Genomic DNA, 55,214 nt, shown 5'->3' with positions numbered 1-55,214 from the left:
GCGGGCGGGCCATTCGCTTTGAGGCACACGAGCGCGGTGGCGCTTTGGCTGCGCAAAACGCTGACCACCCCCAGCTGCAGCGCCTGGCGCGGTTCACCGACGGGTTTTTCAAGGTGCAGCGCAACAGCGAGAGCTTGGTGGTGACCGACCTGCGCATGGGGCAGGAGCCCGACTATGTGTTTTCTTTCGACATCGGCCCGCCCCTGATGGCGGGCCAAAACCACCCTGTGGCCGAGCAACGCAGTCGCCGCATGGACGTGGGTGAGGGCTTGCAATGGCTGGGGCAGCGCATATTGGGACGCGATGTGCCGCCCCCGGGCACTGTCCGGCCTTGAGTCGGCGGTGCCAAAAAATTGGAGTGGGGTCAGGGGTGTGCAGCTTGTGGGCATGGACCCATGCAAGCTGCTGAACGTGCGTTGCGCTGAGTCGGCAAGGCACTGAAAGAAGGTGACGAGCCTTGACCCCGGCACTGGATTCACAGTTAGGGCTGCTTGGTTCCCCACCTGACCCGGTTGGCCGCTTCACCATGCGGGAAGGCCCGTCGGGGGTGATTGTAGGCGAGCTGGCAAGGGCTTTTCAGGGCGGGCCTGTTTTTTACGGTTTTCCCTCCGGTCGATCCCGCTTGGGGGCACTGACTTGCCCCTGTCCGAGACGGGTGGGCTGCGGGGCAGCCTGCCAGCCCGATAGAATCAGCCCCCATGTCTTACCTTGTCCTCGCGCGCAAATACCGCCCCCGCAATTTCACCGAAATGGTGGGGCAGGAGCACGTGGTTCAGGCCCTGACCAATGCCTTGGTGCAGCAGCGCCTGCACCATGCCTACTTGTTCACGGGTACCCGGGGTGTGGGCAAGACCACGGTGTCGCGCATTTTGGCCAAGTCGCTCAACTGCCAGGGCGCAGACGGGCAGGGCGGCATCACCGCCGAGCCCTGCGGCGTGTGCCAGGCTTGCCGCGACATCGACGCCGGTCGTTTTGTGGATTACACCGAACTCGACGCGGCCTCGAACCGGGGTGTGGACGAGGTGCAAAGCCTGCTGGAGCAGGCGGTTTACAAGCCCGTGCAGGGGCGCTTCAAGGTCTTCATGATCGATGAGGTGCACATGCTGACCAACACCGCGTTCAACGCGATGTTGAAGACCCTCGAAGAGCCCCCGGAATATTTGAAGTTTGTGCTGGCCACGACCGACCCGCAAAAGGTGCCGGTGACGGTGCTCTCGCGCTGCCTGCAGTTCAACCTGCGGCCCATGGCCCCCGAGACGGTGTTTGAACACCTGACCCAGGTGCTGGCCGCTGAACAGCTGAGCGCCGAGCCGCTGGCCTTGCGCCTTCTGGCCCGCGCCGCACGCGGCTCGATGCGTGACGCGCTGAGCCTGACCGACCAGGCCATTGCCTTTGGCAACGGCCAGTTGCAAGAAGCCGGCGTGCGCCAGATGCTGGGCAGCGTGGACCGCAGCCATGTGCTGCAACTCATCCGTGCTTTGACCGATGGCGACGGGGCCACCGTGGTCAACCAGGTCAATGCCTTGCGCCTGCAGGGCGTGTCGGCCGCCGCCACGCTGGAAGACATGGCCATGCTGCTGCAGCGCATGGCGGTGATGCAGATGGTGCCCGGTATGGCGCAAGACGGCGAAGACCCCGACACGCAGGGCCTGGCCGAACTGGCCGCTGCCATGCCCGCCGAAGAAACCCAATTGCTCTACAGCCTGTGCCTGCACGGGCGCACCGAGCTGGGCCTGGCCCCGGACGAGTACGCGGCGCTGACCATGGTGCTGCTGCGCCTGCTGGCCTTCAAACCCCCGGCGGGAACGGCAGAAAAAAAAAGTCCGCTGACCAGCCCTAGTGCCAGACCAAGTGCCAGTCCAAGTGCCAGTCCAAGTGCCAGTCCAAGTGCCAGCGACAGTCCACGGGTTGAAGCTGCGGCTGCACCTGCCCCAGTATCTGCTCCGTTAATTGCCCCACAAACTGCCTCTGCACCTGCTCACTTGACGGTGTCTAGGGTCGCCCCAGTGGTGTTGGACACCCCGCCTCCTGCAGCCCTTGCAGCCAAGGCCGAGCCTGTTTCACCCCACCCGGTCGCTCAGCCTGCAGCCCCAGCCAGCCACGAGCCGCCGCCTTGGGAGGATTGGCCGGACACGACCGACTACGCCGATCCAGACGGCCAAGCCTTTGCCACGGCCCCCGCAGTGGCTGCCTCACCGATGCCTGCCTTGCGTGCTTTGCCCGTGCGTGAAGCGCCCGAGCCTTCGGCCCGCTTGGACATGCCCCGTGCCGCTGCACCGGCTGCAGTGCAGGCCACGCCCGAAGGCGATGTCTGGCTGGAAGTGGTGCAAGGCCTGTTGGACCAGGAAGCCATCACCGCGCTGGTGCGCGAGCTGGCTTTGCAGTCGCAACTGCTTGGCCGCGACGGTGCGCAGTGGCAGCTGCGCGTGGAGCGCGAAACCCTGAACCACACCGCCAGCCGCGAGCGCCTGCAGGCGGCATTGCTGTCAGCAGGCCACGGCGATGTGAAGCTGCACATCGAGATCGGCCCGGTGAGCGACAGCCCGGCTCGGCGTCTGGCCGTGAAAGCTGCCGAAAAAATGCTGGCCGCGCAAGAACTCATTCAAAACGACCCCTTGGTGCAGGCCATGGTGCGTGATTTCGGGGCCAAAATCGTGCCCGGCAGCATCCAGCTGATTTGATTTTTCCCCTCATTTTTCATTTCATTTCTAAGGAAACACCATGTTCAACAAAGGACAACTCGCCGGTCTCATGAAGCAGGCCCAGGCCATGCAGGACAACCTGAAAAAAGCCCAGGACGAACTGGCGTTTGTCGAGGTCGAGGGCCAGTCCGGCTCCGGCATGGTCAAGGTGCTGATGACCTGCAAACACAGCGTGCGCCGCGTGACCATCGACCCCAGCTTGCTGGCCGATGACAAGGACATGCTGGAAGACTTGGTGGCTGCGGCCTTCAACGACGCCGTGCGCATGGCCGAAGAGGTTTCTGCTCAAAAAATGGGCAAGCTCACCGCCGGTTTGCCACCGGGCATGAAACTGCCTTTCTGAGCGTCTGAACATGGCCGACACCCACGCCCTTGCCACACTGGTGCAAGCCCTCAAGGGCTTGCCGGGGGTGGGCATCAAGTCGGCCCAGCGCATGGCTTTTCAGCTGCTGCAAAACGACCGGGCCACGGCTCGGCAACTGGCGGCTGCTTTGGACAATGCGGTGCAGAAAATTCGCCACTGCGAGAGCTGCCACACCTTCACCGAGGCCGAGTTGTGCGACACCTGCCTTGATGCCACCCGTGACCGCACCGTTTTGTGCGTGATCGAAACCCCGGCTGACCAGTCGGCCATTGAGCGCACGGGCACCTACCGGGGCTTGTATTTCGTGCTGATGGGCAAGCTCAGCCCGCTCGATGGCATTGGCCCGCACGACATTGGCCTGGCCAAACTCAAACAACGCGTGGGCGATGGCGTCTTGACCGAGGTGATTTTGGCCACCAACTTCACCGCCGAGGGCGAAGCCACCGCGCATGTGATCTCGGAGATGATCCGCCAGCAGGGCCTGCGGGTCACGCGCCTGGCTCGGGGCGTGCCTGCGGGCAGCGAGCTCGAATACGTCGACTTGGGCACCATCGCCCATGCTTTGGTTGACCGCCGCTGAGCTACTGAACAGCCCGCTCAGTTGGATGCTCAACAACTTTGGGCCTGCAAGTCCTTGGGTTGGGACTTGTCAATTACCTGCAATCCATTACGTGAAAACCCGCTCGGGATCAATCCCGATGCGCGATGCGCCGCGCCTGTTTAAGCTGCAAGCCTGTTCATTTTTTTCTTGGAGTGATGCGGGTGAAATCAGCCCATGTTTCTCGCCGATCGCTGTTGCTGGCCGCCGTGGCGACGCTTGCCGCCACGCAAACGCCTGCGGCCCGCGCCTCCGAGGCGGGGCGCGCCTTGCCGCGTGTGCGTTTGGCATTGGCCGCCAGCCAAAGCCTGTACCACCTGCCCCTGACCCTGGCCGATCGGCTGGGGTTTTTCCGGCAAGCGGGCGTGCAGCTGGAGTGGTTGCCTCAGGAGTCGGGTGCCAAGGCCTTGAGCCTGGCCCTGGCGGGGCAGGCCGATGTGGTGGCTGGGGCTTATGAGCATCTGTTTGGCTTGCATCTGAAGGGGCTCAACTACCAAAGTTTTGTGCAAATGAGCCGAACGCCTCAGGTCAGCATAGGGGGCAGCACGCGTGGCGGCATGGCTTGGCGCTCAGGGGCGGACATCCGGGGCGCGCGTCTGGGCATTTCGGCTTTGGACTCGTCCACCCACTGGACGGCCTGCCAATGGTTGCTGCGCCAAGGCTTGACGGGGGAGGATGTGGTGTTTGTCCCGGTGGGCTCCTCGCAGGGGGTGATGGAGGCGCTGCGCAGCGGCAGCATCGATGCCCTGTGCAATCCGGACCCGGTCATGCATTGGCTGGAACAAAAAAACGATATTCGCTTGCTGGGCGATGCCCGGACCTTGCAGGGCACGCGCCAGTTGATGGGGGGCTCGGTGCCGGGAGCCAGCTTGTTGGCGCATGTGGATTTTCTGCAGCAGCATCCCGATCGGGTGCAGGCTCTGAGCGACGGCGTGGTGCAGGCGCTCAAGTGGCTGCAGACGGCGGGTTTGACCGATATTTTGCGGACGGTGCCCGCCAGCCACTGGATGGGCGACCGGGCGATTTACCTGGGCGCTTTTGAGAAGCTGCGCGAGTCGTATGCGGTCGATGGCCTGGTGCGCGGCGAAGACGTGGCCCATGCCTGGCGTGTCAATGCCAAGCTGATTGGCGCGATCGGACCTCGGCAGGTTTTGCCTGAGCGGACTTTCACCAATGCTTTCGCTCAGAAGTCCAAAGGGCGCTGGCTGTCCTGACGGGCTTGGGGTGTGGGGTTTTGATTCACCCCCGCAGCCGCCGTTCGGTGTTCAACGCTTTGAAGCTGCTTTGCTGGGACGGGCCGCGACTTTGCTGCGCTGTGGCTCTGTGCGGCGTGGTGACGATTTGGTCGCCTTTCTTGACGCCTTGGCCGGCACGTAAATGGCCAGTGTCTGGCCGTTGGACAATGTCACGTTGGGTTTGAGGCGGTTCCAGTCGGCCACGTTGGCGGCGCTCACGCCGTGGCGCGATGCAAGGCGCGCGAGCGTATCGCCCGCGCGGGCCTTGACCATGATCTTGCGCAACACCACCTCGGGGGCCAACAGCAGGTGACCATTGTCGGCCAGGTGTTCGGTCACATCGTTGTCCAGCTTGCCTTGGCGGGGCACCAGCAGCGTGGAGCCAGCCTTGACCAGCATGCGGGCCGGAATGCCGTTGACGCTGCGCAGCTGCTCTGCAGACATGCCCACCTGCTTGGCCACTTCTTCGGCTCCCATGGTGCGCGGCGCTTGCCAGGCCGTCCAGCTCGACAGGCGGCGCTCGGGGCGCGCTTGCAGGTTGGTTTCGAAGACGGTGGCGTTGTCCCAAGGCAGCAGAATGTGTGGCGTGCCCGCCGCCAAAATCACAGGGCGGTTCATGGCCGGGTTCAAGGCCTTGAAGTCTTCCAGGCTCACGTTGGCGAGTTTGGCGGCCATGGCCACGTCAATGTCGCGTTCGATGGCCACGCTCTTGAAGTAGGGGTGGTTTTGAATGAGCGGCAACTCGGTGTTGAAGGCCTCGGGTTGGGCCACAATGTTTTTGACCGCCTGCAGTTTGGGCACATAAAAGCGCGTCTCATTGGGCATGCGCAGGTCGCTGTAGGTCAGCGGCAAGCCTTGCGCCTTGTTGCGCGCGAGGGCCCGGCCGACGCTGCCCTCACCCCAGTTGTAGGCGGCCAAGGCCAGGTGCCAGTCGCCAAACAGGGTGTAGAGTTTTTGCAGGTAGTCGAGGGCCGCGCGGGTGGACTCCAGCACATCGCGGCGCTCGTCCCTGAACAGGTTTTGTTTCAGGTCGAAATACTTGCCCGTGGCCGGCATGAATTGCCACATGCCTGCGGCCTTGGCACTGGACACGGCTTGGGGGTTGAAGGCCGACTCAATGAAGGGCAGCAAGGCCAGCTCCATGGGCATGTTCCTGCGCTCGAGTTCTTCAACAATGTGAAACAGGTAAGGGCGTGAGCGCTCGGTCATGCGCAGCATGTAGTCGGGCCGACTGGCATACCACTGCTCGCGGTTGCGCACCAGATCGTTGTCCAGGTCGGGCATGGCAAAGCCACGGCGGATGCGCTCCCAGATGTCGGTTTGCTCTTGCAGGCCAATGAGGGCATTGGGTTTGAGGGACACCGGTCGCTCTGTGTTCATCTCGGTCACGGGTGGCGCTGCAGGGGCGACAGGGGCGGTGATCGGGACAGGCACGGGCGCAGCCAAGGCGGGGGCGGCTGGCGCTGTTGTGGCCGCAGGCAACCTCTCCATGGGCGGCTGAGGTGCTGCTTGCGGGGGGGGCAGGGAGGTGGCGCAGCCAGAAACCACAGCGGCCAGCAGCAAAACCCAACTGGGGCGAATGAGGCGGGCTGGGGCAAGTGAGATCGGGTTCATCGGAAGTCGTTTTTCCATTGGCGAAGGGCTGCAAAGGTGGACACATCGTCCACGGCCAGGCGGTCACGCTGGCGCACGGGGGTGGCCACTGTGGCCAGGCGGCTTCGTAAAAAGGGGTTGATGGCGCGCTCGGTGTGCAGCGCCACGGGCAAGGTGGGCAGCGATTGGTGGCGCAGCTCGGTGCATTGGGCCCAGTAAGCTTGCAGTGCCGGGTTGTCCGGCTCAACGGCCAGCGCAAACTTCAGGTTCGACAAGGTGTATTCGTGGGCGCAGCATACCCGCGTGGCACCTGGCAAGGCGGCCAGGCGGTCCAGCGAGTCCAGCATTTGGGCGGGCGTGCCTTCAAACAAACGCCCACACCCGCCAGAAAAGAGGGTGTCACCACAAAAAAGCAGCGGGTCCTGGCCTGTGGGCTGCGCCCAAAAAGCGATGTGGCCCAGGGTGTGGCCTGGCACCTCATGCACCTGAAATGCCAGCCCGTGCCAATCAAAGCAGTCACCTTGTTGAAGGCCTTGGGTGGGGACGGGCATGTGTTCGAGGGCGGGGCCCAGCACACGGGCCCCGGTGCGGGCCACCAGTTCGGCCAGGCCGCCCGTGTGATCGGCGTGGTGGTGCGTGACTAGAATCGTGTCCAATTGCAGACCCGGATGCGCTTGCAGCCAGGCCAGCACGGGCGCACTGTCGCCGGGGTCCACCACGAGGGCGTGGCGGTCGGTGTGCAACAACCAAATGTAGTTGTCTGCGAAAGCGGGCAGGGCAATGAGTTTCATGGAGCGTTCGATTATAGAAAGCCAGCACCCCACGCCCGCCTGGCTGGCCCATTTGGGTCAGCCGGTGGCCTCGCGCTTGCTGGCCTGGGAACAAGCCCAGGCCGATGCGCTGCTGGCCGATGTCTTTGGCTACCACGCGGTGCAGTTGGGCTGGCCCGAGTTGCAGGCCTTGCGCCAAAACCGCATGCCGCACCGCTGGCAGGCAGGTGCCGAGTTCGAATGGCCTCAGGAGCACAAGGCCTTGAGGGGTCCTGTCGTGCAAGCCTTGCAGCCGTCACAGCCTCCCCATCCTGACCCTTGTGCGCCAATGGGCCCCGATGTCTGGCTGGACAGTCGGGCCTGGCCTTGGCAGGCGGACAGCCTGGACCTGGTGGTCTTGCCGCACACGCTGGAGCGCTCGGCCGATCCGCATGCCTGTTTGCGCGAGGTCGAGCGGGTGCTGATTCCCGAAGGGCAAGTGCTGATCACGGGCCTGAACCCCATGAGTTTGTGGGGGTGGCCCCCTCAGCGAGGTGGTCCGCGCCGGCTCGGCGGGGCTTCGGTGCAGCGCCTGATCGCTTACCGGCGATTACGCGACTGGTTGCGTTTGTTGGGTTTTGAGGTGCAGGTCAGCCGCTTTGGGGGCTGGACCCCGGCCTTGACCAGTGAGCGCTGGATGCAGCGCTTGGGCTGGATGGAGCGTGCGGGCGAGCGTTGGTGGCCCATTTTGGGGGGCGTCTATTTGTTGATGGCCACTAAACGGGTGCCCGGGGGGCGCTGGCTGCCAGCGCGCCAATGGCGCACGGTACGATCGCCCGCAGCAGCGACCGCACCTGTGGCCCGCTCCGATACCTTCATGGGCCATCCCCCGGCCGAGAAAGATGCTTTTGACCCACGTTGAAATTCACACCGATGGCGCCTGCAAGGGCAACCCCGGCCCTGGCGGCTGGGGCGTTCGCCTGCAGTCGGGCCAACATGTTCAGGAGTTGTTTGGCGGCGAGCTGAACACCACCAACAACCGCATGGAGATGACAGCCGTCATTGAAGGCCTGCTGGCGCTCAAGCGCCCTTGCCAGGTCACGCTGTACCTGGACAGCGAATATGTGCGCAAGGGCATCACCGAGTGGATCCATGGCTGGAAAGCCCGAGGCTGGCGCACGGCGGCCAAACAACCTGTCAAAAATGCCGACCTGTGGCAAAAATTGGACAGTGTCGTGTCTTCTTCGGGACACCAGATCGACTGGCGCTGGGTCAAAGGCCACAACGGCGATCCGGGCAACGAGCGGGCTGATGCACTGGCCAACCAAGGCGTGGACAAAGCCTTGGGCCGCTGAAGCCAACTGCCCAGGCCGGGTGCGCGCGGCCCAGGCCCTGACGCGCCCTAGCGGTCGGGTCTGCTGCAAGGGCCTGCTGACTGTGGGGAAATGGCTTGCGCGCTGTTACATTGCTGAAGTCTTGGCGAACGCAACCTGAGAGAAATCTGAATGGCTTACAAGAAGAAATACGCAGTGCTGGCCCTGGTGGGCATTTCCGTGGCCTCAGGAGCCGCCTGGTGGTGGCAAAACAAGGCCCCGACGGGTGGTGCGGCGCCCAGTTCAGCAGCTTCTTCCGCCTCAGGTGGTCCTTCCGCAGCCCCTGCGGGTGCAGCCAGTGGCGCACCAGGGGCCGGGCCAGGAGGCGCAGCCGGTGGGTCAGGTGGGGCAGGCCGGGCTCCGGCAGTGGAGGTCGCCAAGGTCGAGCGCATGACCTTGGTGGACGAGACCCAGGCCGTGGGCAGTTTGCGCTCGCGCCAAGGCGTGATGCTTCGCCCCGAAGTGGGGGGCCGTGTCAAACAGATTCTTTTCAGCGACGGCCAGCGTGTGCGCAAGGGCCAGTTGATGGTGCAGTTTGAAGACCAACTGCAGCAGGCCCAGGTGGCGCAGGCGCGTGCCGAGCTGTCGATTGCCGAGGCCAACCACAAGCGCAACCAGGAGCTGGTGGCGCAAAACTTCATCAGCCAGCGCTCGCTGGACGAGAGTGCGGCGGCCCTGGAAGTCTCCCGTGCCAAATTGTCGCTGGCCCAGGCCACGCTGCAGCGCTTGCAGGTGCTGGCGCCGTTTGATGGCATCACCGGCCTCAAGCAAATCAACGTGGGCGATTACCTCAAAGATGGCGCGGACATGGTCAACGTGGAAGACATCGATGCCGTGCTGCTCGACTTCCGTTTGCCCGAGCGTTTTCAGGCACGGGTGCGCGCAGGACAAAAAGCCCAATTGACGGTGGACGCTTTGCCGGGCCGTCCGTTCACGGCCATCGTGCAGGCGGTGGACCCTTTGATCGAGGCCAATGGCCGCTCGGTCGGTGTGCGCGGCTGCATCGACAACCGCCAGCAGCAACTGCGCCCGGGCATGTTTGCCCGGGTGAACGCGGTCTTTGGCTCGCGTGACAACGCCTTGGTCATTCCGGAGGAAGCCATCATCCCCCAGGGTGGGCGCACCTTTGTGGTCAAGGTCGTACCCGGTGATAAACCCGAGAACCTGGTGTCCGAGCGGGTGGCCGTGAAGGTCGGTTTGCGTCAACCGGGCAAAGTTGAAATCGTCGAAGGATTGTCTGCCGGTGATACCGTGGTGACTGCAGGTCACCAGCGTTTGCAAAAAGACGGTACGGCTGTGCGCGTGGTGGACTTGTCCCAGCCTGGCGGCCCTCGTCCTGCCGGTGGGCAGGGTCAGGCCGCAGCGCCGGCGGGCGGCGCTTCAGCTGCATCTGCCGCTTCAGCTCCGGGCTCAGGGGGGGCAGCGGCCGCTTCTGCGGCACCAGCGGGCGCCAGCAAGCCCACAAAGCCGCCGGCCAAGCCAGTGGCGCTGTCGGGCCCTAACCCTTGCCTGAGGGGCAACGATGCAGCTCGCTGAAGTCTCCATCCGGCGGCCCGTGTTGGCCGTGGTCATGTCCTTGCTGATCGTGCTCATTGGTGCAGTCAGCTTCAAGAGCCTGTCGCTGCGCGAATACCCCAAGATCGATGAGCCCACCGTCACCGTGACCACCCGCTACGTGGGGGCGTCGGCCGAGGTGATCGAGTCGCAGGTCACCAAGCCGCTGGAAGACTCGATCGCGGGCATCGATGCGGTGGACGTCATCACCTCCATCAGCCGCGCCGAGCAGTCGCAAATCACGGTGCGCTTTCGCCTTGAAAAAGACGCCGACACGGCAGCTGCCGAAGTGCGTGACCGCACGTCGCGTGTGCGCAACCGTTTGCCCCAGGCCATCGAAGAGCCGGTCATTGCCAAGGTCGAAGCCGATGCCTTTCCGGTGATTTGGCTGGCTTTTTCCAGTGACACGCTCAATGCCTTGCAGATCAACGACCTGGTCAACCGCGTGGTCAAGCCGCGCCTGCAGACCGTCACGGGTGTGGCCGATGTGCGCATTTTTGGCGAGCGCAAATACGCCATGCTGGTCTCGCTGGACCATGCGCGTTTGTCGTCTTACAAGCTGACGCCCCAGGATGTGGAAGATGCCATCCGCCGCAGCAACCTGGAGTTGCCAGCCGGCCGGATCGAGTCGACCAATCGGGAGTTCAGCGTGTCCTCCCAGACCGACCTGACCCGTCCCGGTCAGTTCGGCGAGATTGTCATACGCACCATCAACGGCTTTCCGGTCAAGCTGCGTGATGTGGCCCAGATCAAGGAAGATGCGGCCAACGACCGCAGTGTGGTGCGCCTGAATGGACGGCCAGCGATTTCAGCGGGCGTGATCCGGCAAGCCACGGCCAACCCGCTGGAGCTGTCCAAAGGCGTGCGCGAGATGATCCCCCGCCTGAAGGCCGATTTGCCGGGGGATATGTCCATCGATGTGGCCAACGACAACTCGGTGTTCATTGACCGGTCGATCAAGAACGTGTTTCAGACCATTGTCGAAGCCGTGGTTCTGGTGGCCTTGGTGATTTTCGTGTTCCTGCGCACTTTGCGTGCTTCGATCATCCCGATCATCACCATCCCGGTCAGTTTGATTGGTGCGTTTGCCATGATGGCCCTGGCGGGTTTCACCATCAACACACTGACCTTGCTGGCGCTGGTGCTGGCCATTGGATTGGTGGTGGACGACGCCATCGTGGTGTTGGAGAACATTTACCGGCACATTGAAGAAGGACTGGACCCGTTTTCAGCGGCCATCAAGGGCGTGCGTGAAATCAGTTTTGCCGTCATCGCCATGACTTTGACTTTGGCCGCCGTGTTTGCCCCCTTGGCCTTCACACCGGGGCGCACAGGCAAGTTGTTTGGCGAGTTTGCGTTGGCTCTGGCTGGGGCGGTGATCGTGTCCGGCTTTGTGGCCTTGACCCTGGCGCCCATGCTGAGCGCCAAACTGCTGCGCCACAACCCCAACCCGAGCTGGTTTGACCGCTTCATGGAGCGCAGGCTCACGGCCTTGTCCAATGGCTATGAAAGCCTGTTGACCTTGATCTTGACCCGCGCCCGTTGGGTGGTGGTGCTGGTCATGCTTGCTTCTGGCGCAGGCATTGCATTCATCTACCCGACGATGAAGCAGGAACTCGCGCCACTGGAGGACCGGGGCACGATTTTGGCGACTGTCAATGCCCCCGATGGTTCAACCTTGGAATACACCGACCGCTATGCGCGTTCGCTCGAAAAATTCGGGCAGGCTTATCCAGAATTCGACCGGATTTTCGCCAACATGGGCAACCCCACGGTGGGTCAGGGCTCGGTGGTTTACCGTGCGGTGGACTGGGATGAGCGCAAACGCACCACGCTTGAAATCGCCCGTGAACTGGGGGCCAAGTTCAACAGTCTGCCTGGGGTCAACGCATTCCCGATCACGCCGCCTTCCTTGGGCCAGGGCTTTCGTGAGCGGCCTTTGAACTTCGTGATCCAGACTTCGGACAGTTACCAAAACCTGAACTTGCTCACCCGGCAAATGATGGACGAAATCGCCAAGAACCCGGGCATCTTGTCGCCCGACGTGGACTTGCGTCTGAACAAGCCCGAGCTGCGCATCGAAGTGGACCGCGTCAAAGCCAACGAGCTCGGCGTGAGCATTGAAGTGGTGGCTCGCACCATCGAGACCATGCTGGGCGGTCGTGTGGTGACGCGCTACAAGCGCGATGCCGAGCAGTACGACGTGATTGTGCAAACCCTGCCTTCGGCCCGCAACACGCCCGACGACATCGACGTGATCCAGGTGCGTGGCCGCAACGACACCATGATTCCCTTGTCGAGTCTGGTGAAAGTGCGCGAGAGCGTGTCACCGCGCGAGTTGAACCACTTTGGTCAGCGCCGCTCGGTGTCCATTACCGCCAACCTGGCCCCCGATTACTCATTGGGTCAAGCCATCCAATTCATGGATGAAACGGCGGCCAAGGTGCTCAAGCCTGGCTACACCACCGAACTCAACGGCACCTCGCGGGAGTTCAAAAGCTCGCAGGGGGCTTTGGTGCTTGTCTTTGTGCTGGCGCTGCTGTTCATCTTTTTGGTGTTGTCCGCCCAGTTTGAGAGCTTCATCGACCCCTTTGTGATCATGCTGTCGGTGCCGCTGTCCATGATCGGGGCGCTCTTGGCGCTCAAGTTCACGGGTGGATCGCTCAACGTGTATTCGCAAATTGGCTTGATCACCTTGGTGGGCTTGATCACCAAGCACGGCATTCTGATTGTCGAATTCACCAACCAGTTGCGCGAGCAGGGCATGGCCATGCAAGAGGCGCTGATCAAGGCTTCTGCACAGCGCCTGCGCCCGATCTTGATGACCACCGGGGCCATGGTATTGGGCGCTGTCCCTCTGGCCCTGGCCACGGGCGCGGGCGCTGAGAGCCGCACGCAAATCGGCTGGGTGATTGTGGGTGGCATGAGCTTGGGCACGGTGCTGGCTGTTTTCGTCGTGCCTACCATGTACTCGTTGCTGGCTCGCCGATCGGTGCCAGGGCCGAACAAGGCGGTGGCGCATGAGGCACCGCCCGAGTCGGCGGTGCACTGACCGCCAGACGCTGCACGCGCTGTGCAGCGCCAGAGCCATGAAAAAAGCGGCCTTGGCCGCTTTTTTCATGCGTGCCTGGTTCCCGGGTTCAGAGGTGCCCGTCAAACATCATCACATCCACCTCGTCGCCCACAGCCACGTTGCCTTGGGCATGTCCCAGCACGATCAGGCCATTGGCTTGCACCATGGAGCTGAGCACGCCCGAGCCTTGGTTGCCGGTGATGCTGACCTGCAATTGGCCCGCCGCGTTGGTGCTGACCACGCCGCGCTGGTATTCGGTGCGGCCCGGTTTCTTGCGCAGCGCCTCGGTACTTTGGGCTTTGAGCAGTGGCAAGGGCGGCGCTTGCCAGCCCATGAGTTGCTGCAGGGCTGGGCGCACAAAGGCGGCAAAGGTGACCATGACGGCCACCGGGTTGCCGGGCAGGCCAAACAACACGGCCGAGCGCTTGCTGCGTTGAATACGGCCCACCGCCATGGGGCGGCCGGGGCGCATGGCGATGCGCCAAAACGCCACATCGCCCAGTTTTTTCATCATGGCCTTGGTGTGGTCGGCCTCGCCCACGCTCACGCCGCCGCTGGTGATGATGGCGTCGGCCTGTGCAGCCGCGTCCACAAAAGCTTGTTCCAGCGCCGCAGGCTCGTCGCGCACCACGCCCATGTCGATCAATTCACACCCCAGGGCCTGCACCATGCCGGCGACGGTGTAGCGGTTGCTGTCGTACACCGAGCCTTCGCGGGGGGCTTCGCCCAGGCTCAGGATTTCGTCACCGGTCGAAAAATAGGCCACTTTGGGCCTGCGCCAAACACGCACGCTGGGCAAGCCCAAGCTGGCCAGCAGACCGCAGGCGGCGGGGGCAAGGCGCGTGCCTGCTCTCAGGGCAGGTTGCCCGGCCATGAGGTCTTCGCCCAAAAGACGGCGGTTGTCGCCCGCTTGCAGCAGGCCGGGAGGGATATGCACGGTGTCGCCGTCCACCTTCACCAATTCTTGGGGGGCTACGGTGTCCAGCCCTGCGGGCATGATGGCCCCGGTCATGATGCGCACGCACTCGCCCGCATTCATGTTGCCTTGCCAAGCGGCACCGGCAAAAGCGGTGCCGACCACCTTAAAAGGGGTGGGGCGGTCACTCAGCAGTTCTGCACCCCGCAATGCGTAGCCGTCCATGGCCGAGTTGTCGTGCGGCGGCACACTGATGGGCGAGACCACGTCTTGCGCCAGGATGCGGCCGTGCGCCTGCATCAGGGCCACGGTTTCTTGTTCGCGCACGGGCTGGACCAGCTGGGCCAAAAAGTCGTTCACATGGCGGGCCGACAGGGCTTGCGGGTCGTAGCCTTGCAGGCGTTCGGCGATCTCGCTCAAGGACAGTGCGGGTGACTGGGCGGTTGAAAGCGCGGAGGAGTTGGGCGTGGTCATGGTCTGCACGGCCAGGGCATGGCCAAGGAATTCAGAGGGCTTCGAGTTGCTGCAGCTCGGCCAACGTGTTGGCGTTGGCAAAGGCTTGCGGGTTGTCGCCGGGCAGGTCAAAGGGGACGATGGCGCAGCGGTGCTGGCTGGTCCAGGCGTCGATCTTGCGGCCACCGCCTTGGGTGAACTTGACCAGGCTTTCGAGCAGATCGATTTTGAGCAGGCAAAACACGGGCTGTGGGCGCACCGCGCCGTCAAGCTCGGGCGCGGCGGCCATGGCCATGTCGGCGTCTTGCGTGTCCATGGCTTGGACCAAGCGCTCCACCAGATCGAGCGGAAACAAAGGCGTGTCGCAAGGCACGGTGAGCAAGAGCGGGGTTTCGCAGCGCTCCAGTCCGGTAAGGAAGCCTGCCAGCGGCCCGGCAAAGCCGTCGATGCTGTCGGGCCAGACCGGCACGCCCAAGGATTCGTAGGCCGAGAGGTTGCGGTTGGCGTTGATCAGCACTTCTTGCAGCGGCAGGCTTTGCAGCTGCAGGCGCATCAGGGTTTGCAGGGCCAGGGGCAGGCCACGAAAGTTTTGCAGGCCTTTGTCGATGCCGCCCATGCGCGAACCGCGCCCGCCTGCGAGGATGAGGCCGGTGATGCCGGGTGCGTTGTTGTTCATGGCTTTCAGCCTCCGATGTAGCTCATCTCCACCCGACGGCCGGGGCCGCTGGTGGTGTCCGGCCCGCGCAGGCTGCGCAGGCGCGAGTATTGGTCGGTGCGCCCGCGCCAGATGGCATCGACCGTGGCGGCCAGTGTGGTGTCGCTTTGTGTGGGGTCGCGCAAGAGCTGACGCAGGTCGTAGCCTTGGCTGGCAAACAGGCACAGGTACAAACGGCCTTCGGTGGACAGGCGGGCGCGGTTGCAGTCGCCACAAAAGGCCTGCGTCACGCTGCTGATCACACCCACCTCGCCCAAAGTCGGGTCGTACTCACCTTGGGCGTTGGCGTAACCCCAGCGCTCGGCGGTTTCGCCCGGAACAGACGGGTCCAGTTGCACCAGCGGCAACTCGGTCTGCAGCAGGCGGATCACCTCGGCGCTGGGCAGCACCTCGTCCATGCACCAGCCATTCGTCGCGCCCACGTCCATGTATTCAATGAAGCGCAGCACGATGCCCGTGCCCCGGAAATGCCGGGCCATGGGCAGAATTTCGTGCTCGTTGGTGCCGCGCTTGACCACCATGTTGACCTTGATCGGCCCCAAGCCCGCCGCCCGCGCCGCTTCGATGCCGGCCAGCACATCGGCCACTGGGAAGTCCACGTCGTTCATTTGCCGGAACACCGCATCATCCAGCCCGTCCAGGCTCACCGTGACGCGTTGCAAACCCGCGTCTTTCAGGCTTTGGGCCTTGCGGGCCAACAGCGAGCCGTTGGTGGTCAGCGTCAAATCGAGCGGCTGGCCGTCGGGCGTGCGCAACACGGCCAGTTGTTCGATCAGGATCTCGATGTTTTTGCGCAGAAGGGGCTCACCGCCCGTCAGGCGGATTTTGCGCACGCCCCGGCCTACAAACACGTTGGCGATGCGGGTGATTTCCTCAAAACTCAGCAGCTGGCTGTGCGGCAGGTAGGCGTAGTCCTTGTCAAAGACTTCCTTGGGCATGCAGTAACTGCAGCGGAAGTTGCAGCGGTCGGTCACGCTGATGCGCAAATCGGTCAAGGGGCGGCGCAGGCCGTCCAGCGGCAGGGCGCTCAGGTCTTGCCCCACGGGCAAGGGGGGCAAGGGCAGGCTGGGGGGGCGCTGGTCGACCAGCGCAATGACGCGTTCAGACATAGCGGGTGATTGTGCACGAGCCGCCACCTCCTTTGAGGCGGCATGGTCAAGCGCGAATCAAGGGCGTTTTTGCCTCAGCCGTGCGCAATGGCCACGGTTTTGAGGGTGGTGAAGCCCAGCAGGGCTTCCAGGCCTTTTTCGCGGCCGTAGCCCGATGACTTGACGCCCCCAAAGGGCAGCTCCACCCCGCCAGCCGCGCCGTAGTTGTTGATGAACACCTGGCCGCTGCGCACGCGTTTGGCCATGCGGAACTGGCGGCCACCGTCGCGGGTCCAGATGCCCGCGACGAGGCCGAACTCGGTGGCATTGGCCAACTCGACGGCATGGTCTTCGTCTTGGAAGGCCATGGCCGAGAGCACTGGGCCAAAGACTTCTTCCTGCGCCAAACGGTGCATCACCGGCACGTCGCGCAAGAGCACCGGGGCTTGGTAGAAACCACCTGCGGGCACGCCGGGCGCGATCTGACCTTGTGCCACGGTGGCGATGCCGTCGGCGCGGGCCTGGTCCAGAAAACCGGTCACGCGCTCCAGCTGGCTGGCGCGGATCAGGGGCCCCAGGTCCAAGTTCATGGCGGCCGAGCCCACTTGCAGGCGGCCAAAGGCTTCGCCCAGGCGTTTGAGCAATGGCTCGTAAATGCCTTGCTGGATCAGCACCCGCGAGCCCGCGCTGCAGGTCTGGCCCGAGTTCTGCACGATGGCGTTGACGATCACCGGAATGGCCGCGTCCAGGTCGGCGTCGTCAAAAATGATTTGGGGGCTTTTGCCGCCCAGCTCCAGGGTGACTGGGCAATGCCGCTCGGCGGCCACTTGCTGAATGAGCGTGCCCACGCGGGGGCTGCCGGTGAAACTGATGTGGTCGATGCCGGGGTGGCGGGCCAGCGCGTCGCCCACCTCGTGGCCATAACCGGTGACGATGTTCAAGGCGCCGGCCGGAAAGCCGACTTCGGCCGCCAACTGCGCCACGCGGATCAGGCTCAGGCACGCGTCTTCGGCAGGCTTGACGACGCAGGCGTTGCCCGCTGCCAATGCGCCGCCGACGCTGCGGCCAAAAATCTGCATGGGGTAATTCCAGGGGATCACATGGCCCGTCACGCCGTGCGGCTCGCGCCAGGTCAAGACGCTGTAGCCGTTTTGGTAGGGCAGGGTGTCGCCGTGCAGCTTGTCACAAGAGCCGGCATAAAACTCGAAATACCGGGCCAAAGCCACCGCATCGGCCGCAGCCTGTTTGGTGGGTTTGCCGCAGTCGCGCTGCTCCAGCGCCGCCAATTCGCCCGCGTGTTCGGCCACTTTGCGCGACAGCGCCATCAGCAATCGCCCACGTTCCACCCCGGTCAGCCGTCCCCAAGGACCATGAAAGGCGGCCCGCGCCGCTTGCACCGCCTGGTCGATGTCGGCCGCCTGGCTGCGCGGGATCTGCTCGAACACCTGCCCGTCAGAGGGGTCCAGCACGTCGATGGTTTGGCCGGCCAGGGCGGGGGTGGATTGGTTGGCGATGAAGTTGTGTTGCATGCCGCCATTGTCGGTGGTGGGGCGGTCTTGGAAATCACGCAAGAGACAGAGCTGCGCTCAGCTTCGCGACGCGGCCTGAGAGGATTTGGCGGGCAAGTCAATGTTGCTGCACGGGTGCCGTGGACAGCACGGCTTGAATTTCGCAAGCCCGGTGAAAGTAAAATCGGGGTTAATCCCTAGAATTTTTCGTTTCCTCTTAACTTTCAAAAGCAGACACCATGTCCCTGAACAAAGTCACCCCTGGCAGCAAAGTACCTGACGCATTCAACGTGATCATCGAAATCCCGATGAACTCCGACCCTGTGAAGTACGAAGTGGACAAAGAGTCCGGCGCTTTGTTTGTGGACCGTTTCATGGGCACCGCCATGCACTACCCCACCAACTACGGCTATGTGCCCCAAACCATTGCCGGTGATGGCGACCCGGTGGACGTGCTGGTGATGACGCCTTTCCCCTTGCCCCCGGGCGTGGTGGTGTCCTGCCGCGCCATTGGCATCTTGTTGATGGAAGACGAAGGCGGCATGGACGGCAAGATTTTGGCCGTCCCAACCGAAAAAATCCTGCCCATCTACGCCAACATCAAGTCCTTGTCCGATGTGCACGAATTGCAACTCAAGCAGATCGCCCACTTCTTTGAGCACTACAAAGACCTGGAAAAAGGCAAGTGGGTCAAGGTCAAGGGCTGGGAAGGCGTGGAGTCCGCCGCCAAGGAACTGATGGACGGCATCGCCAATTACAAAAAGGCCTGATGGGTCTTGTCCAGTGGCTTCAGTTTGAAGCCGCTTGAACCGCTGAACGCCTGCCCGGTTTGCGCTGCGCAGGCGTTTTTCTTGGGTTTTTTTGCAGCTTTTTTACGGCAGTTTTTTCAAAGGCGAGTGCTGTTGCAGCGCCTCCATGTAGTTGTCAATGCCCGATTTTTCGCGCTCCAAATACCGCGCCACCGCTTCTGAAAAAGCCGGGTGCGCCAGCCAGTGGGCGCTGTGTGTGGGCGTGGGCAGCAGGGCGCGGGCCATTTTGTGCTCACCTTGTGCGCCGCCTTCAAACCGCTTGACGCCATTCTGAATGCACCACTCGATGGGCTGGTAATAACAAGCTTCAAAGTGCAGGCAGTCCACCCGGGCCAGCGCTCCCCAGTAGCGCCCATAAGCCACTTCGGGGTGGCCTGCGGCGTTCAGGTGCAGGCCGATCAGGCTGATGCCCATGGCTTGTCCCTCGTGCTCGGCCACAAAGAGCAGCCAATTGGCGGCCATGTCACGGCGCATGGCTTCGAAAAACTCAGGCTTCAAATAGGGCGCGTTGCCGTGCTCCCAATAGGTTTGCTGGTAGCAGCGCAGCAACAAGGCCCAGTCATCGCCCGTCATGTCGGGGCCACGCACAGCGCGAAAGGTCACGCCCGCTTCAGCCACTTTGCGGCGCTCTTGCCGGATTTTTTTGCGCTTTTCCTGGTTCAGGCTGCTCAAAAAGTCATCGAAGTCGCGCCAGCCCTGGTTTTGCCAATGGAATTGCACCTGGCTGCGCTGCAGCAAACCTGCCGTCTCGCAAGCCTTCAAGTCTTGTGGGCTGCCAAACAGGATGTGCAGCGATGGGATCTCGTTGGTTTGGCACAAATCCAGCAAGGCGGCCAGCAGGGCTTGGCGGGCGGCATCCGACTCGGCCAGCAAACGGCTGCCAGGCACGGGTGTGAAGGGCGACGCGACCAGGGCCTTGGGGTAGTAGTTCAGGCCATGGCGCTCGTAGGCGTCGGCCCAGGCGTGGTCAAAGACATATTCGCCGCGTGAGTGGGTCTTGAGGTAGAGCGGGCACGCTGCTGACAAAGCAGGGCCATTGGGGGTTTCGCGCCACAAGCTGAGCACTTGCAGCGTCCAGCCGGTCTCGGGCACAGCCGATTGGCTGGTGTGCAGGGCCGACAAATAGGCATGCCGCATGAAGGGCGATGGCGCATCCTGCTGTGCGAGCAAGCCGTCCCAAGCCTCAGGCGCGATGCCGCGCAGGTCATCCTCTACCCGGGTGACATAATTCAAGCTCAAATTTTCCAGCACCTGTATGACTCTCCAAATTCGTGTGGCCCAGCTCAACTTTGTCGTCGGTGACATGCAGGGCAATGCCCGCAAAATCATCGACGCCGCCACCTCGGCTTATGCCCAGGGGGCCAGGCTGTTGATCACGCCCGAGTTGTCAATTTGCGGCTATGCGGCCGAAGACCTGCTGCTGCGCCCGGCCTTCATTGACGCCTGTGATGATGCCCTGAAAACGGTGGCCCGCGAACTGGCTGGGTTAAAGGGCCTGCATGTGGTGGTGGGCCACCCCGAAGGTGGTGGCGTGCGCACCCGCAGCGTGGCCGTGACGCGCCGCCACAACCGCGCGAGCGTCTTGTGCGAAGGGCAGGTGGTCTGCGCTTACGACAAGCGCGAGCTGCCCAACTACCAGGTGTTTGACGAGCGCCGCTATTTCTCACCCGGCAACGGGGTGGGGGTCTTTGAGGTCGAAGGCGTACGTGTGGGGCTGCTCATTTGCGAAGACGCCTGGTTCGACGAACCGGCTCGATTGGCGCGAGACGCTGGGGCGCAGGTGCTGGCGGTGTTGAACGCTTCACCTTTTCATGCGGGCAAAGGCCCAGAGCGCGAGCATCGCATGCGTGAGCGCGTGGCTGACAGCGGTTTGCCCCTGGTTTACGCGCACCTGGTCGGTGGGCAAGACGAGGTGATTTTTGAAGGCCGCTCTTTTGCGCTCAATGCCCAAGGCGAAACCGTGGCGCGGGCCGAGGGCTTTCGCGAGGCCGATTTGGCAGTGCAGGCATCGGTTGGCCAGCAAGGTGTGGACTTGAGCGCTGCACCCGAGGCCTTGGTGCCCATGGCCAGCGCCGATGCCGAGCTGTGGGATGCGCTGGTGCTGGGCGTGCGCGATTATTTGGGTAAGAACGGCTTCAAGGGCGCGATTTTGGGCCTCTCGGGCGGCATCGATTCGGCGCTGGTGCTGGCCATCGCAGTGGATGCCATTGGCGCCGACAAGATCCACGCGGTGATGATGCCCTCGCCCTACACGGCCGACATCAGCTGGATCGATTCGCGCGACATGGTCAAGCGCTTGGGTGTTCGGTATGACGAAATCTCGATCGCGCCTTTGTTTGATGGCTTCAAGCTGGCGCTGTCGGCCCAGTTTGAGGGTTTGAAGGAAGACACGACCGAAGAAAACATCCAGGCGCGCATCCGCGGCACGCTGCTCATGGCGCTGTCCAACAAGACCGGGGCGATTGTGCTGACCACCGGCAACAAAAGCGAAATGGCCACGGGCTACTGCACGCTGTATGGCGACATGGCGGGCGGTTTTGCGGTCATCAAGGACGTGGTCAAGACCCGCGTGTTCGACCTGGCCCGCTGGCGCAACCTGAATGACCCCTATGGCACGGGCAGCCAACCGATTCCCGAGCGCATCATCACCCGCCCGCCCAGCGCCGAGCTGCGCCCCGACCAGAAAGACCAGGACAGCTTGCCAGCTTACGAGGTGCTGGACGCGATCATCCAGCGCTATATGGAAAACGACGAGGGTGTGGAAGCTTTGATTGCCGATGGCTTTGAGCGTGCCGATGTGGAAAAAGTCACGCGCCTGATCAAGCTCAACGAGTACAAACGCCGCCAGTCGCCTGTGGGCATTCGCGTGACGCACCGCAGTTTTGGCAAGGATTGGCGTTATCCTATGACCAACAAGTTTCGCGCCTGACTTCGGGCCACCACCCATTTATTGAGGATTCCCCCCATGAAACAGATCACCGCCGTCATCAAGCCTTTCAAACTGGAAGAAGTGCGCGAAGGCTTGGCCGAGTGCGGCGTGACCGGCCTCACGGTGACCGAAGTCAAGGGTTTTGGCCGTCAAAAAGGCCACACCGAGCTGTACCGAGGCGCGGAATATGTGGTCGACTTTTTGCCCAAGGTCAAGGTCGAGGTGGTTGTCAAGGACGAAGACGTGGACAGCTGTGTGGACGCCATCGTCAAAGCCGCCCGCACAGGCAAGATCGGTGACGGCAAGATTTTTGTGACTTCGGTCGAGCGTGTGGTGCGCATCCGCACGGGTGAGCAGGACGAAACCGCGATCTGATCGGGTGCGGGCGTTGGCCGTCAGGCCCGCCGCTCACCCCCATTCAAAGCAGTTCGATTTTGGCGGGTGGTGAAAAGCCCGCCGCTTCCACCAGATCTTGCAGCAAGACTTCGGGTGCGGTTCCAACGGTCACCAAGCCGGTTTGCCAATCGGCCATGAAGCCCTCTTTGACGACCTGGCCAATGAAGCTCATCAGGCCATCGTAGTAACCGTTGCTGTTGAGGATGCCCACGGGTTTGTCGTGGTAGCCCAGCTGACGCCAGGTCCAGACTTCAAACAACTCTTCGAAGGTGCCGATGCCGCCGGGCAAGGCCAAAAACGCGTCGGCTTTCTCGGCCATCAGGCGTTTGCGCTCGTGCATGGTGTCCACCACATGCAGCTCGGTGCAGCCGTGGTGCGCCCATTCCTTTTCGACCAGCGCCGTGGGGATGATGCCCACCACGGTGCCGCCTGCGGCCAGCGTGGCTTCGGCCACCAAGCCCATCAGGCCGTTGCGCCCACCGCCATAGACCAATTGGCCGCCATGCGCACCGATCCAGCTGCCCACTTGTACGGCAATTTGTGCAAATTCAGGCGAGTTGCCAGGTTTGGAGCCGCAATAGACGCAGATGGAGAAAGCAGGTGCAGCCTTGCTGCTGGCATGGTCTGAAGTCGTCATGGGGTAGGCAAAGGGTTTCAGCGGTAGTTGACGAGGCGGGTGCCCGCCCAGACGTCGTGCCAGAATTGTTTTTGGGCTTGAAAACGGCTGAGCAAGGCCCAGACGATGATCCAGACCATGATCAGCAAGCCGACTTGGCCCGGTTGCAGGCCAAAGGGCAAGGTCAGCAAAAGGGGCGGTAAAAACCAGAGCCAGCTGAGCACATAGCGCAACAAGGCACGGCGCTGGCTCAAGGGCTGCCCCGAGGCTGAGACCACCCGGATGTGCCAGGTTTTCATGGCCAGGGTCTGGCCCCGGTGCCAGAACCAGGTGAAGTAAATGCCAAGAATCAAAAACAGGAAAGCCTGCAAGCCGGGCCGGTTGTCCAGAGCGTGGCGAGTTTGGCTGAGGCTGCCGAACAGATAGCCCGCAATGAACACAACCCCGAAGAGCAGCATGCCTTCGTAAAGCCAGCAGGCCATGCGGCGTTTGAGCGAGGGTGCAGCCAGAGGGTCGGATGCAGTGGGCACGGGGGTGGGGGGCGTCGGTGAAGCGGGCACGCGCTGTGTCATGGGAGCAATGGAATTTTGAAGAGGGGGGCGTCGGGCTTGAGCGCCTCAATCGTCCAGTTTTGTGCTTTTCAGCGAGGTTGGCGAGCGCTCAGTTGTTTAAGCCGATTGTGGCGCAAATGGGCAACTGAACCAGGCCCATCCAATTCAAGAGGGCTGAGGCAACAAGGTTTTGGGGTGGATCGGCTTGGAGGGGGCGACCCGCTGCACGGCCCGTGTGGCATTGACGGGCAGCAGAGGCGGGCTGACCAAGCGGGTGCTGGGCGGCGCAAAGCTGCGGGCAGCACTTTTGACGGGAGGCTTGGGGCCAGAAGACAGCTTGCTTTTTTCCTGGTCGGACAACGCCTGGTAGGCCTCCCACTGGGCCCGTTTGTCCTGGGCAGACAGGGATTGTGTGGCATTGAAGTGAAAACGCGCTTGGCTGCGCTGGCGAGGACTGAGGGCTGCCCATTCGCCCATGCGGCTGTGCAGGGTCAGCTGTTCCTCGTCGCTGAGCTGGAAAAAGTTTCTGGACAAGGCCAGCCATTTTTGGCGTTGCTGAGCCGTCAGTTCATGCCACTCCCCGGCCAAAGGGGCCAGGGCCAATTTTTGACGCTTGCTCAAGGACTGCCAGGCGCCCGAGTCGGGGGCGGGAGAACTGTTGGTGGCACTGGAAGCCGAGGGCACTTGCGCGCTGTTGCCCAGTGCCGGTGTGGCCGGCATGGCCGGATCAGCGGGAGGGGCGCCATAAACGCTGGCTGGTGCGGAGGCATTGGGCAACAACGCCTGTGGTTCGGTCGAGGCTGGGGCCGCGGCGGATGGGGCGGTCGGTGTTTGTGAGCCCACTTGCAAAGCCCAGCTCAGGGCCAGGCCAGCCAGCAAGCATGGGCCCACGCTGGGTCTGAGCCAGTGCAGGCGTCGTCGACGTGCAGTCGGCTCGGCTGCGCGTTGAAAGTCAAACGTCCAACCCGTTTCAGTCATGCCGTGTGTCTTGATGGAGCTGGATTTTCAGGAACTGCACGAAACCAGGGTCGGTATAGGCGTCCGGTGGCAGTTCGTCGAGCAGCAGGGCCGAGTCGAGCGAGGCGATGTCGGACTCGGCCAGGTCTTGCTGCAGCGTCTGGATGAACATCAGGCCCGACACCAGGGCCAACAAAGGCAGTGCCGAGGCCAGGATGCGCCACAAGTTGAGGCCCTCGTCGGGTGGCCCGCTGAGTGTGCCGTTGGCTTGCACGGCCAGGCTGTGGCGCATCAGGCGTTGCGGCATAGGACGAGACTTCAGGGCCATTTGGCGAGCCACGCGCAGACGCTCGCCGATGTCGTGTCCCAGATCCTGCGAGGCCACATTCAATTGCGCGGCCAAAGTTCGGCCCCAAAGGTCCATGTCGGCGGTGGTGGCGGTGGTCGATGTCTGGGAATTTTTCATGGTTTCATGCCTTGGAGGGCCAAGGTGTTACTCAAGGACTGGATGGCGCGGGAGCAATGGGTCTTGACGCTGCCTTCGGAGCAGCCCATCACGGCGGCAGTTTCAGCCACGTCCAGCTCCTCCCAATAACGCAATAGGAAGGCTTCTCGTTGACGTGCAGGCAAGCTCATGATGGCTTTTTCAATGTGTTCCAGGGTTTGCACCCGTCCGAGCCATTGTTCGGCGCTTTGGCTGGCGGGTGCATCGGCATCACCGGTGGTGACTTCGAGCAGGTCAAAGTCGCCCAAGTCATCGCGGTGGTCAAAATCGTCCAGGTTGGAAAACAGGGCATTGCGCGTCTTGCGGCGGCGAAACCAGTCGAGCACGGTGTTGGACAAGATCCGCTGGAACAGCAAGGGCAGCTCTTGTGCTGGTTTGTCCGAGTAATGGCTGCACAGCTTGATCATGCTGTCTTGCACAATGTCCAGGGCTCCCTCCTCGTCGCCCACGTGGTAGTAGGCCCGTTTGAAGGCTTTCTTCTCCACGCTTTTGAGGAAATCAGAAATGTCGGTGTCCGAGGCCAAGGTGCTTGCAGCGGCGGGCTGTGTCCAGTGTGTGCGAGAGTTGGATGCGTGGCCGATTTGTGAGGCCTGTTGCTCGGTGATTATGTCACTTGGACGGTTTTGAGGGCACGATGTTCAACGGCCCAACTGCAACGGTGCGATAATAACGGGTTGCAATTGAAAAAAAGCAAACGGATCACCGTCCGGCACTTATACAGTTTGGTGCCCATGTCTGTGGTCTCAAGTCCCAAAGCCACTTCACAAGAGTCGAGCCCAGGGGCACCCAAGGTTTTTCGTTAGAGAAATTCACAAAGGTTGAATATATGGAAATCAATAAAGCCGAAATGGCATCCGCTGCGTCTATCGCTTCTTCTGGCCAAGAATTGCGTGGGGCCGAAATTCTGGTCAAAGCGCTGCAGGCCGAAAACGTCGAGTTTGTCTGGGGTTACCCCGGTGGGGCTGTGCTCCACATCTACGACGCGTTCTACAAGCAAGAAACCATCCAGCACGTTCTGGTGCGCCACGAGCAAGCTGCGGTGCACGCGGCCGATGGCTATGCCCGCGCCACAGGCGAGGTGGGTGTGGCCTTGGTCACCTCAGGCCCCGGCCTGACCAACGCCGTGACCGGCATCGCCACCGCCTACATGGACAGCATCCCCATGGTCATCATCAGCGGGCAGGTGCCCACTGCGGCCATTGGCCTCGATGCCTTCCAGGAATGCGACACAGTGGGCATCACCCGCCCCATCGTCAAGCACAACTTCTTGGTCAAAGATGCCAAGGACATGGCCGAGGTCATGAAAAAAGCTTTCCACATTGCCCGCACTGGCCGCCCCGGCCCTGTGGTGGTGGATGTGCCCAAGGACGTTTCTTTCAACAAAACCCTGTACACCGGCTACCCCGACAAAGTCGAGATGCGTTCGTACAACCCGGTGCGTAAAGGCCACGGCGGCCAGATCCGCAAGGCCATGCAGCTCTTGATGTCGGCCAAGCGCCCCTACATCTACACGGGCGGAGGTGTGCTGCTGAGCAACGCCAGCCCCGAGTTGCGCGCCTTGGTGGACATGCTGAACTTCCCCGTCACCAACACCCTGATGGGTCTGGGCGCGTTTCCGGCCAATGACCGCCGCTTCTTGGGCATGCTGGGCATGCACGGTACGCTGGAAGCCAACAATGCCATGCAAAACTGCGACGTCTTGCTGGCCATCGGTGCGCGTTTTGACGACCGGGTGATTGGCAACCCCAAGCATTTTGCGCAGAACGAACGCAAGATCATCCACATCGACATCGACCCCTCCAGCATCTCCAAGCGCGTCAAGGTGGATGTGCCCATCGTGGGCGACGTGAAAGACGTGCTGACCGAGTTGATGGGCATGATCCGCGAGTCCGGCCTCAAACCTGACGGCCAGGCGCTGGCGCAGTGGTGGGAAACCGTTGAAGGCTGGCGCAGCCGCGACTGCATGAAGTACGACAGCCAAAACAGCTTGGTCATCAAGCCACAAAAAGTCATTGAGACCCTGTGGGACATGACCAAGGATGCAGACGCTTACATCACTTCCGATGTGGGCCAGCACCAGATGTGGGCGGCGCAATACTACAAGTTCAACGAGCCACGCCGCTGGATCAACTCGGGCGGTTTGGGCACCATGGGCGTGGGCATTCCCTATGCCATGGGCATCAAGCTGGCCAAGCCTGACAGCGAGGTGTATTGCGTGACGGGTGAAGGCTCGGTGCAAATGTGCATCCAAGAGCTCTCGACTTGCCTGCAGTACAACACGCCCATCAAAATTGTGGCCCTGAACAACGGTTACCTGGGCATGGTGCGCCAGTGGCAGGAGATCGATTACTCCGGTCGCTACAGCCACAGCTACATGGATGCCTTGCCTGATTTCGTGAAGTTGGCCGAGGCCTATGGCCACGTCGGTATCTTGGTGGAAAAGCCTGAGGACGTGGAGCCTGCTTTGCGTGAAGCACGCAGGCTCAAGGACCGCACGGTTTTCCTGGATATCCGTACGGACCCGACTGAAAACGTGTTCCCCATGGTTCAGGCAGGCAAAGGCATCACCGAGATGCTGATGGGCGCTGAAGATCTTTAACTGAACTGGACGAATCTATTGTCCGTCAAGCCTGCGCATTACCGTGCGCAGGGGAGGGCGGCGAAAAGAGGAATCACACATGAAACACATCATCGCTGTATTGATCGAAAACGAAGCGGGCGCCTTGTCCCGCGTGGTGGGTCTGTTCTCGGCCCGAGGCTACAACATCGAGTCCTTGACCGTGGCCCCGACCGAAGACCCCAGCCTGTCGCGCATGACCATCCAGACCGCTGGCTCTGACGATGTGATTGAGCAAATCACCAAGCACCTGAACCGCCTGATCGAGGTGGTCAAGGTGGTGGACCTGACCGAAGGCGCTTACACCGAGCGCGAGCTGATGCTGGTGAAGGTGCGCGCCGTGGGCAAGGAACGCGAAGAAATGAAACGCATGGCCGACATCTTTCGCGGCCGCGTGATCGACGTCACCGACAAGAGCTACACCATTGAGCTCACCGGTGACCAGTCCAAGAACGACGCCTTTTTGGAGGCGATCGACCGCAGCGCCATTTTGGAGACCGTGCGCACGGGTGCGTGCGGTATCGGGCGCGGCGAGCGCATCCTGCGCGTCTAAACCCACTCATTGAACCTGTTTATTCCTAAGGAGAACCCTGTGAAAGTTTTTTACGACAAAGATTGTGATCTGAGCGTCATCAAGGGCAAGACCGTTGCCATCATTGGTTACGGCTCGCAAGGCCACGCACACGCCCAGAACCTGAACGACAGCGGCGTCAAAGTGGTCGTGGGTTTGCGCAAAGGCGGCGCATCGTGGGACAAAGTCGGCAAAGCCGGCTTGACCGTGATGGAAGTCAACGACGCTGTCAGGGCTGCTGACGTGGTCATGATCTTGTTGCCCGACGAGCAAATCGCCGACGTGTACAACAACAACGTGGCCCCCAACATCAAGGCTGGCGCTTCTTTGGCGTTTGCCCACGGTTTCAACGTGCACTACAACCAGGTCGTTCCCCGCGAAGACCTGGACGTGTGGATGGTCGCACCCAAGGCCCCCGGCCACACCGTGCGCAACACCTACACCCAAGGCGGCGGCGTGCCCCACCTGGTGGCGATTCACCAGGACAAGAGCGGCAAGGCCCGCGCTTTGGCCCTGAGCTACGCCATGGCCAACGGTGGCGGCAAGGCCGGCATCATCGAAACCAACTTCAAGGAAGAGACCGAGACCGACTTGTTCGGCGAACAAGCTGTTCTGTGCGGTGGCGCTGTTGAGCTGATCAAGATGGGCTACGAGACCTTGGTGGAAGCCGGTTACGCCCCTGAGATGGCTTACTTCGAGTGCTTGCACGAGTTGAAGCTGATCGTGGACCTGATCTACGAAGGCGGCATCGGCAACATGAACTACTCGATCTCGAACAACGCTGAATACGGCGAGTACGTGACAGGTCCTGAGGTCATCAACGAGCAGTCGCGCGAAGCCATGCGCAACGCCTTGAAGCGCATCCAGACTGGCGAATACGCCAAGATGTTCATCCTAGAAGGTCGCACCAACTACCCCAGCATGACGGCTCGCCGTCGCTTGACTTCCGAGCACTCCATTGAAGTCGTGGGCGCACAATTGCGCGCCATGATGCCTTGGATCGCCAAGAACAAGCTGGTTGACAAGACCCGCAACTGATCTGGCCCTTGGGCAAGATAGGAAAAGGCCACTCAGGTGGCCTTTTTCTTGGGCGCTGGGTCTGCCTTAAACTCGGCTGACATGGGATGGATCCAAAAAAACCGCAACAGGAATGGACGATGAGCAAAACCAACAACACCGCTGAAGACGCAGACGGCCCAGCGCCGGTGCGCAAGCCCTCCAAGGGCATTTACATGCTGCCCAATATGATTACTTTGGCAGCATTGTTTGCGGGTTTTTATGCCATCGTCATGGCCATCAACGGCCGTTTTGACTTGGCCACCGTGGGCATCTTCAGTGCCATGGTGCTCGACAGCCTGGACGGCCGCGTGGCCCGCATGACCAACACCCAAAGCGCCTTTGGCGAGCAAATGGATTCGTTGTCCGATATGGTGTCTTTTGGCGCTGCGCCTGCCTTGATCGCTTATGTTTGGACCCTGAAGGAGTTGGGCCGCTGGGGCTGGATTGCCGCTTTTGTTTACTGCGCATGTGCTGCTTTGCGCCTGGCACGTTTCAACGTCAACACGGGCGTGGTGGACAAACGTTATTTCCAGGGCCTGCCCTCGCCAGCGGCAGCGGCTTTGGTCATGGGTTTTGTCTGGATCATGTTTGAAAACGCCGTGCCCGCCAAAGCCGTGTCCTGGGGCATGTTTGCCGTGTGCCTGTTTGCGGGCCTGACCATGGTGACCAATGTGCCGTTTTACAGCTTCAAGGACATGCACATGAAAAAGAGCGTGCCGTTTGCCACGCTGGTGCTGGTGGCTTTGGGCATTGCGGCCGTCAACATCGACCCCCCCACCGTGTTGTTCGGCTCGTTTGTGGCTTACGGTTTGAGTGGTTATGTGATTTATGTCTGGCGCAAGGCCAAAGGCCAGCCCACCAGCATGATCAGCACCTCCACCGACGAGCCCGATGAACGGGGCCTGCACCAGTGATGTCCACTGCACGACAGTTCGGGTTTTGAACTGTGCTAAAGTGTTTATATGAATTTTTCTTTGTTTGCACTACTGCTAGCGCCCCTCGGGCGGGATGTGTAGCGCACGCAAACATTTTCCCAAAAGGCCCGAATGCCATCCGCATCGGGCCTTTTGCATTTTTGCTTGGACTTGCGGGTTTTTGACCAGGAGTGAACATGACTGACAAACTGATTATTTTCGACACCACTTTGCGTGACGGCGAGCAGTCGCCCGGCGCTTCCATGACCCGCGACGAGAAGCTGCGCATTGCCCGCCAGCTGGAGCGTCTGCGCGTGGACGTGATCGAAGCCGGTTTTGCCGCCAGCTCCAATGGTGATTTTGAGGCCGTCAAAAGCATTGCCGACGCGATCAAGGACTCCACCATTTGCTCCTTGTCGCGTGCCAACGACCGCGACATCTCGCGTGCGGCCGAGGCCCTCAAAGGCGCCAACAGCGGCCGCATTCACACCTTCATTGCCACCTCGCCCCTGCATATGGAAAAGAAGCTGCGCATGACACCTGACCAGGTGTTTGAGCAAGCCAAGCAGTCGGTGCGTTTTGCTCGCAATCTGGTGGGTGATGTCGAGTTCAGCCCGGAAGACGGTTACCGCAGCGACATGGACTTTTTGTGCCGTGTGCTCGAAGCGGTGATTGCCGAGGGTGCCACCACCATCAACGTGCCCGACACCGTAGGTTATGCGGTGCCTGAGCTGTATGGCGAGTTCATCCGCACCCTGCGTGAGCGCATCCCCAACTCCGACAAAGCGATTTGGTCCGTTCATTGCCACAACGATCTGGGCATGGCTGTGGCCAACTCCTTGGCGGGCGTGAAGATCGGCGGCGCACGCCAGGTCGAGTGCACCATCAACGGTTTGGGTGAACGTGCGGGCAATTGCTCGCTCGAAGAAGTGGTCATGGCCGTCAAGACGCGGCGCGACTATTTTGGCCTCGACATCGGCATTGACACCAGCCACATCGTAGCCGCCAGCCGCATGGTCAGCCAGACCACCGGTTTTGTGGTGCAGCCCAACAAGGCGGTGGTGGGGGCCAACGCCTTTGCCCACGCCTCAGGCATTCACCAAGATGGCGTGCTCAAGGCGCGTGACACCTACGAAATCATGCGTGCCGAGGACGTGGGCTGGACCACCAACAAGATCGTGCTGGGCAAGCTGAGTGGCCGCAACGCATTCAAACAGCGTTTGCAGGACTTGGGCGTCACTTTGGACAGCGAGACCGAAATCAACAACGCCTTTGCCAAGTTCAAGGAACTGGCCGACCGAAAGAGCGAGATTTTTGACGAGGACATCCTGGCCTTGGTCAGCGACGAAAGCGTGACGGCTGAAAAAGAGCAATACGGCTTTGTCTCCATGTCTCAGCACAGTGAGACCGGCGAGCGGCCCCACGCTTCGGTGGTGTTCACGGTGGCGGGCAAAGAGGTGCAAACCCAGTCCGATGGCAATGGGCCGGTGGACGCCTCGCTCAAAGCCATTGAGTCGCACATCAAGAGCGGCGCAGAGATGGTGCTGTATTCGGTCAACGCGATCAGCGGCTCCACCGAGAGCCAGGGCGAAGTGACCGTGCGGTTGCAAAACAGTGGGCGCGTGGTCAACGGGGTCGGTTCTGACCCCGACATTGTCGTGGCCTCGGCCAAAGCCTACCTGAGCGCCCTGAATAAATTGCAGAGCAAGGCAGATCGGGTGGCTGCACAAGGATAAAATAGATACCAAATGAGTAATTAATTGCTTTATAAAAGTCGCGTAAGTCATTGTTCTTGCGCGACTTTTTTTATTTGGATACACTCAGATACACATTTGAAAAAATCAGACTCTCAGGACATGCCGTTGAAACCCATCTCTATTTTTCCATCGCCAAAATCCTGGTTGCGCATGGCTGTTTTGGCCTTGACCGTGGGTTTGATCACGATCGTGTCGGGTCAGTTGAGCTTGGCCTACGCGCAAGCCGGTAAACAGGCACCTTCTAAAGCACAAAAGAACAAGAAGAGTGCAGAAAAGTCGGCCGGACCGCGCAAGAACCAAAACGCCAAAGCTGCACCGTCCCGGAAAAATCAAGTGGCCAGGTCCTCTGGTCGTCAACAACAAACGGCCAAAGCTTCCCTGAACGCAAGAAATTTTAAAAATAGCGAAAACGCACGCCCCATTCGCGCATCCTTTGGTCAAATGGCGGGCCTGCATGGCACTTCGGATGCCTTGGGTCTGCACTCCAGCGTAGCTTTGGTGGTGGACCAAGAGACCCAAGAGGTCCTTTACAGCAAAAACGACCACGCCGTTTTGCCCATCGCTTCATTGACCAAACTGATGACGGGCCTGATCATCGCCGAGGCCAATTTGCCCATGGACGAGCGCATCCGCATCACGCAGGCCGACGTGGACACGGAAAAAGGCAGTTCCTCCCGCCTGGCCGTGGGCACCGAACTCAGCCGCGCAGACCTGATGCATTTGGCGCTGATGTCCAGCGAAAACCGTGCAGCCCATGCGCTAGGGCGCACGTTTCCTGGCGGCATGGATTTGTTCGTCAGCCGCATGAACCAACGGGCACGTTCCCTGGGCATGACGGACACCCGTTATGTGGAGCCTACGGGCTTGTCCAGCCAAAACCAGTCCAGTGCCAATGATCTGGCCGTCTTGGCGGCCAAAGCCTACAAAGAACCCATGCTGCGGGAGTGGTCGACTTCCCACGGTCGCGAGGTCTCGGTGGGCAGTAGGACGCTGCAATACAACAACACCAATGGCTTGGTGAAAAGTCCGCAGTGGGACATTGGTCTGCAAAAGACCGGTTACATCTCCGAGGCCGGTCGCTGCCTGGTCATGCAAGCCCAGGTGGCGGGGCGCAATTTGATCATGGTCTTTCTCGATTCTGCAGGCAAGTTCAGCCGCATTGGCGATGCCGAGCGCGTGCGCAAGTGGCTCGAGCAAAAGTCGTCCATGGACAGTCGCTCTTTGGAGACAGCGGCGCATATGCCAGGCTGATGTCGCCACGCGGCCGCAGGTAGCAGGCCGTTAGCGCCCCTCGTGGTGGCCCAAGGTTTCTGAAATCGCTTTGGCGGTTTCCTGCAATTTGGGCAGCCAGCTTTCATCCAAGCGATCGGCTGGGGCCGAAATGGACAGCCCGGCCAGCAGCTTGCCTTGGTCGTCGTAGATGCCTGCCGCGATGCAGCGCACACCCAACTCCAGCTCTTCATTGTCACGCGCAAACCCCGACTGGTTGACGCGGGAGAGTTCTCTCTCCAGCACTTGCAGCTGTGTGATGCTGTTGCGCGTCTGTCCTGCGAGACCGGTGCGCGTGGCATAGGAGCGCACCCGCAAGGGGTCGTCAGCCGCCAAAAAGAGCTTGCCCACCGACGTCAAGTGCAGAGGGGCTCGTCCGCCGATGGCGCGAACCACCTGCATGCCCGAGCGCTCGCTGTAGGCGCGTTCGATGTAGACGATTTCGTCACCTTGGCGCATGCTCAAGTTGACCGGTTGCTGAATGAGCTTGTGCAAATCACGCATGGGGGCCAAGGCCGCATCACGCACATTGAGGCGGCCTTTGACCAGGTTGCCCAATTCAAGCAATCGCATGCCCAGGCGGTAGCTGCCCGCTTCGGGGCGGTCCACAAAACGGCCTGTGGCCAGGTCATTCAGGATGCGGTGCGCTGTAGAGGGATGCAGCCCGGTTTTTTGGCTGATTTCCTTGAGTGAGATGGCTTCTTCGCGGGACGCCAGCACGTCGATCAAAGTGAACATGCGTTCAATCACCTGGATGGTGGGCGCGGTCGTGAGGGCGGGGTCTTTTTTCATCGTGTACTGCCAATGCGATTCATTTTACACAGTGAAATGAAGGGGGTGTTTTGTGGTGATGGACCAGAGATCTGAATCGATTCAAGTCACAAATGGCCACTCACTCAAAAGCCTGCCACTGTCCCTGTACCCGAAGCTCACAGGGCTTGAAGCGGGACTTGTAATTCATCTTGGGACTGCCATCGATCCAGTAACCCAGGTAAACATAGGGCAGTCCCAGTTGGGCCGCTTGCTGGATTTGCCAGAGAACCCCGTAGGTGCCATAACTGGCCACATCATCAGGCTCGTAAAAGGTGTACACCGCCGACAAACCATGGTTGAGCACGTCCACGATGCTGACCATTTTCAGTTCGCCAAGCGCCTCGCCAACCCCTGGGTTTCTGAATTCCACAATGCGCGAGTTGACACGGCTTTGCAGCAGGAACTGGGTGTATTGGTCCACGCTGTCGTGGTCCATGCCGCCGCCCGGGTGTCGCGTGTTCTGGTAGCGCAGATACAGCGCGTAATGCTCGGCGTCGTACTGCAAGTCGAGCACCCGCACGCGCAAATCGCGGTGAGCCTGCCAAGCGCGGCGTTGGCTGCGGTCGGGCTTGAACGCGTCAACTTGCACGCGCAAAGGCTGGCAGGCTTGGCAGCCATCGCAATAGGGTCGATAGGTGAAGAGGCCGCTGCGCCGAAAGCCCTGTTCTACCAAGTCCGCATACACCTCGTTGTGGATCAGGTGGCTGGGGGTGGCCACCTGGGAGCGGGCCGAGCGATCAGGCAAATAGCTGCACGCGTAGGGGGCGGTTGCGTAAAACTGCAGGGCCTGCAGTGGGAGTTCTTTGAGTTGGCTCATTGGGGGGCGACCAGTGAAGCCAGAGCGGACCAGCTCAGGGACTGATGGGCCCAATCAATGGGGGCTTGCTCGCGGCCTTCGTAAACGCCGTGCAAAAAGTCGCTGCGCGGAATTTCGCGGGCACCCAGCGAGGCCAGGTGCCGGGTGTTTTGTTGGCAGTCAATGGCGCTGACGCCGTGCTGCAAGCAGACGCTGACCAGGCAAGCCAGCGCCATCTTGGAGCCGTCGGGGATGGTGGTGAACATCGACTCGCCAAACACGGCGCGGCCCAAGGCCACAAAGTACAGTCCTGCCACAAGTTCCCCCCGGATGCGCAACTCACAGCTGTGGGCCAGGCCCATGCGGTGCAGCTCTTCGTAAGCGGCGACCATCTGGGGCACGATCCAGGTGCCTTTTTGACCTGCGCGGGGCGACGTGGCGCAGCGGCGGATCACTTGCGCAAAGTCGCGGTCAAAACACAGCTCAAAGTCGGGTGTCAGGCTCCAGCGTTTGAGGCTTTGCTGCAGCGATCGGTGGAAACGGAAATCACGGGTTTGCAGCACCATGCGCGGGTCTGGACTCCACCACAGCACCGGCTGGCCTGCATTGAACCAAGGGAAAACGCCCTCGGCATAAGCGTCCATCAAGCGCTGTGCCGACAAATCGCTGCTGGCAGCCAGCAAGCCTGGCGCGGGCGTTGAGTCATCCCAAGCCCCACTGACTGGGGGAAGAGGCTGACCCTCCACGATCCAGGGCAGCTCGGGGGTAGGGGAATGCGCGTCGGCTTCGCTTGTCATGGCGCAATTACACAATAAAAGCTGGGCGGCGGCACAGCGCTATGATTTTGCAGATGCAAAACCTGCCCACTCACTGGATTGAACCCGATTGGCCGACCCACACCCGCGTGCGTGCGCTCATGACCAGCCGCCAGGGTGGGGTGTCTGCCGCGCCCTGGGACAGCATGAACCTAGGAGGCCATGTGGGCGACCGGGCTGCCGATGTGCAGACCAACCGCGAGCGCCTGGCGGCGCAGATCGGGCAGCGGCCCGTGTTTTTGCAACAAGTGCATGGGGTGATCAGTGTGCAATTGGAAGCGGCCACGCCCGATGGCCCGGTGGCCGATGCTTGCTGGAGCCACGATTCGGGCGTGGCCTGCACCATCATGGTGGCCGACTGCTTGCCGGTTTTGCTGGCCGATGCCGCCGGGCGGTGGGTGGCAGCAGCGCACGCGGGCTGGCGTGGGCTGGCGGGGCCGGGGGTGTCCTCCCCCTCAAAAGGGCTCGGCGTGCTGGAGTGCCTGTACGCCGACATTCAGCGTGCGGGGGGCGATGTGTCGGATGTGATGGCGTGGCTCGGGCCCTGCATTGGGCCGCAAGCGTTTGAAGTGGGGACCGAAGTGCGGGCTGCTTTCGACGATGACTCGCCCGAAGTGCAGGCGCTGTTCCAGCCCGCTGCCCAAGGCAAATTCATGGCCGATTTGGCGGGTTTGGCCCGTTTGCGTTTGCAGGCCTTGGGCGTCACACGCGTTTTTGGCAACAACAGCAGCCTGCCTTGGTGCACGGTCTCAAATTCCGCGCTCTTCTTTTCCCACCGCAGGGACAGCCGCAGCCTCGGGCAAAGCGGCCGCATGGCGGCCTGCATCTGGCTGGACCGCTGAGTCGGTCTGAATTGAAACGGCCTCCTGTCTGTCTTGTTGTTCCTGTTGACGAATGGCCTTGCGCCGCAGGGGTGTGCCCATCAGGTACACCACCAAGGCCATGGGCAACAAGCCGTAGAACACAAAGGTGATGATGGCCCCCAGCACACTGCCTTGGGTACTAAAAGCTTCAGCCAGGGCCATGAGCAGGGTGACATAGAGCCAGGCGATCACGATCAGATACATAAATTTTTGGCCCTTGTAATTTAGGTGACAACAAACTGAAAGATACTCGGAACAAGGGATTTGAGAAAAACAATGGATTCAGGAGACAAACAATGAGCACTTCCGCGCCGGATTTTTGGGCCCAAATGGGCGAGGGTTTTCAGCAAAACTTGAGCAAGAGCTGGGGTCAGGCCATGCAGCATTTTCAAACCATCGATCTCGGTGGCTTGAAACCTTCAGCCGATGCGGCCGTGCCGCAACTCAAATTTTCACCTGAAAAGCTGCAAAGCCTACAAGGCCAGTACTTCAAAGACGCCTCTGAATTGTGGAATCAGGGCTTGCAAAACAGCTTGCAAGTCAAAGACCGGCGTTTTTCGGGCGAGGCCTGGGCCTCTAACCCGATGGCGGCTTTCAATGCCGCGACCTATTTGCTCAATGCCCGCACCCTGATGGGCCTGGCCGATGCGGTCGATGCCGATGAAAAAACTCGCACCCGCATCCGCTTTGCCATTGAGCAGTGGGTGGCCGCATCAGCGCCCAGCAATTTTTTAGCCTTCAACGCCGAGGCCCAAAAGAAAGCGATTGAGACAAAAGGTGAAAGCCTGGCCAAGGGCATCCAGAACCTGATGCACGACATGCAGCAAGGCCACGTCTCGATGACCGACGAGAGCCTGTTTGAAGTGGGCAAAAACGTGGCCACCACCGAAGGTGCAGTGGTTTTCGAGAACGAATTTTTCCAGCTGATCGAATACAAGCCGCTCACCGCCAAAGTCTACGAAAAACCGTTTTTGCTGGTGCCCCCTTGCATCAACAAGTTCTACATCCTCGATCTGCAGCCCGAAAACTCGCTGATTCGCTATGCGGTCAGCCAAGGCCACCGCACTTTTGTGGTGAGCTGGCGCAACCCTGACGAGTCCATGGCCCAAAAGACCTGGGACGACTACATCGAGCACGCCGCCATCGAGGCCATCCACACGGTGCAGGCCATCACCGGTGCACCCAAGATCAACGCCCTGGGTTTTTGTGTGGGCGGCACCATTTTGTCCACCGCCCTGGCCGTGTTGGCGGCGCGTGGCGACAAGCCGGTGGCCAGCGCCACCTTCCTCACCACACTGATCAACTTCACCGACACCGGCATTCTGGACGTGTTCATCGACGAGAACTTCGTCAAGTTCCGTGAACAGCAAATGGGCCAAGGTGGTTTGCTCAAGGGCCAGGACCTGGCCTCCACCTTCAGCTTTTTGCGCCCGAACGACCTGGTCTGGAACTATGTGGTGGGCAACTACCTCAAAGGCGAGACACCGCCGCCATTTGACTTGCTCTACTGGAACAGTGATTCGACCAACTTGCCCGGGCCCTTTTACGCTTGGTACCTGCGCAACACCTACCTCGAAAACAACCTCGTCCAACCCGGCAAAGTCACCGTGTGCGGCGAGCCCATCGATCTGGGCAAGGTCGACATGCCGGTCTACATCTACGGCTCACGCGAAGACCACATCGTGCCGATTGGCGGGGCTTATGCCAGCACGCAAGTGCTGCCGGGCAAAAAGCGTTTTGTGATGGGGGCCTCGGGTCACATTGCGGGCGTGATCAACCCGCCCGCGGCCAAAAAGCGCAGCCATTGGCTGAGCGAGGGCACCAAGTTCCCAGCCGATGTGAACGACTGGATCGCCAGCGCCAAAGAGGTGCCGGGCAGCTGGTGGACCGATTGGTCGGATTGGCTCAAGGGCCATGCGGGCAAGCAAATTGCCGCGCCCAAGACCTACGGCAAAGGCACCAAATTCAAAGCCATCGAAGCGGCCCCCGGTCGCTACGTCAAAGCCAAGGCCTGATTCGTTTTTTTATTGGAGACAAACATGGAAGACATCGTCATCGTTGCAGCCGCACGCACCGCCGTGGGCAAATTTGGCGGCTCACTCGCCAAAACCCCGGCCACCGAGCTGGGCAGCATCGTCATCAAGGGTTTGCTCGAACGCAGCGGCTTGCCGGTCGACGCCATCGGTGAAGTCATCATGGGCCAGGTGCTGGCTGCTGGCGTGGGCCAAAACCCTGCCCGCCAAGCCATGATGAAAGCCGGTGTGGCGAAAGAAACCCCAGCGCTGACCATCAACGCCGTGTGCGGCTCGGGCCTCAAGGCCGTGATGCTGGCCGCACAAGCCGTGGCCTGGGGTGACAGCGAAATCGTGATTGCCGGTGGCCAGGAAAACATGAGCGCCAGTCCACATGTCTTGAATGGCAGCCGCGACGGCCAGCGCATGGGCGACTGGAAAATGACCGACACCATGATCGTGGACGGCCTGTGGGACGTGTACAACCAGTACCACATGGGCATCACCGCCGAAAACGTGGCCAAGGCCCACGGCATCACCCGTGACATGCAAGACGCCCTGGCCGCAGGCAGCCAGCGCAAAGCCGCTGCCGCGCAAGACGCGGGCAAGTTCAAGGACGAAATCGTCGACGTGTTGATCCCTCAGCGCAAGGGCGATCCGCTGGTGTTCAACACCGACGAGTTCATCAACAAGAAAACCACGGTGGACGTGTTGGCGGGTTTGCGCCCAGCCTTTGACAAGGCCGGCAGCGTGACCGCAGGCAACGCCTCGGGCATCAACGACGGCGCAGCCGCCGTGATGGTCATGTCAGCCAAGAAGGCTGCCGCCCTGGGCCTCAAGCCCCTGGCCCGCATTGCCGCTTTTGGCACCAGTGGCCTGGACCCGGCCACCATGGGCATGGGCCCCGTGCCTGCGTCCCAAAAGGCACTGGCCCGCGCCGGCTGGAAAGTCCAGGACGTGGACCTGTTCGAACTCAACGAAGCCTTTGCCGCACAAGCCTGCGCCGTGAACCAGGCGCTCGACATCGATCCGGCCAAGGTCAACGTCAACGGTGGCGCGATCGCGATTGGCCACCCCATCGGCGCGTCAGGTTGCCGCATTTTGGTGACCCTGCTGCACGAAATGCAGCGCACCCAAGCCAACAAAGGCTTGGCCGCGCTGTGCATTGGCGGCGGCATGGGCGTGTCGCTGGCCATCGAACGCGTTTAACCCAACCCCGCTGCTCAAACTGAGTGAATCGGCGCACTGTCCAGTTGTATAAGGGCAGCCGATCATGCGGGTTTGAGCGGTTTTCCACGATCTCACCACACTCATAACCAGGAGACAATCATGAGTCAAAAAGTAGCGTACGTCACAGGCGGCATGGGCGGCATCGGGACCGCGATCTGCCAGCGCCTTCACCAAGAAGGCTTCAAGGTCATCGCAGGTTGCGGCCCGACCCGTGACTTCAACAAATGGCTGGACGAGCAAAAGGCGCTGGGCTTCACCTTCTACGCCTCGGTGGGCAACGTGGGTGACTGGGATTCCACGGTGGAAGCCTTCACCAAGGCCAAAGCCGAGCACGGCCCGATCGACGTTTTGGTCAACAACGCCGGCATCACCAAGGACCGCATGTTCCTGAAGATGACGCGTGAAGACTGGCAAGCCGTGATGAACACCAACCTGGACTCCATGTTCAACGTGACCAAGCAAGTGGTTGCCGACATGGTTGAAAAAGGCTGGGGCCGCATCATCAACATCAGCTCGGTCAACGGCGAAAAAGGCCAGGCCGGTCAGACCAACTACTCGGCTGCCAAAGCCGGTATGCACGGTTTCTCGATGGCCTTGGCTCAAGAGCTGGCCACCAAAGGCGTCACGGTCAACACCGTGAGCCCTGGCTACATCGGCACCGATATGGTCAACGCCATCCGTCCCGACGTGTTGGAAAAGATCGTGGCCACCGTGCCAGTTAAGCGCTTGGGCAAGCCCAGCGAGATCGCGTCCATCATCGCCTGGATGGCCAGCGAAGATGGTGGCTACACCACCGGTGCTGACTTCGCCGTCAACGGCGGTTTGCACATGGGCTGATGCGCAAGCAGTACCCACAAAAAAACCCGCCTCGGCGGGTTTTTTGCGTCTGCAGGGCCGCTTTAACCCGCTTGTTTGCCCGTGCTCACCATTTGCATGGCCGAGGCGATCAGGCCCGACACCTCGGTCATGTTGCCCGGCACGATCAGCGTGGTCTTGGCGTCTTGCGCCACCTTGGCGTAGGCCTGTACTGCTTGCTCGGCCACCTTGAGCTGCACGGCTTGTTCGCCCCCGGGCTGACGGATGGCGGTGGCAATCCGCTCAATCGCTTGGGCCGTGGCATTGGCCATTTCGGTGATGGCGGCCGCATCGCCCTGGGCTTTGTTGATGGCGGCTTGTTTTTCGCCCTCTGAGCGGGCAATGAAGGCCTCGCGCTCGCCCGTGGCGATGTTGATCTGCTCCTGGCGGCGGCCTTCGGAGGCGGCGATCAGCGCGCGCTTTTCTCGCTCGGCCGTGATTTGCGACTGCATGGCCAGCAAGATTTCTTTGGGCGGTGTCAGGTCCTTGATCTCGTAACGCAGCACCTTCACGCCCCAGTTGAGCGCCGCTTCGTCGATGGCGGCCACCACCTGCGCATTGATGATGTCGCGCTCTTCAAAGGTCTTGTCCAGTTCCAGCTTGCCGATCACGCTGCGCAAGCTGGTTTGCGCCAATTGGGTCACGGCCACGATGTAGTTGGACGATCCGTAACTGGCCAGCTTGGGGTCAGTGACTTGAAAGTACAAAATGCCATCGACCTGCAGCTGCGTGTTGTCACGCGTGATACAAATCTGGCTGGGCACGTCGAGCGGAATTTCTTTCAGGCTGTGTTTCTGGATCACGTTGTCCACAAACGGCACCACAAAGTTCAGACCCGGGGCCAGGCTGGCGTGGAATTTGCCCAGCCTTTCGACCACCCAGGCCTCTTGTTGGGGCACGACCTTGACGGTCTTGACGATGAACAGGATCGCGATGATCACGAGGACGGCTGCGACTTCCATAGTTTTTCTCCCTTTTCGGTGTTGCGAGCGGTGTGCTCAGATTTTCTCGAGGACCAGGCGGTTGCCCGCCATGGCCTGAATGCGGTAAACGCCCGGCGTGGCGGTTTGGCCTGGGGCCAGCACCGCGGTCCAAGAAGCGCCCCGGTGTTTGACTTGAGCGGTGCCTTGGGCATCCCAGGCATCGACCTGCACCGTGGCGCCCAGGTCCAGATGTTGGTCCTGGGCTTCTTGGGGCGTGGTGGTCTGGCGTTTGCGCCATTGGCCCAGCAGCACAGCCCCCAAGCCGCCGACGATGGCCGCAGCCACCAGTTGGGTGCTCAGGCCATAACCGGCCAACGCTGCCAGCGCCGCCGCCACAGACCCCAGGCTCAGCATCAGCAGGTAAAAAGTACCCGTCACCAACTCCAGTGCCACCAGCACGCCGGTCAGCACCCACCACATCGTTGCATTGCTCATTTCGCCTCCTTCAGCTTGTCCCCCGTATTGTCGGGCTTGAATTTCTGTCTTTATACGCCGACCACCCAGCGCCGGGGCCAAGTCCGCCACAAGCCAAGGATAATCAGCCCCCATGCATTTCCCCGAACCCCAACGCTGGCGCTTGTCGGTCGCCCCCATGATGGATTGGACTGACCGGCATTGCCGGTTTTTCCACCGCCTGCTGACCCGCCACACCTTGCTCTACACCGAGATGGTGACCACCGGTGCACTGCGCCACGGCAGTGTGCAGCGGCACCTGCGCTTCAACGCCGAAGAGCACCCCGTGGCCCTGCAACTGGGCGGCAGCGACGCCGCCGATTTGGCCCACGCCGCCAAGTTGGGGCAGGAGTGGGGCTACGACGAGATCAACCTCAACTGCGGCTGCCCCAGTGACCGTGTGCAGCGCGGTGCATTTGGTGCTTGCCTGATGAACGAGCCGCGCACCGTGGCCGATGGCGTGAAAGCCATGCTCGATGTGGTGGATGTGCCGGTCACGGTGAAGCACCGCATCGGCATTGACCGCATCGAAAGCTACGACTTTGTGCGCGACTTTGTGGGCACGGTGAGCGATGCCGGTTGCAAAGTCTTCATCGTGCACGCCCGCAATGCCTGGCTCGATGGCCTCTCTCCAAAGGAAAACCGCGAGATTCCGCCGCTGCGTTACGAGCTGGCCTACCAACTCAAAAAAGACTTTCCGGGGCTGCTGATCGCCGTGAACGGCGGCATCAAGACCAACGAAGAAATTGCCCTGCATTTGCAGCACGCCGATGGTGTGATGGTCGGGCGCGAGGCGTACTACAACCCTTGGCTGTTGGGCAGCTGGGACGGCGCGTTTTATGGCGATGCCCACGAAGTGCCCAGCCGGGAAGCGGTCGAAGAGGCCATGGTGACCTATATGGAACGCGCATTTGCCGAAGACGGCTGCCCTTGGTATGCGATCGCGCGGCACATGTTGGGCCTGTACCACGGGCAGCGCGGCGGGCGTTTGTGGCGGCAGGTCTGGAGCGACCACAAACTCAAGCCCTTGCCCCCGCGTGAGGTCTGGGCTTTGGCCCGTGCGGCACTGGCGCGCGGCGCGGTGGTGACCGACTGAGGGGCTTTTTGGCAAGCGCCTGGATAGACGGTCATCTCTCATCCGGAATCCAGTCGTAGATTCGATGGCAAGATGGTGCACTCTGCTTATTCACCATTTGAGCCGATCCGATGTACATCCCTGCCCATTTCCTCATCAAGAATCCGCAAGACATCCACACCATCATCCGGGAGCACCCGCTCGGAGCCCTGGTCACGCTGGGGCCCGACGGGCTCGATGCCAACCACATTCCCTTTGAGTTTGACGCCAGTCAGGGGGCGCATGGGTTGTTGACAGCGCATGTTGCGCGCGCCAACCCGGTGTGGCAGCAATGCCAGGACGGTGCAGATGTGCTGGTGATTTTTCGAGGCAACGAGAGCTACATCTCGCCCAACTGGTATCCGAGCAAACACGAAACCCACAGGCAGGTGCCCACCTGGAACTACGAAGTTGTGCATGTCCATGGTCGGCTGACGGTGATGGACGAGGAAAAGTTCGTCCGTGGCGTTGTGGCGCGGCTGACCCGTGAACATGAGGCTTCCGAGCCTCGGCCCTGGAAAATGGGCGATTCGCCGCCCGAATACATTGCCCAAATGCTCAAGGCGGTGGTTGGCATTCAGGTGGAGATCCAGCGCATCGAGGCCAAGGCCAAGCTCAGCCAAAACCGTGAGGCGCGGGATCGCCTGAACGCCGCCGACACCCTGCTGACCAAGGGCGCGGAAGCTTTGGGCAAAGCGATGCGGGAGGCGGGCTGATCTTCCGTCAAAGACCCAGACTGTTGAGGCCTGGTGGACGTTGATCGCTTATTGAGCGGCCTGCAGGCCGTTCATGAAGTGCGCGGACATGCGCTCGGCCGCCTGCTCAGGCTGGCGTTCGATCAGGGCCTGCACGATGGCCCTGTGCTCGGCCAGGGACTGCTCAATGCGGCCCTCTTTGAACAGTGAACTGTGGCGGTTGAGCTTCATCACCTTGCGCAGGTCGGCCACCATTTGGTCGCGCCAGCGGTTGTCGGCCAACTCCAGCAGCAGCATGTGAAAGGCTTCGTTGATTTCGAAAAAGCGGTCCCGGTCGTGGGTGGCTTTTTCCAGGTCCGCGTGCAAAGCGCTGATCTGCTCCATCTGCTCGGTGCTGGCGTTTTGCGCCACCACGCGGGCCGCGTCCGATTCGAGCAAGGCCAGCAGGTGGTAGACGTCGCGCAGGTCTTTCTCACTCACTTCGGTCACATAAGCGCCCCGGCGCACCTTCATGGTCACCAGGCCTTCGGCCGCCAGCACCTTCAGCGCTTCGCGCAAAGGCGTGCGGCTGATGCCCAGAGCCTCGGCAATGCGCAGCTCGTCGATCCAGCTGCCTGGCTCCAGTTCGCGCGCAAAAATCCGCTGCCGCAACAGTTCGGCAACTTCTTCGTACAGGGCACGGGGGGCGAGGGACAGGGCGGACATGGGCTGTTTTAGAGGGGATGCTGTTCGGGCTTGGCCGAACGGTATGTCAGGCGTTTCAGATGCTGAATTGTAAGCCGGTTAAAATATTCTGCATCAATAATTATGAATCACGGTACTTGTAAGCCGGTAGGCAGCCCCGGGCTGCCAAAATCCGTCTCAGCCATTTTTGTCCCGAAAGCACAGCGCCATGACATCCAAATCCTTTGAATTCAACGCTTCCAACCTGGAAGCCTGGCAAAAAGCAGCGGTCAAATCCGCCCCCGGTGGCGATGTGAACGCCCTGAACTGGAAGACGCCCGACGGCATCGTCGTCAAGCCCCTCTACACCGCCGAAGACACGGCCAACTTGCCCTACGCCAACACGCTGCCAGGCTTTGAGCCCTTCTTGCGCGGCCCGCAGGCCACCATGTACGCCGTGCGCCCCTGGACGATCCGCCAGTACGCAGGCTTCTCCACCGCCGAAGAATCCAACGCCTTTTACCGCAAGGCCCTGGCAGCGGGCGGGCAGGGCGTGTCGGTGGCGTTTGACCTGGCCACGCACCGTGGTTACGACTCCGACCACCCCCGCGTGACGGGCGACGTGGGCAAAGCCGGTGTGGCCATTGATTCCGTCGAGGACATGAAGATCTTGTTTGACCAGATTCCGCTGGACAAGGTCAGTGTGTCCATGACCATGAACGGTGCAGTGTTGCCCGTGCTGGCCGGTTATGTGGTGGCGGCCGAAGAGCAGGGCGTCTCGCAAGACAAACTGAGTGGAACGATTCAGAACGACATTCTGAAAGAGTTCATGGTGCGCAACACCTACATCTACCCGCCCGAGCCCTCGATGAAGATCATCGGCGACATCATCGAGTACACGGCCAAGAACATGCCCAAGTTCAACTCGATCTCGATCTCGGGTTACCACATGCAAGAGGCCGGAGCCAACCAAGCGCTCGAGATGGCCTTCACCTTGGCCGACGGCAAAGAGTACGTGAAGACCGCGATTGCCAAGGGCATGGACGTGGACGAGTTCGCTGGCCGCCTGAGCTTCTTCTGGGCAGTGGGCATGAACTTCTATCTGGAAATCGCCAAGATGCGTGCCGCCCGTTTGCTGTGGTGCCGCATCATGAAGGGCTTCGACGCCAAGAACCCCAAGAGCCTGATGCTGCGCACGCACAGCCAGACCTCGGGCTGGTCGCTCACCGAGCAAGACCCCTACAACAACGTGGTGCGCACCACCATCGAGGCCATGGCGGCCGTGTTCGGCGGCACGCAGTCGCTGCACACCAATTCGTTTGACGAGGCGATTGCCTTGCCCACCGAATTCAGCTCTCGCATCGCGCGCAACACGCAGCTCATCATCCAGGAAGAGACCCACATCACCAACGTGATCGACCCTTGGGCGGGTTCTTACATGATGGAGAGCCTGACGCAAGAGATGGCCGACAAGGCTTGGGCGATCATCGAAGAAGTCGAAGCCATGGGTGGCATGACCAAGGCCGTGGGCAGTGGTTGGGCCAAGCTCAAGATCGAAGCAGCGGCGGCTGAAAAGCAGGCGCGCATCGATTCCGGCAAAGACGTCATCGTGGGCGTGAACAAATACAAGCTGGCCAAAGAAGACCCGATCGAGACGCTGTCGATCGACAACGTTCGTGTGCGCGACGGCCAGATCGAACGCCTCAAAGCCATCCGTGCCACCCGCGACAGCGCCAAGGTGCAGGCCGCGTTGGACGCGCTGAGCGCCGCTGCCGAATCGGGTCAAGGCAACTTGCTTGACCTGTCCATCCAAGCCGTGCGCCTGCGCGCCACGGTAGGCGAGGTGTCGGACGCGCTGGAAAAAGCCTTTGGTCGCCACCGCGCCGACACCCAAAAGGTCACGGGCGTCTACGCTGCGGCTTATGACGACGGCGAAAACGTGGGAGACACCATGGAATACTGGAACCAGCTCAAGGCCGACATCGCCGCCTTTGCCGACGCGCAAGGTCGCCGCCCCCGCGTGATGATCTCCAAACTCGGCCAGGACGGCCACGACCGGGGCGCCAAAGTGGTCGCCACCGCGTTTGCCGACCTGGGTTTTGACGTGGACATGGGCCCGCTGTTCCAGACCCCCGAAGAGTGCGCCCGCCAGGCCATTGAAAACGACGTGCACGCCGTGGGCGTTTCGACACTCGCTGCAGGACACAAAACATTGGTGCCCGCCATCATTGCCGAACTCAAGAAACAAGGCGCCGACGACATCATCGTGTTCGTGGGCGGCGTGATCCCGCGCCAGGACTACGACATGCTCTACGAAGCCGGCGTCAAAGGCATCTACGGCCCCGGCACCCCGATCCCGGTCAGCGCCAAGGATGTGCTTGAGCAGATCAAGAAGGCTTTGGATTGATGCTGGCGGATGCCCTGAAACGGTATTGACCACAGATTCCATCGGTTCTCCATGCTGTACTCCGTTCAACTTGAACCCTTGATCGAAACTGAGCTGGAACAGGCCGCTCGTCGTTTAGGCGTGAGCCCGTCTCAGTTCATCGTTTCGGCGGTGGAGCAGGCTTTGGCGCAAGCCAAAGAAGACGGCTTGCCGTTTCAGCCATCACGGCACGGGGAAGTTTTGCCAGAAAGCATGGAGCACCTGTCGGCGACCAAGTTGGCCATCCGTTCCAAGCTCAAGGCCCAGCGCGTATCAAACCAAGACGATTGGCTGGCCTATCAAGAGGCCCAAAAACAAGGACGCCAGTTGGAGCCCACAGCGTCACCACAAGCGGTTGGTGATTTTCAAAATGGTAGGTATGATTTGGTATCTACCAAAAAAGGGTCGGCACCATGATCACAGACACCGCCAAAATTTTCACCACAGGCCGCAGCCAAGCGGTGCGCCTGCCCAAAGCCTATCGCTTTGACACCGCCGAGGTGTTCATTGAGAAGGTGGGCAACACCGTCATTCTTCGCCCCAAAAAGGACGAACCGGGCGAGTGGGGTACGCGCTTGCAAGCCATTTTGAGCGGCTGGGATGGCATGCCTGAAGAAATCGAGCGCGAGCACACGTTGCCACCGGACGACATCGAAAGCCTCGACTGATGTCTTCCCTGTACATGCTCGACACCAACATGGTGATCTACATCCAGCGTGGCGTGCCCAATGTCTTGGCGCGCCTGAACGAACTGGGGTCTGACCGTGTGGTGTTGTCCGCACTTGTTGCCGCCGAGTTGGCTTATGGCGTGGAAAAAAGCGATCAAAAAGCGCGCAACCGCAAGGTGCTGGAATTGTTCCTGAGCGAAGTGCGCGTCTTGCCCTGGACGCAAGACGCCATGTGGCACTTCGCCCGCCAACAACACGCGCTGCGCTCAACTGGCAAAAGCATTGGTGAGTTGGACTTGTTGATTGGCTGTCACGCCTTGGCTTTGGATGCCGTTTGTGTGACCAACAACACGCGGGAGTTTGAGCGGATTGAGGGCTTGAAGTTGGAGAACTGGGTGTTATGAGTCAAGTCACGAATTCATGGGACTCGCTGACGCCCAGTGAGATACGCAATCACCAACGTGCATACGTTTTGTTAGGTAACGATTTACTCAAGATATTTGAGTACGTTGAGCCTGTGCAAGCGAATGCAGCTTGTTTTGGTCATCAAATTTATCAATTGTTTTTACGTGTGTGTACGGAGTTTGAGTCAGTTTGTAAGTTGGCTTGCCGGAGACTTGATTTTCAAGTTAGAAGGTCTAGGGAGGGTAGGGAGCTTGATTGGAAAATTGACGACTATGCCCAGCTCAACAAACAATTTGGTTGCTGCTTGCATGACGGCTGCTCGACGGCTTCCAGTAGCCCCAAATTGTCCGACTACAAATTTTATTTTCATGACTGGGGAGTAAGTGAAACTCCTATTTTCCCGTTGGAGAGTTTTGAAAATGGGCAAGACCCCAGCCCGATTTTTTACAAGAGCTACAACGCGGTAAAACATGATCGTGAAAAAGAATTTATACAAGCGAATCTGGCTAACCTGATGAATTCATTTGCAGCTCTGGTCGCGGTTCTAGATTGGCAAGGCATCAGTGTTGACTCCCACATCGTTGCAGATTGCACAGGCGAAACAGTCATTGGGGCTCGTTTTGGATACTTTCGCAGTTGCGATAGTCAAGAGTTAACTGCGAGGGTCAATTTTTGAATAAGACGCCTGATCAGTTGTTGCAAGGTTTGCTGCACGGCCCTGCGCCTGCCCAACGCCGCGCCATGGCCAAAGCCATCACGCTGCTCGAATCCACCCGCACCGACCACCGCGCTCAGGCCGACGAGTTGCTCACGGCCATGCTGCCGCACACCGGCAACTCGTTCCGGTTGGGCATCAGCGGTGTGCCCGGCGTGGGCAAGTCCACTTTCATCGAGGCGCTCGGCCTGTACCTGATCGGTCAAGGCCACCGCGTGGCGGTGCTGGCGGTGGACCCGTCGAGCACCGTGTCGGGCGGCTCGATTCTGGGCGACAAGACCCGCATGGAGTTGCTCAGCGTGCACGAGCGCGCTTACATCCGCCCCAGCCCCAGCAGCGGCACTTTGGGTGGCGTGGCCGAAAAAACCCGCGAGTCCATGTTGGTTTGCGAAGCGGCGGGTTATGACGTGGTGATTGTGGAAACCGTGGGCGTGGGCCAGTCCGAGACGGCGGTGGCCAACATGACCGACATGTTTGTGCTGATGCAGCTGCCCAATGCGGGCGACGATTTGCAGGCCATCAAAAAAGGCGTGATGGAAATCGCCGATTTGGTGGTCATCAACAAGGCCGACATTGATGCCATCGCCGCCACCCGCGCCGAGTTGCAGATCACCAGCGCCTTGCAGCTCTTGGGCATGCACGGCGGATCGGGCCATGCGCATGCCGACACCACGCAGTGGCACCCCAAGGTGGTGCAGCTGAGCGCTTTGCTCGGCCAAGGCGTGGACAGCTTTTGGGCGGCGGTCAGCGAGTTCCGAAGCCTGCAAACGGCCAATGGCCGACTGACCTTGCGCCGCCAGCAACAAGCCCTGTCGTGGATGTGGGAGCGCATCGACGCCGGGCTCAAACACAATTTTCGGGCGCAGCCGCGTGTGCAAACGCTGCTGCCCCAACTCAGCCAACAAGTCGCGGCGGGCCAGCTCGCCGCGTCTACTGCGGCCCGTCAACTGCTCAGTGCTTACCAGGCGCAGAGCGAAACCCCATCTTCCTGAAGAAAAGAGAGAACCACCATGCAAGACATCCTTGAACAACTGGAAAAAAAGCGCGCTGCGGCCCGCTTGGGCGGCGGGCAAAAGCGCATCGACGCGCAGCACGCCAAAGGCAAGCTCACTGCGCGTGAGCGCATCGAAGTGCTGCTCGACGAAGGCACCTTCGAAGAGTGGGACATGTTCGTGGAGCACCGCTGCACCGACTTTGGCATGCAAGACAACAAGATTCCCGGCGACGGCGTGGTGACGGGCTACGGCATGATCAATGGCCGCTTGGTCTTTGTCTTCAGCCAGGACTTCACGGTGTACGGCGGCGCTTTGTCGGAGACACACGCCGAGAAGATCTGCAAGATCATGGACCAGGCCATGAAGGTCGGTGCGCCGGTGATTGGCCTGAACGATTCGGGCGGTGCGCGTATTCAAGAAGGCGTGGCGTCTTTGGGTGGTTATGCCGACGTGTTCCAGCGCAACGTGATGGCCAGCGGCGTGGTGCCGCAGATCAGCATGATCATGGGCCCTTCAGCAGGCGGTGCGGTTTACTCGCCTGCTTTGACCGACTTCATCTTCATGGTCAAGGACACGTCTTACATGTTCGTGACCGGCCCTGAAGTGGTCAAGACCGTGACGCATGAAGAAGTCACAGCCGAAGAGTTGGGTGGCGCGCTGACCCACACCACCAAGAGCGGTGTGGCCGACATGGCGTTTGAAAACGACGTGGAAGCTTTGCTGATGCTGCGCCGTCTGTACAACTACCTGCCGCTGAATAACCGCGAAAAAGCGCCTGTGCGCCCCAGCGGTGACCCATCGAGCCGCCTGGACATGAGCCTGGACACCTTGGTGCCCGAGAACCCCAACAAGGCCTATGACATGAAGGAACTCATCGTCAAGACCGTGGACGAGGGTGACTTTTTCGAGCTGCAACCCGACTACGCCAAGAATATCCTGATTGGCTTTGCCCGCATGGAAGGCCAGACGGTAGGCATCGTGGCCAACCAGCCTTTGGTGCTGGCCGGATGTCTGGACATCAAGAGCTCCATCAAAGCCGCCCGCTTTGTGCGTTTTTGCGATGCGTTCAACATCCCCGTCATCACTTTCGTCGACGTGCCCGGTTTCATGCCCGGCACCAGCCAGGAGTTCGGCGGCATCATCAAGCACGGCGCGAAGCTGCTGTACGCGTACGCCGAATGCACCGTGCCGAAAATCACCGTCATCACACGCAAGGCCTATGGCGGTGCGTACGACGTGATGGCCTCCAAGCACCTGCGCGGCGACGTGAATTTTGCCTGGCCCAATGCCGAAATCGCGGTCATGGGTGCCAAGGGCGCGGTGGAAATCATCTTCCGTGAAGACAAGGGCGACCCCGAAAAGCTGGCCGCCAAAGAAGCCGAATACAAAGCCCGTTTTGCCAACCCCTTTGTGGCAGGCGCACGCGGCTTCATCGACGACGTGATCCAGCCGCACGAAACCCGCAAGCGCATCTGCCGCTCGCTGGTCATGCTCAAGGACAAAAAGATCGAGAACCCCTGGCGCAAGCACGGGAACATTCCACTGTGATTGCCAAGGAGAAGAACAAGATGTTTACCAAAATCCTGATTGCCAACCGCGGCGAAATCGCTTGCCGCGTCATCGCCACCGCCCACAAGATGGGCATCCAAACTGTGGCCGTTTATTCCGAAGCCGACAAAGAAGCCCGCCATGTGCAGCTGGCCGATGAGGCTGTGTTGATTGGCCCAGCCGCGTCGCGTGAGTCGTACCTGGTCGCTGACAAAATCATCGCCGCCGCCAAAGCCACGGGTGCACAAGCCATTCACCCCGGCTATGGTTTTCTGAGCGAGAACGCCGAGTTCTCCAAGCGCTGCGAAGACGAAGGCATTGCCTTCATCGGCCCACGCCACTTTTCGATTGCCGCCATGGGCGACAAAATCGAATCCAAAAAGCTGGCGGGCGCTGCGGGCGTGAACTGCATTCCCGGCGTGAACGACGCGATTGAGACCGCTGAAAAAGCGGTCGAAATCGCCAAGGGCATTGGCTACCCGGTCATGATCAAGGCGTCAGCCGGCGGCGGCGGCAAAGGTCTGCGTGTGGCGTTCAACGACAAAGAAGCTTTTGAAGGCTTCACCTCTTGCCGCAACGAAGCACGCAACAGCTTTGGCGATGACCGCGTGTTCATCGAAAAGTTTGTCGAAGAACCCCGCCACATCGAAATCCAGGTGCTGGGCGACAGCCACGGCAATGTGATTTATTTGAACGAGCGCGAGTGCTCGATCCAGCGCCGCCACCAAAAGGTGATCGAAGAGGCACCTTCGCCGTTCATCTCTGACGCCACCCGCAAAGCCATGGGCGAGCAAGCCGTGCAACTGGCCAAGGCAGTGAAATACCAGTCGGCCGGTACGGTGGAGTTTGTGGTCGGTAAAGACCAGAGCTTTTACTTCTTGGAGATGAACACCCGCTTGCAGGTGGAGCACCCCGTGACCGAAGCCATCACCGGGCTCGATTTGGTCGAGATGATGATCCGCGTGGCCGCTGGCGAGAAATTGCCGATCGAGCAAAAAGACGTGCAGCGCAACGGCTGGTCCATCGAGTGCCGCATCAACGCCGAAGACCCGTTCCGCAACTTTTTGCCTTCTACCGGCCGACTGGTGCGTTTCCAGACGCCTCGCCAAACCATGTTCCAGGGCAACACCACCGACCTGTATGGCGTGCGCGTGGACACGGGTGTGCAAGATGGCGGCGAGATCCCGATGTTTTACGACTCGATGATCGCCAAGCTGATCGTGCACGGCAAAGACCGCAACGACGCGATCGCCAAAATGCGCGAAGCCTTGAATGGTTTTGTGATCCGTGGCATCAGCTCCAACATCCCCTTCCAGGCCGCTTTGCTGGCGCACCCGCGTTTTGTGTCGGGCGACTTCAACACCGGCTTCATTGCCGAGCAGTACAGCAAAGGCTTCCGCGCCGAAGACGTGCCGCATGACGACCATGACTTTCTGGCCGCACTGGCCGCCTTTGTGCGCCGCAAGTCACGCCAGCGTGCCGCCAACCTCAGCGGCCAGCTGCCCGGTTACGACGTCAAGGTGGGCCAAGACTACGCCGTGGTCGAATTGGGCCAAGGCGGCAACAACCGCTATGTGCAAGTCCATGTTGACGAGTTCATTGGTCAACCTGGTGTGGCGCAGATCACCGTGGATGGCAAGACCTACGCGATTGAGAGCCAGTCCCGCCTGAACGACATCCGCATCGAAGGCACTTGCAACGGCAAGCCCTTCACAGCGCAAGTCGAGCGCGGCACCTTGAAGAACCCGCTGGCCCTGCAAGTGCAGCACAACGGCACCCGCATCGAGGCGCTGGTGATGTCACCGCGCATGGCCGAGCTGCACAAGCTCATGCCCTTCAAAGCCCCGCCGGACCTGAGCCGCTTTGTGCTCTCGCCCATGCCCGGCTTGTTGGTGGACGTGTCGGTGCAACCAGGCCAGAAGGTGCAGGCCGGCGAGCGTGTGGCCGTCATCGAAGCCATGAAGATGGAAAACGTGCTCTTCGCCGCACAAGACGGTGTGGTGAAGAAGGTGGTGGCTGCCAAAGGTGAATCGCTCACTGTGGACCAGATGATTGTGGAGTTCGAATAAATGACGCGCCCCTTCAAAGTGCTGGGCGTCCAGCAAATCGCCATCGGCGGGCCTGACAAACTGCGCCTGCAAAAGCTCTGGGTCGACATGTTGGGCCTGGAGGTGACCGGCACCTTCAAAAGCGAACGCGAAAACGTGGACGAAGACATCTGCGCCATCGGCTCCGGCCCCTTCAAGGTCGAGGTCGATTTGATGCAGCCGCTGGACCCTGAGAAAAAGCCCGCCGTGCACACCACGCCGCTCAACCACATCGGCTTGTGGATCGACGATCTGCCAGTCGCGGTCGAGTGGCTAACGGCCCAAGGTGTGCGCTTTGCGCCGGGCGGCATTCGCAAGGGCGCTGCCGGCTTTGATATCACGTTTTTGCACCCCAAGGCGAACGACGAGTTCCCGATTGGCGGTGAGGGCGTGTTGATCGAGTTGGTGCAGGCACCGCCCGAAGTGGTCAAGGCCTTTGCGGCGTTGGCGACCCACGCACATTGAGTGGTGTGGGGCCTGAAGGTCCGGCCTGCAGCACTTTGCAGGTCGGTGGCTTCAGCCCCGACAAGCTTCTTCAAAAGCCCGTCAGGCTCCGGTCTGACGGGCTTTTGCTTTGGCCAGTGCCGCTTCGATGATGGCGCGTTTGCGGTCCACTTCGGGGGCCTTGTCGGTGCCCTTGGTGTGGGCAGGCAAGTCGGCCAAGGTGTGCTCAGCCTCGGTGATCAGCCGGGCTTGGTGGGCGGCCGCCTCATGCGCCAGACGTTTTTGACGTGACGCGTAACGTGTGAGGGCTGTCTGAGCGTCTTGCGCGGACCAAGCGGCCCAGCCTGTGCGCGTGTCCGTCACGTTTTCCAGCGCAATGCAATCGACTGGGCATACCGGAATGCACAGCTCGCAGCCCGTGCACCAAGGCTCGATCACGGTGTGCATGAGTTTGTTGGCCCCCAAAATCGCATCGGTCGGGCAAGCTTTGATGCACAACGTGCAGCCAATGCACCAGGCCTCGTCGATGATGGCCACATGGCGTGGGCCTTCGGTGCCGTGTTCCGGGTTGAGGGGTAAAACGGCTTGGCCGGAGATGGCAGCCAGCCGTTCAATGCCCGTTTGCCCGCCCGGTGGGCATTGGTTGATGGGCGCTTGCCCCTCGGCCATGGCTTGGGCGTAGCTGGCGCAGTCCGGATAGCCGCAACGCGTGCACTGCGTTTGGGGCAGGGCATTGTTCAGGGCAAGAAAAAGCGCCTGGGTCTCAGGCGCTTGGCTGCTCAAGGCGGGCATGGACCTCAGGCCTTTTTCTTGGCATCCACCCAAGTGGTTTTAACGGCCGTGTTGGGCACGGCTTTGGCCGCGCTCTTGGCCACCGCTTTGCTTGGAGTTTTGGCAGCGGGTTTGGCGCTGGGTTTGGCCACAGTGGCTTTCACAGCAGGCTGGGCACTGGCTTTGGCGGCTGTTTTCACGGACGTTGCCACAGGTGTTTTGGCAGCCGTTTTCACAGGCGCTTGGGTTGCAGGCTTTGCTGCTGGGCTGACGGCCACAGGGGCAGCCACAGCTGCCGACTTGGCCACGGGTTGAACTGCAGCCGCCACACTGGGCTTGGCCGCGGCCGCTGGGGCCTTGGCTTGGGGGGCGTGGTTCAGGATGAACTTGACCAGTTGCGGGTAGACAATGTCGCGCCAGCGGCGGCCGCTGAAGATGCCGTAGTGGCCCGCGCCTTGGACTTCGAGGTGCTGACGCTCGCTGGCGGGCACACCACTGCACAGGTCTTGCGCTGCACGGGTCTGGCCGGAGCCGGAGATGTCGTCCAGCTCGCCTTCCACGGTCATCAGAGCCGTGCCCTTGATGTCTTGCGGGCGCACGCGCTCGATCTTGCCGTCCACACCCTTGACGTCCCAGGTGCCGTTGACCAGCTTGAAGTCCTGGAAGACGGTGGCGATGGTTTCCAGGTAGTAGTCGGCGTCCATGTCGAGCACCGCGTTGTACTCGTCATAGAACTTGCGGTGGGCTTCGGCGCTGGCGTCGTCACCCTTGATCAGGTCCTTGAAATAGTCGTAGTGGCTGGTGGCGTGGCGGTCGGGGTTCATGGCCACAAAGCCGGTGTACTGCAAGAAGCCCGGGTACACGCGGCGGCCTGCGCCTGGGAAGGTGGGCGGTACGCGGTAGATCACGTTGTTTTCGAACCACTCGAAGCTCTTGTTGGTGGCCAGGTTGTTCACCGAGGTGGGCGACTTGCGCGCATCGATGGGGCCGCCC

Annotated in this window: 53 protein-coding genes, 1 other RNA gene and 1 pseudogene (1 of these 55 running past the window's edge); 33 read left to right on the top strand and 22 right to left on the bottom strand. The window is 61.0% G+C overall.

Annotated features, from left to right (window positions below):
- Positions 1–335, top strand: partial view of a metal-dependent hydrolase gene (locus QZ190_RS06045; protein ID WP_291914704.1) — the final stretch only. The gene continues 688 nt to the left of window position 1, outside the view; only the last 335 of its 1,023 coding nucleotides appear in the window; its start codon lies beyond the left edge, outside the window; the stop codon is at positions 333–335.
- Between the two features lie 111 nt (positions 336–446).
- Here QZ190_RS06045 and ffs read toward each other — a convergent pair.
- Positions 447–543: signal recognition particle sRNA small type (gene ffs / locus QZ190_RS06040), an RNA gene on the bottom strand.
- A gap of 155 nt (positions 544–698) precedes the next feature.
- Between ffs and dnaX the strand changes: the two genes are divergently transcribed.
- The 4 genes from dnaX to QZ190_RS06020 all read left to right on the top strand — a co-directional run bounded on the left by dnaX (position 699) and on the right by QZ190_RS06020 (position 4,878).
- Positions 699–2,681: a DNA polymerase III subunit gamma/tau gene (gene dnaX / locus QZ190_RS06035; protein ID WP_291914702.1), complete on the top strand. Its 1,983-nt coding sequence runs from the start codon at positions 699–701 to the stop codon at positions 2,679–2,681.
- A 40-nt stretch (positions 2,682–2,721) separates the two neighbouring features.
- Positions 2,722–3,045 carry a YbaB/EbfC family nucleoid-associated protein gene (locus QZ190_RS06030; RefSeq protein ID WP_291914700.1) on the top strand — a complete coding sequence of 108 codons (324 nt, stop codon included), beginning with the start codon at positions 2,722–2,724 and terminating at the stop codon, positions 3,043–3,045.
- Between the two features lie 10 nt (positions 3,046–3,055).
- Positions 3,056–3,646, top strand: a complete 591-nt coding sequence (gene recR, locus QZ190_RS06025) for a recombination mediator RecR (RefSeq protein ID WP_291914698.1) — start codon at positions 3,056–3,058, stop codon at positions 3,644–3,646.
- Positions 3,647–3,822: 176 nt separating this feature from the next.
- Positions 3,823–4,878, top strand: a complete 1,056-nt coding sequence (locus QZ190_RS06020; protein WP_291914696.1) for an ABC transporter substrate-binding protein — start codon at positions 3,823–3,825, stop codon at positions 4,876–4,878.
- A gap of 51 nt (positions 4,879–4,929) precedes the next feature.
- On the opposite strand, the gene QZ190_RS06015 is transcribed toward QZ190_RS06020, so the two are convergent.
- Together QZ190_RS06015 and gloB are read right to left on the bottom strand one after the other, a co-directional pair.
- Entirely contained in the window at positions 4,930–6,513 is a 1,584-nt protein-coding gene (locus QZ190_RS06015) for a transglycosylase SLT domain-containing protein (RefSeq protein WP_291914695.1), read from the bottom strand.
- Positions 6,510–7,283 (bottom strand): hydroxyacylglutathione hydrolase, encoded by a 774-nt coding sequence (gene gloB, locus QZ190_RS06010; RefSeq protein ID WP_291914692.1) that lies wholly within the window; start codon positions 7,281–7,283, stop codon positions 6,510–6,512. Before gloB ends, QZ190_RS06015 begins: the two co-directional genes overlap by 4 nt.
- Between gloB and QZ190_RS06005 the strand changes: the two genes are divergently transcribed.
- The 4 genes from QZ190_RS06005 (at position 7,282) to QZ190_RS05990 (ending at position 13,220) form a co-directional block, all read left to right on the top strand.
- A complete protein-coding gene (locus tag QZ190_RS06005; protein ID WP_291914690.1) occupies positions 7,282–8,163 on the top strand; it encodes a methyltransferase domain-containing protein in 882 nt (293 codons plus the stop codon). The genes gloB and QZ190_RS06005 overlap by 2 nt on opposite strands.
- Positions 8,150–8,596 carry a ribonuclease HI gene (rnhA, locus tag QZ190_RS06000; RefSeq protein WP_291914688.1) on the top strand — a complete coding sequence of 149 codons (447 nt, stop codon included), beginning with the start codon at positions 8,150–8,152 and terminating at the stop codon, positions 8,594–8,596. Before QZ190_RS06005 ends, rnhA begins: the two co-directional genes overlap by 14 nt.
- A gap of 150 nt (positions 8,597–8,746) precedes the next feature.
- Positions 8,747–10,150, top strand: coding sequence for an efflux RND transporter periplasmic adaptor subunit (locus QZ190_RS05995; protein WP_291914686.1), 1,404 nt, complete (start codon positions 8,747–8,749; stop codon positions 10,148–10,150).
- Positions 10,137–13,220 carry an efflux RND transporter permease subunit gene (locus QZ190_RS05990; protein WP_291914684.1) on the top strand — a complete coding sequence of 1,028 codons (3,084 nt, stop codon included), beginning with the start codon at positions 10,137–10,139 and terminating at the stop codon, positions 13,218–13,220. The genes QZ190_RS05995 and QZ190_RS05990 overlap by 14 nt, the downstream gene beginning before the upstream one ends.
- Positions 13,221–13,308: 88 nt before the next feature.
- On the opposite strand, the gene glp is transcribed toward QZ190_RS05990, so the two are convergent.
- From glp to QZ190_RS05970, 4 genes are all read right to left on the bottom strand, one after another.
- On the bottom strand, positions 13,309–14,631 hold the full coding sequence (gene glp, locus QZ190_RS05985) for a gephyrin-like molybdotransferase Glp (protein ID WP_291914681.1): 1,323 nt from the start codon (positions 14,629–14,631) through the stop codon (positions 13,309–13,311).
- Positions 14,632–14,662: 31 nt separating this feature from the next.
- Positions 14,663–15,286, bottom strand: a complete 624-nt coding sequence (gene mobA, locus QZ190_RS05980; protein ID WP_291914679.1) for a molybdenum cofactor guanylyltransferase MobA — start codon at positions 15,284–15,286, stop codon at positions 14,663–14,665.
- A gap of 5 nt (positions 15,287–15,291) precedes the next feature.
- Positions 15,292–16,434, bottom strand: coding sequence for a GTP 3',8-cyclase MoaA (moaA, locus tag QZ190_RS05975; protein ID WP_291914677.1), 1,143 nt, complete (start codon positions 16,432–16,434; stop codon positions 15,292–15,294).
- A gap of 74 nt (positions 16,435–16,508) precedes the next feature.
- The gene (locus QZ190_RS05970) at positions 16,509–17,942 is read right to left on the bottom strand and encodes an aldehyde dehydrogenase family protein (protein WP_291914752.1); all 1,434 of its coding nucleotides are present in this window, start codon (positions 17,940–17,942) and stop codon (positions 16,509–16,511) included.
- A gap of 218 nt (positions 17,943–18,160) precedes the next feature.
- On the opposite strand from QZ190_RS05970, the gene ppa reads away from it, so the two are divergent.
- Positions 18,161–18,691 carry an inorganic diphosphatase gene (gene ppa, locus QZ190_RS05965; RefSeq protein ID WP_291914675.1) on the top strand — a complete coding sequence of 177 codons (531 nt, stop codon included), beginning with the start codon at positions 18,161–18,163 and terminating at the stop codon, positions 18,689–18,691.
- A gap of 102 nt (positions 18,692–18,793) precedes the next feature.
- On the opposite strand, the gene QZ190_RS05960 is transcribed toward ppa, so the two are convergent.
- Positions 18,794–19,981: a GNAT family N-acetyltransferase gene (locus tag QZ190_RS05960; protein ID WP_291914673.1), complete on the bottom strand. Its 1,188-nt coding sequence runs from the start codon at positions 19,979–19,981 to the stop codon at positions 18,794–18,796.
- A 4-nt stretch (positions 19,982–19,985) separates the two neighbouring features.
- Between QZ190_RS05960 and QZ190_RS05955 the strand changes: the two genes are divergently transcribed.
- Both QZ190_RS05955 and QZ190_RS05950 read left to right on the top strand, forming a co-directional pair.
- A complete protein-coding gene (locus QZ190_RS05955) occupies positions 19,986–21,659 on the top strand; it encodes an NAD+ synthase (RefSeq protein ID WP_291914671.1) in 1,674 nt (557 codons plus the stop codon).
- A gap of 36 nt (positions 21,660–21,695) precedes the next feature.
- Complete coding sequence (locus QZ190_RS05950) at positions 21,696–22,034, top strand: P-II family nitrogen regulator (RefSeq protein WP_090047178.1); 339 nt, start codon at positions 21,696–21,698, stop codon at positions 22,032–22,034.
- A 43-nt stretch (positions 22,035–22,077) separates the two neighbouring features.
- Here the strand turns inward: QZ190_RS05950 and QZ190_RS05945 are convergent, their stop codons facing one another.
- From QZ190_RS05945 to QZ190_RS05925, 5 genes are all read right to left on the bottom strand, one after another.
- Complete coding sequence (locus tag QZ190_RS05945; RefSeq protein WP_291914667.1) at positions 22,078–22,692, bottom strand: TIGR00730 family Rossman fold protein; 615 nt, start codon at positions 22,690–22,692, stop codon at positions 22,078–22,080.
- A 17-nt stretch (positions 22,693–22,709) separates the two neighbouring features.
- Complete coding sequence (locus tag QZ190_RS05940; protein ID WP_291914665.1) at positions 22,710–23,243, bottom strand: RDD family protein; 534 nt, start codon at positions 23,241–23,243, stop codon at positions 22,710–22,712.
- 144 nt (positions 23,244–23,387) lie between these two features.
- On the bottom strand, positions 23,388–24,200 hold the full coding sequence (locus QZ190_RS05935) for a DUF3106 domain-containing protein (protein ID WP_291914663.1): 813 nt from the start codon (positions 24,198–24,200) through the stop codon (positions 23,388–23,390).
- Complete coding sequence (locus tag QZ190_RS05930; RefSeq protein ID WP_291914661.1) at positions 24,193–24,645, bottom strand: DUF3619 family protein; 453 nt, start codon at positions 24,643–24,645, stop codon at positions 24,193–24,195. The genes QZ190_RS05935 and QZ190_RS05930 overlap by 8 nt, the downstream gene beginning before the upstream one ends.
- Positions 24,642–25,208 (bottom strand): RNA polymerase sigma factor, encoded by a 567-nt coding sequence (locus tag QZ190_RS05925; protein ID WP_291914660.1) that lies wholly within the window; start codon positions 25,206–25,208, stop codon positions 24,642–24,644. Before QZ190_RS05925 ends, QZ190_RS05930 begins: the two co-directional genes overlap by 4 nt.
- A gap of 302 nt (positions 25,209–25,510) precedes the next feature.
- Between QZ190_RS05925 and QZ190_RS05920 the strand changes: the two genes are divergently transcribed.
- The 6 genes from QZ190_RS05920 to QZ190_RS05895 all read left to right on the top strand — a co-directional run bounded on the left by QZ190_RS05920 (position 25,511) and on the right by QZ190_RS05895 (position 32,853).
- Entirely contained in the window at positions 25,511–27,283 is a 1,773-nt protein-coding gene (locus QZ190_RS05920; RefSeq protein WP_291914658.1) for an acetolactate synthase 3 catalytic subunit, read from the top strand.
- A gap of 79 nt (positions 27,284–27,362) precedes the next feature.
- Positions 27,363–27,854 (top strand): acetolactate synthase small subunit, encoded by a 492-nt coding sequence (gene ilvN, locus QZ190_RS05915; RefSeq protein ID WP_019429372.1) that lies wholly within the window; start codon positions 27,363–27,365, stop codon positions 27,852–27,854.
- A gap of 39 nt (positions 27,855–27,893) precedes the next feature.
- Positions 27,894–28,910, top strand: coding sequence for a ketol-acid reductoisomerase (gene ilvC, locus QZ190_RS05910; RefSeq protein WP_291914653.1), 1,017 nt, complete (start codon positions 27,894–27,896; stop codon positions 28,908–28,910).
- A gap of 119 nt (positions 28,911–29,029) precedes the next feature.
- The gene (pssA, locus tag QZ190_RS05905) at positions 29,030–29,845 is read left to right on the top strand and encodes a CDP-diacylglycerol--serine O-phosphatidyltransferase (RefSeq protein ID WP_090142987.1); all 816 of its coding nucleotides are present in this window, start codon (positions 29,030–29,032) and stop codon (positions 29,843–29,845) included.
- A gap of 197 nt (positions 29,846–30,042) precedes the next feature.
- Positions 30,043–31,581: a 2-isopropylmalate synthase gene (locus QZ190_RS05900; protein WP_291914650.1), complete on the top strand. Its 1,539-nt coding sequence runs from the start codon at positions 30,043–30,045 to the stop codon at positions 31,579–31,581.
- Positions 31,582–31,752: 171 nt separating this feature from the next.
- Positions 31,753–32,853, top strand: coding sequence for a serine hydrolase (locus QZ190_RS05895; RefSeq protein ID WP_291914649.1), 1,101 nt, complete (start codon positions 31,753–31,755; stop codon positions 32,851–32,853).
- Between the two features lie 30 nt (positions 32,854–32,883).
- Here the strand turns inward: QZ190_RS05895 and QZ190_RS05890 are convergent, their stop codons facing one another.
- From QZ190_RS05890 to aat, 3 genes are all read right to left on the bottom strand, one after another.
- Positions 32,884–33,663 carry an IclR family transcriptional regulator gene (locus tag QZ190_RS05890; protein WP_291914647.1) on the bottom strand — a complete coding sequence of 260 codons (780 nt, stop codon included), beginning with the start codon at positions 33,661–33,663 and terminating at the stop codon, positions 32,884–32,886.
- Between the two features lie 100 nt (positions 33,664–33,763).
- On the bottom strand, positions 33,764–34,501 hold the full coding sequence (locus QZ190_RS05885) for an arginyltransferase (RefSeq protein ID WP_291914644.1): 738 nt from the start codon (positions 34,499–34,501) through the stop codon (positions 33,764–33,766).
- On the bottom strand, positions 34,498–35,277 hold the full coding sequence (aat, locus tag QZ190_RS05880; protein ID WP_291914643.1) for a leucyl/phenylalanyl-tRNA--protein transferase: 780 nt from the start codon (positions 35,275–35,277) through the stop codon (positions 34,498–34,500). The genes QZ190_RS05885 and aat overlap by 4 nt, the downstream gene beginning before the upstream one ends.
- 53 nt (positions 35,278–35,330) lie before the next feature.
- Here aat and pgeF point away from each other — a divergent pair, with 53 nt between their 5' ends.
- On the top strand, positions 35,331–36,137 hold the full coding sequence (gene pgeF / locus QZ190_RS05875) for a peptidoglycan editing factor PgeF (RefSeq protein WP_291914640.1): 807 nt from the start codon (positions 35,331–35,333) through the stop codon (positions 36,135–36,137).
- On the opposite strand, the gene QZ190_RS05870 is transcribed toward pgeF, so the two are convergent.
- Positions 36,045–36,362, bottom strand: coding sequence for a hypothetical protein (locus tag QZ190_RS05870; protein WP_291914637.1), 318 nt, complete (start codon positions 36,360–36,362; stop codon positions 36,045–36,047). The genes pgeF and QZ190_RS05870 overlap by 93 nt on opposite strands.
- A 92-nt stretch (positions 36,363–36,454) precedes the next feature.
- On the opposite strand from QZ190_RS05870, the gene QZ190_RS05865 reads away from it, so the two are divergent.
- The 3 genes from QZ190_RS05865 (at position 36,455) to phbB (ending at position 40,237) form a co-directional block, all read left to right on the top strand.
- Positions 36,455–38,173, top strand: a complete 1,719-nt coding sequence (locus tag QZ190_RS05865; protein ID WP_291914635.1) for a class I poly(R)-hydroxyalkanoic acid synthase — start codon at positions 36,455–36,457, stop codon at positions 38,171–38,173.
- Positions 38,174–38,197: 24 nt separating this feature from the next.
- Positions 38,198–39,379: an acetyl-CoA C-acetyltransferase gene (locus QZ190_RS05860; RefSeq protein ID WP_291914632.1), complete on the top strand. Its 1,182-nt coding sequence runs from the start codon at positions 38,198–38,200 to the stop codon at positions 39,377–39,379.
- Positions 39,380–39,499: 120 nt separating this feature from the next.
- Positions 39,500–40,237: an acetoacetyl-CoA reductase gene (gene phbB / locus QZ190_RS05855; protein ID WP_291914630.1), complete on the top strand. Its 738-nt coding sequence runs from the start codon at positions 39,500–39,502 to the stop codon at positions 40,235–40,237.
- A gap of 62 nt (positions 40,238–40,299) precedes the next feature.
- Here the strand turns inward: phbB and QZ190_RS05850 are convergent, their stop codons facing one another.
- The gene (locus QZ190_RS05850) at positions 40,300–41,217 is read right to left on the bottom strand and encodes a stomatin-like protein (RefSeq protein WP_090139254.1); all 918 of its coding nucleotides are present in this window, start codon (positions 41,215–41,217) and stop codon (positions 40,300–40,302) included.
- Positions 41,218–41,253: 36 nt separating this feature from the next.
- Positions 41,254–41,673 (bottom strand): NfeD family protein, encoded by a 420-nt coding sequence (locus QZ190_RS05845; RefSeq protein ID WP_090139255.1) that lies wholly within the window; start codon positions 41,671–41,673, stop codon positions 41,254–41,256.
- Between the two features lie 112 nt (positions 41,674–41,785).
- On the opposite strand from QZ190_RS05845, the gene dusA reads away from it, so the two are divergent.
- Both dusA and QZ190_RS05835 read left to right on the top strand, forming a co-directional pair.
- A complete protein-coding gene (gene dusA, locus QZ190_RS05840) occupies positions 41,786–42,787 on the top strand; it encodes a tRNA dihydrouridine(20/20a) synthase DusA (RefSeq protein ID WP_291914625.1) in 1,002 nt (333 codons plus the stop codon).
- 110 nt (positions 42,788–42,897) lie between these two features.
- Positions 42,898–43,521, top strand: coding sequence for an FMN-binding negative transcriptional regulator (locus QZ190_RS05835; protein WP_291914623.1), 624 nt, complete (start codon positions 42,898–42,900; stop codon positions 43,519–43,521).
- A gap of 48 nt (positions 43,522–43,569) precedes the next feature.
- Here the strand turns inward: QZ190_RS05835 and QZ190_RS05830 are convergent, their stop codons facing one another.
- Positions 43,570–44,205 carry a GntR family transcriptional regulator gene (locus tag QZ190_RS05830; protein ID WP_291914621.1) on the bottom strand — a complete coding sequence of 212 codons (636 nt, stop codon included), beginning with the start codon at positions 44,203–44,205 and terminating at the stop codon, positions 43,570–43,572.
- A 187-nt stretch (positions 44,206–44,392) separates the two neighbouring features.
- Between QZ190_RS05830 and scpA the strand changes: the two genes are divergently transcribed.
- The 9 genes from scpA to QZ190_RS05785 are packed head-to-tail and all read left to right on the top strand — an operon-like array spanning position 44,393 to position 53,471.
- Entirely contained in the window at positions 44,393–46,570 is a 2,178-nt protein-coding gene (gene scpA / locus QZ190_RS05825; protein ID WP_291914619.1) for a methylmalonyl-CoA mutase, read from the top strand.
- A gap of 51 nt (positions 46,571–46,621) precedes the next feature.
- A complete protein-coding gene (locus QZ190_RS05820; protein ID WP_291914618.1) occupies positions 46,622–47,005 on the top strand; it encodes a hypothetical protein in 384 nt (127 codons plus the stop codon).
- Complete coding sequence (locus QZ190_RS05815; protein WP_291914616.1) at positions 47,002–47,256, top strand: AbrB/MazE/SpoVT family DNA-binding domain-containing protein; 255 nt, start codon at positions 47,002–47,004, stop codon at positions 47,254–47,256. Before QZ190_RS05820 ends, QZ190_RS05815 begins: the two co-directional genes overlap by 4 nt.
- On the top strand, positions 47,256–47,660 hold the full coding sequence (locus tag QZ190_RS05810; protein ID WP_291914614.1) for a type II toxin-antitoxin system VapC family toxin: 405 nt from the start codon (positions 47,256–47,258) through the stop codon (positions 47,658–47,660). The genes QZ190_RS05815 and QZ190_RS05810 overlap by 1 nt, the downstream gene beginning before the upstream one ends.
- Positions 47,657–48,337, top strand: a complete 681-nt coding sequence (locus QZ190_RS05805) for a hypothetical protein (protein WP_291914612.1) — start codon at positions 47,657–47,659, stop codon at positions 48,335–48,337. The genes QZ190_RS05810 and QZ190_RS05805 overlap by 4 nt, the downstream gene beginning before the upstream one ends.
- On the top strand, positions 48,334–49,368 hold the full coding sequence (meaB, locus tag QZ190_RS05800) for a methylmalonyl Co-A mutase-associated GTPase MeaB (RefSeq protein WP_291914610.1): 1,035 nt from the start codon (positions 48,334–48,336) through the stop codon (positions 49,366–49,368). Before QZ190_RS05805 ends, meaB begins: the two co-directional genes overlap by 4 nt.
- An 18-nt stretch (positions 49,369–49,386) precedes the next feature.
- Positions 49,387–50,919: an acyl-CoA carboxylase subunit beta gene (locus tag QZ190_RS05795; protein ID WP_291914609.1), complete on the top strand. Its 1,533-nt coding sequence runs from the start codon at positions 49,387–49,389 to the stop codon at positions 50,917–50,919.
- Between the two features lie 20 nt (positions 50,920–50,939).
- Positions 50,940–52,988, top strand: a complete 2,049-nt coding sequence (locus QZ190_RS05790) for an acetyl/propionyl/methylcrotonyl-CoA carboxylase subunit alpha (protein ID WP_291914607.1) — start codon at positions 50,940–50,942, stop codon at positions 52,986–52,988.
- Positions 52,989–53,471: a VOC family protein gene (locus QZ190_RS05785; protein ID WP_291914605.1), complete on the top strand. Its 483-nt coding sequence runs from the start codon at positions 52,989–52,991 to the stop codon at positions 53,469–53,471. It begins immediately after the preceding gene.
- 81 nt (positions 53,472–53,552) lie between these two features.
- On the opposite strand, the gene rsxB is transcribed toward QZ190_RS05785, so the two are convergent.
- Together rsxB and QZ190_RS05775 are read right to left on the bottom strand one after the other, a co-directional pair.
- Entirely contained in the window at positions 53,553–54,242 is a 690-nt protein-coding gene (gene rsxB, locus QZ190_RS05780) for an electron transport complex subunit RsxB (protein ID WP_291914603.1), read from the bottom strand.
- Positions 54,243–54,247: 5 nt separating this feature from the next.
- Positions 54,248–55,214 (bottom strand): annotated as a pseudogene (locus tag QZ190_RS05775) (polyhydroxyalkanoate depolymerase); the annotation flags it as partial.

It is taken from the genome of Limnohabitans sp. (assembly GCF_017848645.1).
GTDB lineage: Bacteria > Pseudomonadota > Gammaproteobacteria > Burkholderiales > Burkholderiaceae_C > Limnohabitans_A.
Note: the sequence above shows the minus strand (reverse complement) of the source record. Positions and strands in the feature narration are given on the sequence as shown.

What these genes read in the sequence shown, in the direction of transcription:
- dnaX (WP_291914702.1), top strand. Translation starts at nt 699, where the DNA reads ATGTCTTACCTTGTCCTCGCGCGCAAATACCGCCCCCGCAATTTCACC.
- QZ190_RS06030 (WP_291914700.1), top strand. Translation starts at nt 2,722, where the DNA reads ATGTTCAACAAAGGACAACTCGCCGGTCTCATGAAGCAGGCCCAGGCC.
- recR (WP_291914698.1), top strand. Translation starts at nt 3,056, where the DNA reads ATGGCCGACACCCACGCCCTTGCCACACTGGTGCAAGCCCTCAAGGGC.
- QZ190_RS06020 (WP_291914696.1), top strand. Translation starts at nt 3,823, where the DNA reads ATGCGGGTGAAATCAGCCCATGTTTCTCGCCGATCGCTGTTGCTGGCC.
- QZ190_RS06015 (WP_291914695.1), bottom strand. Translation starts at nt 6,513, where the DNA reads ATGAACCCGATCTCACTTGCCCCAGCCCGCCTCATTCGCCCCAGTTGG.
- QZ190_RS06005 (WP_291914690.1), top strand. Translation starts at nt 7,282, where the DNA reads ATGGAGCGTTCGATTATAGAAAGCCAGCACCCCACGCCCGCCTGGCTG.
- gloB (WP_291914692.1), bottom strand. Translation starts at nt 7,283, where the DNA reads ATGAAACTCATTGCCCTGCCCGCTTTCGCAGACAACTACATTTGGTTG.
- QZ190_RS05995 (WP_291914686.1), top strand. Translation starts at nt 8,747, where the DNA reads ATGGCTTACAAGAAGAAATACGCAGTGCTGGCCCTGGTGGGCATTTCC.
- QZ190_RS05990 (WP_291914684.1), top strand. Translation starts at nt 10,137, where the DNA reads ATGCAGCTCGCTGAAGTCTCCATCCGGCGGCCCGTGTTGGCCGTGGTC.
- glp (WP_291914681.1), bottom strand. Translation starts at nt 14,631, where the DNA reads ATGACCACGCCCAACTCCTCCGCGCTTTCAACCGCCCAGTCACCCGCA.
- mobA (WP_291914679.1), bottom strand. Translation starts at nt 15,286, where the DNA reads ATGAACAACAACGCACCCGGCATCACCGGCCTCATCCTCGCAGGCGGG.
- moaA (WP_291914677.1), bottom strand. Translation starts at nt 16,434, where the DNA reads ATGTCTGAACGCGTCATTGCGCTGGTCGACCAGCGCCCCCCCAGCCTG.
- QZ190_RS05970 (WP_291914752.1), bottom strand. Translation starts at nt 17,942, where the DNA reads ATGCAACACAACTTCATCGCCAACCAATCCACCCCCGCCCTGGCCGGC.
- ppa (WP_291914675.1), top strand. Translation starts at nt 18,161, where the DNA reads ATGTCCCTGAACAAAGTCACCCCTGGCAGCAAAGTACCTGACGCATTC.
- QZ190_RS05955 (WP_291914671.1), top strand. Translation starts at nt 19,986, where the DNA reads ATGACTCTCCAAATTCGTGTGGCCCAGCTCAACTTTGTCGTCGGTGAC.
- QZ190_RS05950 (WP_090047178.1), top strand. Translation starts at nt 21,696, where the DNA reads ATGAAACAGATCACCGCCGTCATCAAGCCTTTCAAACTGGAAGAAGTG.
- QZ190_RS05945 (WP_291914667.1), bottom strand. Translation starts at nt 22,692, where the DNA reads ATGACGACTTCAGACCATGCCAGCAGCAAGGCTGCACCTGCTTTCTCC.
- QZ190_RS05940 (WP_291914665.1), bottom strand. Translation starts at nt 23,243, where the DNA reads ATGACACAGCGCGTGCCCGCTTCACCGACGCCCCCCACCCCCGTGCCC.
- QZ190_RS05935 (WP_291914663.1), bottom strand. Translation starts at nt 24,200, where the DNA reads ATGACTGAAACGGGTTGGACGTTTGACTTTCAACGCGCAGCCGAGCCG.
- QZ190_RS05930 (WP_291914661.1), bottom strand. Translation starts at nt 24,645, where the DNA reads ATGAAAAATTCCCAGACATCGACCACCGCCACCACCGCCGACATGGAC.
- QZ190_RS05920 (WP_291914658.1), top strand. Translation starts at nt 25,511, where the DNA reads ATGGAAATCAATAAAGCCGAAATGGCATCCGCTGCGTCTATCGCTTCT.
- ilvN (WP_019429372.1), top strand. Translation starts at nt 27,363, where the DNA reads ATGAAACACATCATCGCTGTATTGATCGAAAACGAAGCGGGCGCCTTG.
- pssA (WP_090142987.1), top strand. Translation starts at nt 29,030, where the DNA reads ATGAGCAAAACCAACAACACCGCTGAAGACGCAGACGGCCCAGCGCCG.
- QZ190_RS05900 (WP_291914650.1), top strand. Translation starts at nt 30,043, where the DNA reads ATGACTGACAAACTGATTATTTTCGACACCACTTTGCGTGACGGCGAG.
- QZ190_RS05895 (WP_291914649.1), top strand. Translation starts at nt 31,753, where the DNA reads ATGGCTGTTTTGGCCTTGACCGTGGGTTTGATCACGATCGTGTCGGGT.
- QZ190_RS05890 (WP_291914647.1), bottom strand. Translation starts at nt 33,663, where the DNA reads ATGAAAAAAGACCCCGCCCTCACGACCGCGCCCACCATCCAGGTGATT.
- QZ190_RS05885 (WP_291914644.1), bottom strand. Translation starts at nt 34,501, where the DNA reads ATGAGCCAACTCAAAGAACTCCCACTGCAGGCCCTGCAGTTTTACGCA.
- aat (WP_291914643.1), bottom strand. Translation starts at nt 35,277, where the DNA reads ATGACAAGCGAAGCCGACGCGCATTCCCCTACCCCCGAGCTGCCCTGG.
- pgeF (WP_291914640.1), top strand. Translation starts at nt 35,331, where the DNA reads ATGCAAAACCTGCCCACTCACTGGATTGAACCCGATTGGCCGACCCAC.
- QZ190_RS05870 (WP_291914637.1), bottom strand. Translation starts at nt 36,362, where the DNA reads ATGTATCTGATCGTGATCGCCTGGCTCTATGTCACCCTGCTCATGGCC.
- QZ190_RS05865 (WP_291914635.1), top strand. Translation starts at nt 36,455, where the DNA reads ATGAGCACTTCCGCGCCGGATTTTTGGGCCCAAATGGGCGAGGGTTTT.
- QZ190_RS05860 (WP_291914632.1), top strand. Translation starts at nt 38,198, where the DNA reads ATGGAAGACATCGTCATCGTTGCAGCCGCACGCACCGCCGTGGGCAAA.
- phbB (WP_291914630.1), top strand. Translation starts at nt 39,500, where the DNA reads ATGAGTCAAAAAGTAGCGTACGTCACAGGCGGCATGGGCGGCATCGGG.
- QZ190_RS05850 (WP_090139254.1), bottom strand. Translation starts at nt 41,217, where the DNA reads ATGGAAGTCGCAGCCGTCCTCGTGATCATCGCGATCCTGTTCATCGTC.
- QZ190_RS05845 (WP_090139255.1), bottom strand. Translation starts at nt 41,673, where the DNA reads ATGAGCAATGCAACGATGTGGTGGGTGCTGACCGGCGTGCTGGTGGCA.
- dusA (WP_291914625.1), top strand. Translation starts at nt 41,786, where the DNA reads ATGCATTTCCCCGAACCCCAACGCTGGCGCTTGTCGGTCGCCCCCATG.
- QZ190_RS05835 (WP_291914623.1), top strand. Translation starts at nt 42,898, where the DNA reads ATGTACATCCCTGCCCATTTCCTCATCAAGAATCCGCAAGACATCCAC.
- QZ190_RS05830 (WP_291914621.1), bottom strand. Translation starts at nt 44,205, where the DNA reads ATGTCCGCCCTGTCCCTCGCCCCCCGTGCCCTGTACGAAGAAGTTGCC.
- scpA (WP_291914619.1), top strand. Translation starts at nt 44,393, where the DNA reads ATGACATCCAAATCCTTTGAATTCAACGCTTCCAACCTGGAAGCCTGG.
- QZ190_RS05820 (WP_291914618.1), top strand. Translation starts at nt 46,622, where the DNA reads ATGCTGTACTCCGTTCAACTTGAACCCTTGATCGAAACTGAGCTGGAA.
- QZ190_RS05815 (WP_291914616.1), top strand. Translation starts at nt 47,002, where the DNA reads ATGATCACAGACACCGCCAAAATTTTCACCACAGGCCGCAGCCAAGCG.
- QZ190_RS05810 (WP_291914614.1), top strand. Translation starts at nt 47,256, where the DNA reads ATGTCTTCCCTGTACATGCTCGACACCAACATGGTGATCTACATCCAG.
- QZ190_RS05805 (WP_291914612.1), top strand. Translation starts at nt 47,657, where the DNA reads ATGAGTCAAGTCACGAATTCATGGGACTCGCTGACGCCCAGTGAGATA.
- QZ190_RS05795 (WP_291914609.1), top strand. Translation starts at nt 49,387, where the DNA reads ATGCAAGACATCCTTGAACAACTGGAAAAAAAGCGCGCTGCGGCCCGC.
- QZ190_RS05790 (WP_291914607.1), top strand. Translation starts at nt 50,940, where the DNA reads ATGTTTACCAAAATCCTGATTGCCAACCGCGGCGAAATCGCTTGCCGC.
- QZ190_RS05785 (WP_291914605.1), top strand. Translation starts at nt 52,989, where the DNA reads ATGACGCGCCCCTTCAAAGTGCTGGGCGTCCAGCAAATCGCCATCGGC.
- rsxB (WP_291914603.1), bottom strand. Translation starts at nt 54,242, where the DNA reads ATGCCCGCCTTGAGCAGCCAAGCGCCTGAGACCCAGGCGCTTTTTCTT.